Genomic DNA, 55,975 nt, shown 5'->3' on the forward strand with positions numbered 1-55,975 from the left:
GCCGTAAAGTCCACATAAACGGGTTTCCCTCCGTCCAGGGCGGCCTGCATGGCTTCCGGGCTCCAGGGTATCCAGATGTTTCCTTCCTCCTGGAGGGAGGGCGCTGCGGCAGCGGAGGACTCCGCCGCCCCGGGAGCGGAACCGCGGCCGAACCAGGCTGCTCCTTCCGGCGGAAGCATGTAGTACAAGCCGGCCAGCAGGAAGATTACGGAGAAGATGCCTCCCGTGATGCGGGACTTTCTGCTGCGGTACATGGGGCACCATCTGCCGTATACCCAAAAGGCCATGGAAAACAGCACCAGCCCGAAGAAGAGGAACAGGATGTCCTGAGGATGGTTTTCAGCATCAAAGAAGGCTATGTAAATCCAGAGGAAGTAGACGGCGGTGCCGAACATCAGGAAGGACATGGCCTGCTTGAAGGATTCCATCCATGCGCCGGGTTTGGGCAGGTATCTGGTCAGGACGGGAAAGGCGCCCAGAATGATGTAGGGAAGGGACATTCCAAGCCCCATCATGGTCAGGCAGAGTACGATGCCCAGAGGCGGCTGGAGCATGGCCGCGCCGATAGCCTGGCCCAGGAACGGAGCGCTGCACGGGGTGGAGATGACCGTAGCCAGGGCACCGGACCAAAAGGAGCCGGCATAACCTTTCCGGTGCTGGAGGTCGTTGCCCATGGTTGTGGCTTTGACGCCTATTTCAAAGACGCCGAACATGCTCAGCCCCATGGCGAGCATCAGGCCCAGCAGACAGAAATTCACCCAGGGGTTTTCAAACCAGAACGCCCAGTTGACAACGCCCACCGCGCCGCGGCCCAGCCAGAAGTCTCCGCTGAATACGCCGGGGCCGGCTGGGGCGCTCCAGTCAAACATGTTCGCTTTCAGCGCAATCAGAATGGCAGTAATGATCCAGAAAGAAATCAGGATGCCCAGTACGAAGGTAAGGGAGTGGGCCAGGACTTTTTTCCGTTCCCCCCCTCCTAACTGGACGAATCCCATAATCTTGAGGCCGATTACCGGGAAGACACACGGCATGACATTGAGGATGATGCCGCCGATGAACATGAAGAACATGATTTCCCCCAGGCCCATCAGCGGAGGAGCGGGGATGGAAGCGGAAGATTCCGGGGCGGATTCCGTTCCGGCGGCTGTTGCCTGGGATTCCCCGGAGAAGGGGCGGTCGTCCGCGGTGATGATGATGCCTTCCCTGCCGGCGCGCAGGATGCCGGAAAGGCTGGTCAGAGGTTTCCCTTTGTCCGCGTCCGGCAGGTTGTTGGGATAAAGGCCGTCCGTGGTGTCATTGAATTGCATGGACAGCTCATAATTGGAGTCATCCAGTTTTTTGAAGGTTTGGGGAGTGGTAGGGTTGATTTCCCCCTGATTGCAGAAAAAATAGACGGAATCCTGCGGAACGGGGCGTCCGTTTGTCCTGAGGTGCAGGGTGACGGTTTTCCCTTCCTGGGAAATCCGGGCTTTCAGCCCTTCCGCCCAGTCGGGGGCGGCAAGCCCTGCCATGTTCCCGGTCAATTCCGCCGCGTCAGGGGCTGTCTGCCCGTCTCCGCGCTTCAGTGTGACGCTGAAGTTTCTGGTTTCCGGGGCGGCGCACTGTTCCGCGCACATCTGCCACGTCATGGTGGTGGTGAACATCGCTTCCGGGGGGGCATCCTTTTCCGGAGTTACCCGGAACGCCATTTTAGCCTTCCCGCTGTATCCGTAAAAATCCACAAGCCCTTTCCCCAGTTCCGGGATTTGCCAGAAGGGGCCTTCCACCCGGAAGCCGGGCACAGGCTGGAAGGCGGCTTCCATGGGAAGTCCCACGGTTCCCGGATTTTTGTAGTAAACGTGCCAGTGGTCCGGCAGCGCCAGCTCCGTCACGATGACGAAGGAGGCTTCTCCATAGGAGGTGACAGTGGCCTTGGAGGAACCGGATGTCTGGGGCGGACCAAAGTTTCCCGCTTCCCCGAAGCTCATTCCTCCGAAGTCCTGGGCCTCCCCCGTGCTGAAACACCCGGCGATCATGCCCAGGCAGCCGACGGCTGCTTTCAAAAAGTTTCTCATAGCAAAGGCGGTTACCATAAAGAACGGGGGGATTCAATGTTTGTGTGTTGCATGGCGGGGAGCCTTGTATAAAATAAGGCCATGGTAAAAACTAAAACGACGTACGAGGGCGGCCTCCATTGTTCCATGGTTCATGAACCTTCCGAGGCCACGCTTTCCACGGATGCCCCCGTGGACAACAACGGCAAGGGCGAGTCCTTTTCCCCCACGGACCTGGTAGGAGCGGCGCTTGCCGGCTGCATGAGCACGATCATGGGTATTGTTGCCGAACGTAAGGGGATTAATCTGGAAGGCATGACGGTGGAAGTGGCCAAACACATGAATGCGGATCCCCGCCGTATCGGCAAGCTGGAAGTCGTCATTACCGTTCCTCTTCCGTCCGATTATCCGGACAGGAAGCTGCTGGAACAGGCTGCTCTGAGCTGTCCGGTCAAGCACAGCCTGCACCCTGATATTGAAATACCCATTACCTGGAAATGGGTTGGCTGACCGCTTCCGTGTTTTCTTGAGACCGCCTGTGAAAACAGGCGGTTTTTTTGTGATGTTAAAAAATGTTGGAAAAATGCAATAATAGTTGAGCGTGCTTGACTTATATCTTTTGATTGTGCATTTTTCCGGGGATGAAAAAGTTGTTCCCTGTCTTGTTGCTGATTCCTGTGACGGTGTGCGGATTGTTGTCCGGGTGCGGCGGAGGTTCGGGAAAATCCGGAGACGACGGGAACACTTCCCTGAGCGGACAGCAGGTAAGCCTGTTTGAGGGAGGAAGCATCTTATTCCAGCTCCAGTTCAGCGGGCAGGACGTGGATGTTATCAGAATGGATACAAGAGCCGTGTATGACGGGGTTTATACGTACCGGTTCAATAGCGGGGAGAATGCCGGCGTATTGAATATTGCTCCGGCAGCCAACAGCAGCTCCGCCTGTACCATGGCGAATGTGAACATTGCCTTTGACGACGCCGGGCGGAATGCGGGCGTCATTACTTCGGGCACCATTACGGAAACCGGTCTTGATTTGGACCCTGCCATTGACGGCGTTCCCCGCTCCATGGCCGGTTGGACATGCCGCGTACACCGGAATTGATTTTCCGGGCATCAGCTGTCCAGGACAAGGGGGAAGTGCCGGCTGAGAGGATAGTCCGTAACCTGGATCAGTTCCACACCGTAAAGGCTGGCGATGGCAGGAGCTTCGGATTTGTCATAAGGCTCACAGTAATAAATGGTTTTTACGCCATGGGCACACAGCGCCTGCATGCATGAGGTACAGGGCATCGTAGTGCATGCCACCACCTTGGCTTCCCCCCTCCGGAACAGGCTGCACAGGTTGATTTCCGCATGCAGCATGTATTTCTGGCGTTCTTCCCGGCTGGCCCAGAAGGTGTCCTGAGCCTTGAATCCGGGATACAGTCCGTTGTAGGCGGTGCCGATGACGCGGTTGTCCGCATCCAGGGCGGCGGCTCCCACCTTGCGGTACGGGTCCTCCGACCGCAGGGCTGCCGCGTGCGCCAGTGTCATTACATACTGCGGGATGGGAAGGCGGGTTGACGAGGAGTTATTGTTCATGGTTGGAAGACTGGAGTTCCGCCAGGAAGCCCGACTCGTCCAGGTACAGGTTGGGCGGCAGGGAATAAGGGGTGGAGAGGGTAGCCCCGGCGATGACGTTGGAAAGAGGGGGATTCAGGTAAAAGCCGGGGAGGAGGCGCCCTCTTGTCCTGGCCCGCATGCCGAGCTGCACGGTGCCGTCATCCAGCTTGAAGACGCTTCTCTTCATGGACATGGCCAGGATAATGCCGCGGTCCGTGGCGAAGCAGGGCCTCCAGCCGATGTTGGGGAGAACCAGGTCGCCCGAGCCGCTGAAGTCATAAAACGGCGTGCGCGTCTTCGGAACCAGGCTGTAGAGCCTGCGGCGCAGGAAATCGGAGCCGGCTATCTGCCTGATGCCTTCCGGCATGCTGTGGTCCCCGTCGCTGATGAGGTAAACGGGAGTGCTGGTGAGGATGGGCCACAGGACGGCGGCCACCGTTTCGTGGACTTCTTCGCGTCCTACGCTGGTGAGCAGCAGTTCCCGGGGCTGGAGGGAGTTCACCCGTTCCAGCTGCTGGGCGTTCATCCAGAAGTCGCACAGGCGGCTTTGGGAGCGGGTGCTGTCCAGCAGGGTGGTCAGCCATTTCCTGAGTTCCGGATGTTCTGCTTCCACGGTGTCGTTCATCAGGCATTCCGCTATTTCATACCCGGAGAGCCGCGCGTTTTTAGAGAAGACCAGAGGTTTGTGGGCGATGCGCTCCAGATGGTTCAGGATGGCATCCCTGCCGATGCTGGCTGCAATTTCCAGGCATGTGGAGGATAGCTCCCGCAGCGTGTTGATGACCATGCGGGGATTGACGGCATCAGGCTCAATGGGCTCTCCGATGGCGGCGGTGAAACGGTAGGGAACGCGGAGAGGCGCTTTGGAGAAGAAACGGTTGCCTGAGTAGGAGAAGATGCTGCCCCATAGTTCGTCCATGTAAATGGGCACGATGGGGCAGCGCGATTTTTTCGCCAGCATTTCCAGCCCCCGGCGCGCGGCGCACAGGGTTCCCGTGCGGGTGAGCTGGCCTTCCGGGAAGATGCAGATGACTTCTCCGGCCTTCAGGGCCTGGATGGCCTTGGACAGGGATTCCCGCGGATTACGGGAGGAAATGGGCAGGCAGTTGAAGAGTTCCAGAATCCAGCCGAGCCAGCGGATGGCTACGAATTCCTCCGCCACGATGAACCGGATGGGGCGCGGGCAAATGAGAGAAAGGAATAGCGCATCTCCGTAGGTGACATGGTTGGAGACGATAACGGCCCCGCCGTCTTCCGGAATGCGGTCCTGGTGGATGATGCGGGAGCGGTAGACAATCCTCATGATCCAGAGGCCCATCATGCGGATGAATTCACGGGGAATAAGCCGGAATGCCACAATGGTAATGACGACGCCCAGGGCGGCCAGCACCCAGAATTGGTTCTGGATGGAGAAGATGTTCCTGAGCATGAGCTGGAAGCCGACGGCCACCAGCCCCATCAGGCAGTCCATCAGGTTGCCGGCGGCGATTACGGTGCTGCGGTTGGAGGGGTCGCAATTGTCCTGGAGGTGGGCGTTTAACGGCACCAGGTACGCGGCGGCGAAAGCCCCGGTGATGCCGAACCCGATGTTGCTGGGGAGGGAGCCGGGGGCGAAGAAGGACATGAACATGCACCCGATAGTGAAGCCGATTGCGCCCAGAGGGATGAGCCCCAGTTCAATCTTTTTACGGCAGATGATGGAGGCGATGACGCCGCCTACCACCGTGCCGCCGCTGAGCCATGCCATGAGAATGGCCGCGGACATGCTGAATCCGGTGCCGTCAATGGGGTGTTCCTGGGCGATCTGGAGGGAGATGAGCATCAGGGCTCCGGCCAGGAACCAGAAGTAGGAAACACCGATTTCGCTGAGCCTCAAATCCCGCTGGCTCCAGAGATACTTGAGCTGCACGAAATGTTCGTAAAAGAGCTTCCATTCGAATTTTCTGGTCTGGTTGGCCGGATACCGCGGGAGGTAAAGGGACGCAATGGCTACGGGAACGGCGATGCAGGTGAGGATGAATGTGGGGAAAGCGGCTGCTTCCCAGCCGTCATTGGAGGAGACTTGCAGGATGTCGAACCAGGCGAAGATGCCTATCTGGGCCGCCAGCATGGACAGGATGAGGCTCATTTCCATCAGCCCTGAAGCGTAGCCCAGCTGCCGGGAGCCTACCATGTCCTTGACCACTCCCTTTTTGGCCGGACTCAGGATGGTCGCCTGGACGGAGAAGACGCAGAACCAGAAAACGGCCATTTCAATGTTTTCGTATTTATAGCACAGAAGCATGGCCCCCAGTACCAGAATCTGTAGGAAAGACATGAATTGGATGATGCGGGCCTTACAGAAGCAGTCCGCCAGCCATCCGACGAAAGGGGAGAACAGGATGTAGGGCAGAACGAAGATGCAGGCCAGAATGTACTGGAGGGAGTTGACCCAGGAATCCGGCCCGTATGCGGCGTTGGTGGAAGCCAGCCAGACGCCCAGCGGAATCAGCAGGAACTGGGCGGCTTTTTCATTGAAAGCGTTCTGGGCTTGAATGAGAATCAGGGAATAAAAACCCCTCCATTCCTTTTTTGAGGGCATTTTTTTCTTAGATGTCTGTACGTCATCCATGTGGGGCGGATTGTAGCAGATCATGGGGTGTAGGGAAGGATAATCTGTTCCCGTACAGGCGCGTTTCCGGGAGGAGGGGGAACCGTTTTTTCCGGTTTTTTGAAAGGGGCGGGCAGGGGATGGCCCGGAGGCTGGCGCGGCATGTCCGGGCAGCTTTGCCCGCGTGCGGGAGCGGAAGCCGGAGATTCCTTGTCATGAAGAGGTTCGGCAAACAGGCTTTATGGTTGACATGAGGTTGCGGGGCCGTAGGATGCTGGCAGAAAGCTATCACCCGAAGAGAGATTATATGAATACTTCCCCGACGATAGGCGTGTTGCTGGCCGCAGGTGCGATTCTTCTGCCTTCCTGTGAAACGGAGCGCGTGAATGAACGTCCCATCGGCATTTATCCTACGGAAAATGTCTATCCGTCCGGCGCTATGGGCGCCCAAGGCGATAGCCTGCTGAATGATATCCAGCGTGAAAATTCTCTGGACCCGATGGCCGGGCAGAATTCCGGTTTTAACCCGGACCCCGCCCGCACTAATTCCGGGACCATCAGCAATATGGTGGGAGGGGCCAACAATATCACGCCTCCGGCTCCCGTTGTGCCCAAGCCCGTCGTTCCGAATCCCGTGGGTGGCTCCGCCGGTTCCGGCATTGCCGCCCCCAGGCCTGTGGAACCTTCCGCTTCTTCTTCCGTACCGGTGGCGTGGCCTACGGCGGATCCCACGGTGGTGGTCAGCCCGTATGACCGCACCAAGAAGATCAAGATTTTGAACAGGAGCACCAATAAGCCGTATCCCTCCGGGACGGTGTTGCGGGACACCAACTTCCCCAACGAGATTAAGAAGTTCCGCGTGCCCTGATGCGGCCGCCGCAGCGAGATCATGCCGCGCCCCTGAACATGCCGATGTTCCGGGGCGCTGATGTATTCCCCTGTAAATCCATGAGAGAATATTCCCGAAAGCAGTTTTTCTTCTCCTCCGTCGCCATTCTCGGCCCCGGCCTTCTGGGCGGGTCACTGGCGCTGGCCGTCAGGAAGCAGTTGCCGCATGTTCATGTGCGTTTGTGGGGCAGAAGGGAAGAACCATTGGAATATGCCCGTTCTTCCGGAGCCGCCCATGCTGCTTCCACCCGGATGGAAGAGGTGGTGGAGGGGGCGGATTTGGTTGTGCTGGCTACCCCGGTTGGCGTGATGCCCCGCCTTGTTTCCGACATGCTTCCTTTATTGAAGCCGGGAGTTCTGGTAACGGATGTGGGTTCCGTGAAGGGGTGTGTGCACCAGGCCGTTGGGTCCGTGCTGGCGAAAGCCGGCGTGGCGTTTATCGGCTCCCATCCTATGGCCGGTTCCGAAAAGCAGGGTATGAAGCATGCTTCCGGAGAGCTCTTCCGGGATGCTACCTGCATCCTGACGAATGACGAGCATGTGCATGAAGATGTGTTGCTGTTGCTCCAGCGGTTCTGGGAGCGTGTGGGCTGCCACTGCATCCGGATGAAAGCGGCGGATCATGATTCTTCCGTAGCGCGCATTTCCCACATACCTCATGCTTTGTCCGCCTTGTGCGTCCACAGCGCCCTGGATGGAGGGGATGCGAAGCTGCTGGGGCTGGTATCTGCCGGAGGTTTCCGCGACACCACCCGCGTTTCCATGGGGGAACCGTCCATGTGGGCGGAAATTCTGGCGGAAAATTCCCCTGCCGTTCTGGAGCGTCTGGATGAAGCCCTGGCCCAGCTGGGGCAAGTGAGGAATTGGCTGGCCGCAGGGGATAAGGAAGCATTGCGGGAATGGCTGAAGGCCGCGGCGGAGAGCCGGGCGCAGGCGTTGGGCTTGTGAAAGGGCATGGCCGTTCCGCCGCCAGATACGCTTTTGCCTGAAGGAAAAGGAACGTTCTGTTATCAAATTGTTAACAATCGGGAATGGACGGCCCTTTGTTCCGTCCTATACTTGACGCCATGCGTTTTTCCAACATGAATATCCCCCGCCATCGCCGCCAGGGGCGCGGTTTGCACCGTGCCGCCGCCATTGGCAGCCTGCTTGTTCTCGGACAGTCTGCCTATGCCGAGACACAGCCTGCCGCAGCAGAGGAAGGCGTGCAGGAAATGCCGGAACGCGTGATGACCATCCGTTCCAGGTCCCTGCGGGCGGAAACGGTCAGTTCCGCCACTCTTACGAACATGAAGACGGAGGAAGTTCCGCAAACGGTAAACGTCATTACGAGGGATCTGATGGATTCCAAAGGGTCCGATTCCCTGGTGGAAGCGCTGCGTATGGATTCCTCCGTCAATACGGGTGGGGACATGCTTTTGTCCCGTACGGCGGACCAGTACACCATTCGCGGCTTTGCCGGCAGTGATGTTCAGCTCGGCAACATGCCTCTTCCGCGAGGCATGGGGTATGGCATGGATACGTCCCTGATAGAAAATATTGAGATTGTCAAAGGCCCCATCGGTTCCATTTCCGGCGGTCAGACCAGTACGCTCGGGGCATACGGCGCCGGCGGTTCCATCAATCTGATCCTGAAGGGGCCTGATTTTCTGGAACGGACGGAGTTGACGGCTTACGCCCGCCTTTCCCATCACGGGCAGAAATACCGCGCAACGATTGACGATACCCGGTACAGGGGGGATGAAACGAATGGATTTGCCCTGCGTACGGTGGTAGCCGCCGAGTATGAACGCCCGTTCTGGCTGAGCAACGGAGCCAACGGAGGCCAGAAGTACACGGTGTCCCCCATTTTCCGCTGGCAGCATGATTCCCGCACCAAGACGGTGCTGACGACCAGTTTCCAGTATCAAAATTCTCCGACGACTATGGGCATCCCTGTGTTGGGCGGCCATTTTGTGGGGCCGTATGACGCTTGGTACGGTTCTCCGAGCGGAAGGCTTAATTCCAAATCCCTGCTGGCGATGCTGGATTTCGAACGCAAGCTGGAAAAGATATGGACGATCCGCATTGGCGGCGGTATTGGGTACAGCGATGTGGACTATAATGTCTGGGGCATTTCCTCTTCCGCTGGGAGAGGAACCAGCACGGCGGATTATTACAACCAGATGATTGCTTCCGGAAAGGCTAAATATGAAGCCGCCTGGAGCGACGAGTGGAATATCAACTGGAATTTTTATTCCAATGCACTGGCGGAATTTAAGACCGGGCAGGTGAAGCATGAAGCCCTGATGGGCGTTTCTTACACGGGGAGCAGCACTTATGGAGACGGTTCCAGCCTGGTGACAAATGCCACCGCAAACACGAACGGCTATTTTCCCCTGTACAATCCTCCTCCTTTTTTCCCTGCAGGGCGCGATTATTCCGGCGCCAATGCGACGGATACTGTGGTGCAGAGGGCGGGTTTTCTGCTGCAGGATGTCCTCAGTTATGGACAGTGGCGTTTTCTGGCCGGCGTTCGCGGTGACGCGCATTTCAGCCTGGACAATAATTATGCGTTTGCGTGGAGCCCCCGCTTCGGAATTACCCGCATGTTCGGCGAACGCGTAGCGTTGTTCGCCAACGCAGCCCGTACCTCCGCCCCCAACTTCGGGTATCTGGATGAAAACGGAAAGGAATTGACCGATTCCTGGCGTACGGACCAGATGGAATTCGGTTTCCGGGTCAGCCCGGTTGATAAGGTGTGGTTTTCCGCTTCCTGGTTTGACATCATCCAGAATAATACGCCTGTCGCCATAGACGGATATACCAACCGGTACTATTCGGACGGCTCCAAGAGGGCGGAAGGCGTGGAACTTTCCCTGAACGGGGAAATAACCAAGAATTGGAGTTCCTATCTTTCCTACACCTACACCCGTACCAAGAACCGGACCACCGGGGAACTGTATCCCACGATTGCTCCAAATGCTCTGGCCCTCTGGCAGAAGTACCGCATTGACGGAGGATTGCTGAACGGGACGGTGCTGGGACTGGGCTACCGCTGCAAGGATTCCTACTACGCTACGTTCCGAGGCGCAAAAATTGCGGACAACTACACCATCCCCTCCTATAGCGTATTCGACTTTACGGTGGAAATCCCTCTGCCGGAATCCAAATGGCTGAAAGATGCCACGCTGAGGCTGGCTGTGTATAATATCTTCGATAAAAAGTACGTGCAGTCCACCCGCCATGCCGTGCAGTGCACGGTGGGAGAGCCGCGCACGTTTGAAGTAGGCCTGAAGACCACGTTTTAACCTTGCGTTTTCGCCATGAGTTCCCCCGTCATTTCCGTCAGCCATCTCAAGCGCGGTTTCAAATCCGGTTCCGGGAATATAACTGTGCTGAAAGATATCAGCCTTACCGTGAACCGGGGAGAGTTCGTTGCCGTGATGGGCGCAAGCGGCTCCGGAAAAAGTACTCTGCTGAACGTGTTGGGAGGGCTGCTGGCTCCGGATTCCGGCACGGTGACGGTGGATGGGATGGATCTCGGTTCCATGTCGGATGCTTCCCTGACGGTGTACCGGCGGGACCGTGTAGGGTTCATTTTCCAGATGTTTAACCTGGTGGGCACCTTGAACGTGGAGGAAAACATTCTGTTGCCGTCCCTGGCGGGAGGCAGGAAGGTGGTTCCCGCCGCCCTAGACGCCATGATTGAGAAGGTTGGGCTGTCTCACCGTCGGCATGCCATGCCGGATACGCTCAGCGGCGGGGAGCAGCAGCGCGTAGCGATTGCCCGTGCGTTGGTCTCCGGTCCCGCTCTGGTGCTGGCGGATGAGCCTACGGGCAACCTGGATTCTGAAAATACCCGTCTTATGGGTGATTTGTTCCGGGATTTGCATCGTGCGCAAGGTTGTGCTTTTGTCCTGGTGACGCATGCGCCGGACGTAGCCATGTGGGCGGATCGTGTAATTGTGCTCAAGGACGGCAGCATTGTGGACGACAGGTCCACAGCGGAATTTGCCAGTCCTGCGGAATTGTCCTCCTTCTATGAACGTACGCTGAATGATGCCTTATGAGGTTGCTGGTCAAACTGATTTGGAGAGATTTGCTTGCCAGCCCCGGCCGGATGGCTGTCAGCGTGTTCGCCATCCTTGTCTCCGTCAGCCTCATTGTATGGATGATGGGGAGCTATGATACGCTGGTCAGGGAGTTTAATAATGATGCGGAGGCCTATATGGGGAATTATGACCTCTGCCTGGTGCCGGAGCCTCCCAAAGGGCCCCTTCCTCCCGGACAGTACCCGCAGTTCCGTGACCCGGAGCTGCCCGCCCGTCTGGCCGCCTCTCCCCTTGTGGAAACGGTGAACGCCGCGTGCCAGATGCCGCGCCTCCAAATCGGCTGCGGAAATGAGCGGGGCAGCTTTGACGAGCAGACGCGCGACCGCATGGGAATTCCTCCCCAGAGCCCCATCCTGGTGGGAAACCATGCTGTGGAGTGTCCTTATGAATTGAAAGAGGGAGTTTGGCCGGATATGGCTTCCTCCTCAGCCATGGAGGGGGTGCTGGGCAGCGGAAGCGCCAAATATTTCAGCGCGGGAGTGGGGACTGTTATGAACGTACGCGTGGGAACGCATGTGTACGACGTCAAGATTGTGGGCATCGTCAAGCAGGCCAAGGCCACCCCCGGCGTCATTATGGGGCCGGGTGGCATGTCCGGCCCGGCTTTTTCCTCCCTTTTTGTGCCCGTGAAGGTATGCGAGAAAATTACGGGACAGCCTTTTGCCCCTAATTTGATTTACGTTCAGCTCAAGGAAGGAGTGGACAAAAAGGAATTTGCGGAAAGTTTCCGGCAGGAGCTGGTCCAGGCCGCCGCTGCGGTGGCGGATACGGATTCCATCATCCGGCGGCTTTCCAGCGACCGGTCCGTCCGTTCACAGAAGGATAGCGCGGAAATGTCCGTCTGGCTTGTCCTGTTCTCCTGCATTTTCATCATTTTTACGACGTTGAGCATCGGCGTCAGCGAACGTGCCCGCAGGCTGGCCCTGATGCGTGCTCTGGGGCTGGGGCGCATCCAAATTGCTCTGCTGGTTGCAGGAGAGGGGATTTTTCTGTGCATTCCGGCATTGCTGGGAGGGCTGGCCGCCGGTTTTTTCCTGATGTACCTGCTGGAGGAAGGCTCTGCTTCTGTCCCCGTGATGACCTGGTCCACCGTATTAACCGCCGCCGTATGCGCTGTGGGCGGGGCCTTGCTGGCTTCCATCATTCCTGCGTGGCGCGCTTCCCGCCAGTCTCCGCTGGAAGCGGCCGTTCCTTCCTCCGGATTCATCGGGAAGGTGAGCCGTGTTCCTGTGTGGTCTGTCGCGGCGGGCCTCGCATGCGTATGTCTTCAGCCTGCGGCCCTGCTGCTGCCGGGTCTGGAGGCAGAAACGCGCAAATGGATATTTTTCTGGCTGGGTTACCCGGGCCTGGTAGCCGGTGCGCTGTTTCTGGCTCCCTCCTTCGTGCGCGTGACGGAGTGGGCCGGGGCATGGATTACCGGATTTCTGCTGCGCGTTCCGCATTCTTTCCTGAACATGCAGCTCAGCCGCAACCTCAGCCGTTCCGTGGGGACTGCCGTATCCATGTCTGTGGGCCTGTCTCTTTTTGTGGGGGTGCAGACATGGGGCTATTCCATGCTGGTTCCCTTTTCTCCTGATACGTCGACGCCCGGAACCCTGGTTTCTTTCCTGCATACGGAGTTCAAATCCGCGGACGTTCCGGAGCTGATGGCGCGCCCCAGCCTGCGGAATTCCCGAATGTATCCCATCTACGTGGATGAACCGGATATTGCTCCGGCACAGATGAAGAGCCCCGGTTTTTCCGGGATGCGCAACCGTTCCATCGTGTTGGCCGGCATTCCCGTGGAGGAGATGACCGGGGGGAGCCATCCGCTGTTCAACCCCGTGTTTGTTTCCGGAAAGCCGCAGGAGGCTTATGCCATGCTGGAATCCACCCGTTCTCTCCTGATTCCGGACACATTCGCGCGGGCGGTGGGGTTGAAGGTCGGGGATGACTTGATGCTGGTTAATCCGTCTTCCCGGGAACGCCGTCCCGGAAATGAGTCTCCTTCCGGTATTCGCGGCCGGGGCAGGGGGGCCGCCGTGCGGGGAGAACCCTGGAAAGTGGCGGGAGTAGTTTCCTTCCCCGGCTGGCACTGGTTGACCAAAACCAGCGGAATGCGCGTCCGCCGGGGAGGCTTTGTCGCTGCTTTGGCGATTGCCGATGAACGCTGGCTCAAAGAAGAATACGCTCATCAGGGATTCCAGTTCATCTGGGGGGATACCGCTCCGGGGATTAGCAACGTGGAACTTCAGAACGACCTGGGGGAATATGCCCTGATGAAGGTGAGGCAGCAGGAGAACGGAGGGGAAGGAGCCAGGCCCCTGGTGAAAGCCCTGACCAGGGAAAGCCTGGGGGGGAGCGTTACCAGCCGCGGGGATGATGTGATTTTTACAATGAGCAAGCTTCCTATCATCATCATGGTGATCGCCGTTCTGGCCGTGCTCAATACCGTGCTGGCTTCCGTTCAGTCCCGCCGCCGGGAATTCGGATTGATGCGTGCGGTGGGCGTGCCGGGCGGCATGGTGATGCGGATGCTCTGGGCGGAGACGCTGATGGTTTCCCTGTGCGCCGTTGTCATGAGTCTTGCGCTGGGGGTGCTTGGCGCCTGGTGCTCCATTCAGATTCTGGAATACGGTTACCACTTCGGCATCGTTACTCCTCCTGTTACGATGCCCTGGGCGCATCTGGCCTGTGCTGTGCTTCTGGTGTTTGTCCTCTCCTCCCTGGCGTGTCTTCTGCCTGCGTGGCGCATGAAGCATGCGTCCGTGACGGATTTGCTTTCCGTTCGCGAGGGGTAGAAGCATTCAGGATGTTCTTTATTGCAACATAGTTGATGATTGGATAAATAAAGGCATTAATCAATGCGTTGGCGCTGGGAACAGCCGGGCTGGAATTTCCGGGAGAGGCGGGGAATATTGTTGCTTTGACTGCTTCTGTCCTGTTTTTTGCTGCCGGAGCAACAACGCGAAAACGTGTACGGGGAAGCTTTCCCTGAATAGAAAATAAGCGCATGAAAAAGAAAATAGAAATCGCTTCCTGGCCTCGAAGGTCCCATTATGAGTATTTCCGGACGTTTGACTGCCCTTCGTTTTCCATTACGTCTCCGGTCCGGGTGGATGCCCTGTACCGTTATGCGAAACAGGAGGGGATTTCCTTTTTCATTCTGTGCCTGTTTGTGCTGTTGAAGGCGTTGAACAGGGTACCCCAGCTGCGCCAGCGGGTGGAAGAAGGGGAGGTGTGGGAGTATGAGTCTGTGAATGCCCTGGTTCCGGTGCTGGCAGCGGATGGAGAATTCACCCAGATTTTAGTGGAATACCGGATGGAGTTGGCTGATTTCCTGGAACATGCCGTTCCTCTTGTCCAGGCGGCCAAACTTGCTCCCGCCCAGGCGAATCCGTGCCACAGGGCGGATATTGCCGTATTCAGCTGTCTGCCGTGGATTCCATTCACACAAGTGGCCAGCGCCTACAGGGTGTTTCGGGATCAATACTTTCCCCTCATTCATTGGGGGAAGATGGAGGCGGATGCTTCCGGCAGGATGATGATGCCCGTAGCCATTCAGGCGAACCATGTGCTGGTGGATGGAGTGCACGTGGGCCGTTTTTACGGCATTCTGGAAGAATTGTGCGGAAATCAATTCAGTTAAAAGGATTTTCCTGTGCGCAGCATTATCTGCGAGCAAACAGGAAAGGAAACTAAGCCAGACAGCCCGGACAGTTCTGGACTGAGTGCCCCGGGGATATTTCCACCAGCTCCGGTTCCCGGTCCGTGAGGCAGAGCGCCGGGTTTCCGAGGGTGTTTCTGGGGCGGAAGCTGCATCCGCAGGGCTCCTGAGTCATGTTGGGTGGCAGTCCGGGAATGGTATAGAGGGGTGCGCCTTTCGCATGCAGTCCGGGAATGGATTTCATCAGGGCTCTGGTGTAGGCATGCCGGGGATGTTCCAGAAGTTCTTCCGCCGGGGCGCTTTCCACAATGCGGCCTGCATACATGACGTTGATGCGGTCCGCGTATTGGCGCACCACGCCGAGGTCATGCGTGATGAGGATGACGGAGGTGCCCATGTCCTGCTGAAGTTTTCTGATGAGATCCAGCACCTGCTTCTGGACAGTGACGTCAAGGGCGGTGGTGGGTTCATCCGCGATGAGTATTTCCGGCCTGGTGATGAGGGCCATGGCAATCATGACGCGCTGGCGCATGCCGCCGGAGAATTGGTGGGGGTATGCGTCCATGCGCTGTTCCGCATCCGGTATGCCTGCCAGGGCAAGCTGTTCCAGCGCGCGTGCCCGCGCTTCTTTTTTGCCGGCCCCTTCGTGAATGATAAGGGGTTCCGCCACTTGCTCCCCGATGGTCAGGTACGGGTTGAGGGAGGTCATGGGGTCCTGGAAGATCATGGAAATGCGTTTGCCGCGGATGGCGCGGAGTTCCTTTTCCGTGCAACGGAGCAGATCCGTGCCGTCCAGCATGGCGGAACCGCTTTCAATGCGGCCCGGAGGCATCGGAATGAGCCCCATCATGGAGTAGCAGGTGACGGATTTTCCGGATCCGGATTCACCCACGATGCCAAGCGTTTCCCCCGGAGCTACATCAAAGGACACATTCCTTACCGCCCGGACAATGCCGGCCCTGGTGTGGAAGGAGGCGCTGAGGTTCCTGACGGAGAGCATGCGGAGAAGGAGGGATGATCAGTCGTTGCGCACGCGTGAACGGGCGGAGAAGATGACCGGAATGCCGGGAGCGGGGTAGGCTTCCCTTATTTTGTTGCGCAGGTACTGGGAATAGCTGCCCGTGAGCAGGCTTTTGTCATTGACGAAAAGAACATAGCGTGGGACGGGAATAGTATTGTACTTGGGGTCCACCGCTGTGGTGGCGTAATATATTTTCAGCCTTCTGGCGGAACCGCTGGCGGAGCCGGGAGGGTTCATCTGCTGGGCGAGCTGGATCAGGCGGTTGAGCTGGCCGGTAGTGGGCAGGTTATGGGATTCCCGGCGGATGCGCGTGATGACTTTGAAGATGATTTCCACGCCTTCCGCTTTTTTGGCGGAGGTGGCGATGAAAGGCGCGTAGCTGATGAAGAAGAGTTCCCTGCGCACCTGTTCCTCCACTTCCGCCATGCGGTCCTTGCGGGGGGCATTCGGATGGAAGAGGTCGAATTTGTTGACGATGATGATACAGGGTTTTCCTTCTTCCGCAATGATGCCGGCAATGCGGCGGTCCTGTTGCGTGATGCCCGCCGCGATGTCAATGACCAGCAGGCAGATATCCGCCCGGCGGATGGCTTTCTCACTGCGCATGGCGGAGAAGACTTCTACGGAGGTGTCCCGACGGGAGCGGGGACGCATGCCGGCGGTGTCAATCAGCACGTAGGGCTGGCCGTCGTGCAGGTAGGGGATGTCAATGGCGTCACGGGTGGTGCCCGCCACATTGGAGACGATCGTGCGCCTGTCCTGGAGGATGGCGTTGACCAGGGAGGATTTGCCAGCGTTGGGGCGTCCTACTACGGCTACCTTGATGGGAAGGGGCGTTTCCTCTCCGTTTTCCGGTTTTTCCTCCAGTTCTTCTTTAAGCGGAGCCCCTTTCTGCTTGAGAAAACCGTCCAGCCGGGAGGCTAATTCGGAGAAGCCTCTGCCGTGGGCGGCAGAGAGAAAGATATGGTCGTCAAAACCCAGTCCGGCAAATTCGCCCAGATTGAGATCCTGTTTTTCATGGTCGGCTTTGTTAAGAAGGAGGATGACGGGAATGTCCGATTTACGGAGGTGGTCCGCGATGCTCTGGTCGATAGGGGTGAGGTGATCCCGGCAGTCCAGCACGAAGAGGATGAGGTCCGCCGTTTTTATGGCAATGTCCGCCTCCGCCTCCACCTGTTCCGCAAAGCCGTCGCTCAGGCGCGCGCCGATACCGCCCGTGTCCATGATTTTACAGGCGCGGTCCGTAATCCTGCAGGGGGCGGAGAGCCGGTCGCGGGTGACGCCGGGTTCATCATGCACGATGGCGATGCGCCTGCCTGCCATTCTATTGAAGATGGCGGATTTCCCGACATTGGGCCTGCCTACGATGGCGATGGTGGGGACGTGCTGCATGCACACATGCTATCCGAAGCTCCCATGCTGTGAAAGCTAATTCCACGCCAGCGGGAGGGACTTCCGCCGGGGGCTTATCCCTTGTGCGTGGCCCGTTTGTGAAGGCGCAGCGCCACGGCAACCGTGATGATGTTGGGAAGCCAGAGCAGAATATAGGGGAGCATCGTGTCGTTTTTACGGGACAAGTCCGCAAAGATCAGGGCTAAAAAGTAGAGTGAGGCGATCAGGATGCCCAGGGCAAATCCCGTGGAGGTGTCTTTTCTGCGGGTATTGATGGCCAGCGGCACGCCGATGAGGGCAAAGACAATGCAGGCCAGGGAGAAGGAGGCGCGCCTGGGCAGTTCCGTGGCGAATTCCGTAGTCTGTCTTTTATCCAGATAGCCGGGCGTGTCCAGAGCTTCCCGGATTTCCCGGTTGGTGAAGCGGTTGGCCTTGATGCGTCGGGAGCGGGATTTGTCCAGATTGATGCTCAGAGGCATTTCGTCCATGGTCACGCTTTGGGAGATGGAGTCTTGTTCCTGAGTGGTGATGAGGGGATTGATGAGGTGCAGAGTGAGGATTTTTTTCTCGGGGGAGAAATCCATGGTTACGCGTTCCGAGTGCATGGCCACGGCAGGAGATTTTTCGTCCGCTTTCTGGTAAATGTGCATGCCGTGGATGACGTCGTCCACGCGTTTGTCGATGTAGATTTCCAGGTTGTCGAATTTGGTAATGGCCTGGCCTTCATTGAGAAGCCCTTTCGGGTTGATGGAAGCGGCTTTGATGAGCAGCTCGGAAATGGATTGCTTGGCACGCGGTGCGATGTCTATGTTAATCCAGTAGCAAAGGCCGGAAAGGGCAATGCCGATGGCGATGGCGGGGGCGCTCAGACGCCACAGACTCATGCCGGACATGCGCATGGAGGTGAGTTCGTTGTCCGAGGCCAGACGGCCGTACACCAGAAGAACGGCCGTCAGGAACCCCCACGGAATGGAGAACATCAGTGAAAAGGGGATGACCTGGAAGATGAATTCCAGAACGATGCTGATGGGGGCCTTATTTTCCACCAGGAGGGGGCGCAGTTCCTTGAACAGGTTGCCCAGAAGGAGCAGGGCGCTCAGGGCCATTACCCCCAGGGCCGTGACACCAAGCAGCTGGCGGGCAATGTATCTGTCAAGGATCTTCATGCAGTAAAACCGTGCCTGATATTGTGCCTGAAGGCTGCGGACAAGTCAATCTCGCGCACGGAACAATGCACATCCCGTCCCGGAGGAAGGGCTTGGTGAGCGAGGTGGGGAACTTCCTTTGCTGCAAATGAAAGCGGGATAGGCATGTTGCTCAGCTTTCTTTTTGTTCCAGGCTTCCGAGCAGTTTTTCCCGCTGCGGGGGAAGCTTGCCAAAGTGGGATTTCAGAATGACGTGCGCCGGGATGCCTGGGTGGGCTATTCCATGCAGCCGGGCGAGTTCCTGTTCGAAGTGCAGGACGGCGCGGAGCGTAGGGTCATTGTTTTCCAGATAGGTGTAGGCCCTCTGCAGCAAGTCGTAAAATTCCGGAATGGGCGTGTCCGGTTCCAGCATTTGGAGAAACAGGCGCGCGAAATAGCCCGCCGCACTGAGCCGGAGGTAGTTTTTCCGAAGGGCCAGGCGCGGCGAAAGCAGGTCTGCGGAGGTCAGGATGTGCAGATCCCCTTTTTTTGCCTGCGTCCACTGCATGCGGCACTGATAGAAAATGTCCAGACGCCCGGCAAAGGGACTGCTAGGCTTTCTGGCACTTTTTGCCGCCGTTCTGATAAGGCCTTCCTCCGTGCACCAGACGGCAATCAGGCCGTTTTCTCCCAGGGGGTAGAGCTTCAGGACCGTCGCTTCCGCGTTCATTAACGGCGTTTTTCCAGTCCGGTTTTTACCGGCTGTTCGGTGGGGACGGTCTGCCCGTAAGGGGAGGGAAGGATGCCGGCTTCCGTCATGGCGTCCGTAAAGGCCTGGATGGCGCTGGTGCCTCCGTGGATGCGGATGGCGGAAAGAAGCTGTTCCTGGGCAGCCTCCTTGTCCCCTTCCATCAGTTTGAGGATGGCCTGGGTGCAATAGTAGTATGGCGTATCATCCATCGGGCCGTACAGCTTTTCCAGTTCCGCGGCAAGCGGCTGGTTATCCAGTTTTCGGGCGCAGATATAACGCTTGAATTGCAGCAGGGGCGTCATGCCGGAATTGTCCTTGAAGGAGGGAAGGAGTTCCGTGAAAGCTTTCAATGCTTTGGAATAGTCGTGATTGACGTAATGCGCTTCCGCCAGGTTGAACCGGATGGTAAGGTTGAAGGGATCCAGTTGTTGGGCTCTTTCAAAATTTTCCAGGGCCTTTTCGATATTGCGGATTTCAATGTAGCAGGCGCCGCGGAGGTTGTATAAGCCCGGATTCCCGGTATAAAGTTTTTCCAGCTCCATGAGGGAAAAAAGACATTCCATGATCCTTTTTTTGGCAAAGAGCTGTTCCGCTTTGCGGAATTGGTCTATATAGCTTTTCCTGGTTGTTTCCGGTAGTTTATTGAATTCCTGAATCCAGGCAGGGGAAGGGGAGCCCGGAAAGGACTGTTGCGCGGAGGCGGGAAGAAAGGCGAGCGCAAGCACCGCCAGCAGGAAGGAGCGTGTCTTCATGAATCAATCAGGAGTTCAGGTGGGGAATGATTTTTTGTAGCGCGGCTTCCGCCGTGAGTCCATATTTTTTTCTGAGGATGGATTCCGAACCATGCTCAATGAATTGATCCGGCCATGCGATGGCTTCCACGGGCGTCTTGATGTCTCCGGTTTCCAGGGATTCAAGAACGGCGGAGTTGAAGCCGCCGCTGATGGAGTGGTCTTCGAAGGTGCAGACTACCCTGCTGCGTTCTGCGTGACGGCGGATGCATTCATCATCCAGAGGTTTGATGAAACGGGCATTGATCAGGGTGACGGTATAGCCGCGCGCTTCCAGCAGCGAGGCGGTTTCCCTGGCGATGCCGATCATGGTACCCAGAGAGACGAGGGTTACATCCTGTCCCGTCTGAAGTACTTCCGCCTTGCCGATGGGGAGGATTTCCCCCTTGGCGGGGACGGGTACTCCGGCGCCGCAGCCCCTGGGATATCGGATAACGGTGGGCCCGTTCTGGTAATGGTTCATGGTTCGGAGCATGTGGACGAATTCAGCTTCATCCTTGGGCTGCATGAAGACAATGTTCGGGATACTGCGAATCATGGCAATGTCAAACAGCCCGTGGTGTGTGGGTCCGTCGTCCGGGGACAGTCCGGCGCGGTCCATGCAAAAACGCACGGGCAGTTTTTGCAGCGCGGCGTCATGTTGAATCATGTCAATACAGCGCTGCATGAAAGTGGAGTAAATGGCGATGTAGGGTTTCATTCCCTCCGCCGCCAGCCCGCAGGCGAAGAGGGCGCCGTGCTCTTCCGCGATTCCTACGTCAAAATAACGTTTGGGGAAAGCTTCCTTGAATAAGTCCAGCTTGGTGCCGCTGGCCATGGCGGCCGTGATGGCTGTGATGGATTCATCCTCGCGCGCCATTTTCACCAGCGTGGAGCCGAAGATATGGGAGAATGTGGGGGTGGGGGCGGCCTGCGTTTCCCCGTCCCTCACGCAATAGGAGCCCAGGCCGTGGAATTTGGTGGGGTTGTCCAGGGCGGGCTGGTAGCCCTTGCCCTTCTGGGTGACCACATGCAGAATAACGGGTTCGTTGAGATCCTTGATGTAGGCGAGGGTACGTATCAGGGTGGGAATGTCATGTCCGTCCAGGGGGCCGAAATAGCGCAGCCCGAATTTGTTGAACAGGAGTGACGGGAAGATCAGGTTCTGGGTGGTGCCTTCCAGCTTGAAAGCAAAGTCCCTGGCCTGCGCGCCGCCCAGCTTTTCAATGAAGGAGGCCGTTTTATCCCTTAACCAGGAAAAGGTTTCCGAAGTTTGCAGGGAGTTGAAGTATTTTGCCAGCGCTCCTACGTTTTTGTCGATGGCCCATTCGTTGTCATTCAGAATGGTGATGTAGCGTTTGGTGGTCTGGCTGATATTGTTCAGCGCCTCCAGAGTGGTGCCGCAGGTGAATGCCGCATCTCCGGCTACGGCCACCACATGGTAGTCTTCTCCTTTCAGGTCCCTGGCCGCGCACATGCCCAGGGCGGCGGAAAGCGCCGTGCCCGCATGCCCCGCTCCGTAGGAGTCGTGAGGGGATTCGGACATTTTGGCGAATCCGGAAAGCCCCCCATGCTGGCGGATGGTATGGATCAGGGGAGCGCGCCCCGTCAGCATTTTATGGACATAGGCCTGGTGGGAGACGTCAAAGATGATTTTATCCCGCGGCGTTTCAAAGACGCGGTGAAGGGCAATGCTCAGTTCTACTACGCCCAGGTTGGGGCCCAGGTGGCCTCCGGTGAGGGAAAGGGAGTGAATGAGCGTATTCCGGATTTCTTCCGCGAGCCTGAGCAGTTCCGACTCAGGAATTTTCATCAGGTCTGCGTGGCTGCGGATGCTTGCCAGCAGTTCCGGAAGTTCAGGTGAGGGAGAATTCATTGCTGTCTGGTTCATCGGTATCCGTTTTATCCTGAACGGTTTCCGGGTTGCTGAGAGTTTGAATGCGCAGTTCCGCGTCATGAAGGATGCTGCGGCAGTGACGGATGAGCTTATTGCCTTCTTCCACCAGGGCTATCATGTCTTCCAGCTCGGTAACGGGGGCTTCCGTCAGACGTATGATCTCTTCCAGGCGTGCTACGGATTCTTCAAAGCCTGGAGCGTTTTTCCGTTGTTTGGCCATATGGGGATTAAGGTTGAGGAGTGGTTTCCTGAAGGTCTTTGTAAAGAATCATTTCCGCTCCCTGAATGAATTGGCGGGAATCAGGCGTGCCGAAGCGCTGCGCCAGGGGAGCAAGCGCCTGACTGTGGTCAAAGAGGTACACGGGATTTTTATCCTTGGTCTGGAACAGAACGGTGCCTTCCAGAACGAGGGGGGTGAATTCTCCGTAGGAGGAGGCAATGGTGCGGAGGTTCATTTTTGATGTGGAAGAGGGAGTCACCAGGATGCTGCCCACCTTGCCGCCGTGGAATTTCAGAATGCGTTCCAGCACCATGAGTTGTTCCACCATTTTGGGGATGCCGATGGCTTTCCGGTCTGCATACCAGCCGACGGCGGCCGGCTGGTCCGTGAGAATGAAATCCTTTTCCGCCGTCTGGGAGCGAAGATCCCGGTTAAGGCCCTGGGGATAGTAGGGAGGCCATGCCGGAATACCGCGGCCGGCCGTCAGGATGCCCACCCGCACAATGTGCGGAAGGTTGAGCAGAAGCGGAAGGGATGTGATGAGCAGGGAAAGCAGCAGAACGCCGCCCCGAAGGATGGAGATTAGTTCTCTGTTGGAATGCCTGGCAATCAGGTTGAGAACAAATGCCGTGCCGTAGGCCGTGAAAAAGGGAGCGAAGAGGATTTGAATCTGCCCTAAGGAAATGCCGGTTTTATTGGAGGTATAAATGGCCATGCCGATGACGGCAGGAACCCACATGGCAAAAATGCCCCATTTGGACTGGTTGACTTCCGGCCGTTTGAATTTATGCAGGAGGGCCAGCAGAAATACCATGGCCAGGGGAAGATTGCCGAGGTTTTCATAGAGAAGGTCACCCTGTGTCAGAATGTTGTTGATGACGGAAGTGACGACTTTTTGGGCGGCGATGGGAATGCTTCCGGAAACCAGAGCATTCATCGCTATTTCTTCATTGCCGGTCAGCCCCGTGAAGATGGTGTAGTAAGCCGTTCCGAAGAAGCCCCCGCTGAGGGAGCGGTTGATGTAAATGGGGTAGGCCAGGAAAAGAAGGAGAATGATAAGGCCCGGGATGCAGTACAGGCCGTGCGGCCTGAACCGGATGCCTGCAAAAATCAGAAAACCGGCCATGGGCCACAGCCCGATCCACCCGGTGAGACAGACGCATGAGAAACAGATGGAGCTGCCGATGAGAGGCAGCAGGAATGCGCGGTTCTCCTCCTTGTTTTGCAGCGCCCGGTACAGAAAATAGATGCCCCAGGCAAAGAAGAAGAGCATCATCATCTGCGGGAGGCCGCTGGTGGCGTATTGCAGGAAAAGATTACTGAGTATCATCGTCAGGCAGGTGAAGCAGGCGATGGTGACGTCAAACATCCGGAGGAGGATGTAGTAGCAGCTCAGGACGGCCAGGATGAAAAACATGCAGGAAATGCCCGCCACAATTCGGTCAGGCAGATAAATCATGGATGAGCCCGTCATGCTCCACAAATCAAATTTGTGGACGCCGGCCATCTTGAAGACGACTGCTTCCACCAGAATGTTCAACGGAGCGTTGCGTGTGTCCCGGAGGGCGTAGGGATTGAATTTTTCCGGATCGACGAGGGTTTCGCCCTGTCCGGCCCGGATGGCTTCCTGTTCGTGTATCTGGGCGTCTGAAAGAAAAGGGTTGAGGCCGGCGCGGGTACTCCCGGAGACCATCTGGATGGGCCTCAGCCAGTTGGTGGTCATCCCCTGCCCCCTGGCTACGTTGCGGGCGATTTGGGCGTGGTCCATGGCGGCGTCGGTGCCCAGCCCGTTAAAGTTGAAAAAATACTGCACCCCCGTGATTGCCAGCAGCAGGATAAGGATGATGATAAAAGGGGTGCGGGATGCCGAGGAGGACTCATTCATGAATGGAGGATATCTTGTAGTTTGCGTTGAAGGGTGCGCCGGCTGATGCCCAGCAGGTGGGCCGCTGCCGTTTTGTTGCCGTTTGACTGGGCCAGCGCTTGTTGGATGGCATTCCGTTCCAGCAAGGATAAATTCAAAACCCCGGCCGGGACAAGCCCATTCTGCGTGTTGGGTTCATTGTCCTCCGGCCGTTCCTGTGGAGGGGCTTCCGGAGAAGTATCCTGCAGTTGAGGGGGAAGATGGTGGATGCCTATGCTGGCGGAATTGCTCATGACGACGCCATGTTCCATGGCCGTGCGGAGTTCACGAACGTTTCCCGGCCACTGGTAATTCCGGACGGCTTCAAGCGCTTCCCGGGAAAGAGGCTTGAATTCCTTGTTGTTTTCTCTGGCGAATTCTTTCAGGAAGGCGGTAGCAAGCAGGGGAATGTCTTCCCGGCGGTCCCGGAGGGGGGGCATCTGGATATGCACCACATTGAGACGGAAGTAGAGGTCTTCCCGGAATTTCCCTTCCTGGACGAGTCTTTTCAATGATTTGTTGGTGGCCGCGATAACGCGCACATTGACGGGAATGGATACATTGGACCCTACGCGTTCTATGGTCCGTTCAGACAGCACCCGCAGTAGCCGGACTTGCGTTCCGGCATCTATTTCCCCGATTTCATCCAGAAAGATAGTGCCGCCGTCCGCCTGCTCAAAACGGCCGATGCGGCGTTGTCCGGCTCCGGTGAAGGAGCCTTTTTCATGGCCGAACAGCTCGCTTTCCAATAATTGGGGGGAAAGGGCCGCACAGTTGACGGCCACGAATTTATTTTCCGGCCTTCCGGAGAGGGAATGGATGGCCTGGGCTACGAGTTCTTTCCCGGTGCCGCTTTCCCCCTCAATCAGCACGGTCGTTTTGCTGGGAGCCACCTGGCGAATAATGGAGAATACGTGTTCCATGGCGGCGGATCTGCCCAGCAGTTTTTGCAGGCCGGAGTCCGCCTGGATGCGGGTGGTGAGTTCCTGGTTGGCCGTTTCCAGGTTCCGGGTGTGGAGCGCCCGTTTGAGCACCAGCTCCACGGCGTCCAGATTCAGGGGTTTGGTGACGAAGTCGTACGCTCCCTCTTTCATAGCTGCTACGGCGGCATCCACGGAGCCGTAGGCAGTCATCATGATGCTTTGCGGAGGGTGGGGCAGGGCGGCGGCGGCTTTCAGTACATCCATGCCGCTTTCCCCGCCCAGTCTCAGATCCGTCAGGACCAGATCCGGAGATTCTTCCCGCAGGAGGGCGGAAGCCTGGGAGAGATTGGCGGCGGTGTATACCTCGTAATCATCCTGAAAACCCATGCGCAGAGCGTCGCGCGTAGGTTTTTCATCATCTACGATCAGCAAGACAGGCATCTTCATGATGGAATGGAGGGGGGCAGGAGCCTGATGGTGCGTTCCACGCGCGGCAGGAAGACCGTGATGGTGGTTCCCTGACCCGGCTGGCTGGCCAGGGTGATGGAGCCGCCGTGTTCTTTCACGATGCGGCGAACGATAAGCAGCCCCAGTCCGGAGCCGGTGGATTTGGTGGTCAGGAAAGGTTCATAAATACTGCCCATGACCTCCGGTGAAATGCCGCAGCCGGTATCCGCCACAGTGACGAATACGCTGTCATCCGTATAACCGCTTTTGAGCAGAATAGTGCCTCCCTCCGGAGGAATGGCCTGGTAGGCATTCTTGATCAGGTTGTAAAAGACCTGTTTGATCTGGACGGGGTCCAGGCTGAGGATGGGAAGACTGGGCTGGAGGTCCGTGTTGATCTGGATGCCGCGCTGCTGGATTTCCGGTTCCAGCAGTTTCAGCACTTCCATGAGGATGGTTTCAATATTGTAGGGTTCCCGGATGGGCCTGGTGGGGCGAATGGCCTGGAGGAATTGCTTCAGGATAACGTCCAGCCGCGTGGTTTCGCTCTCCGCTGTTTTCAGCAGTTCCTCCATATCCGTCCGGTATTTTGGAGGCAGCTGCTTTGCCTTTCTGGCCAGGAGTTGGAGATGGAGGCCTATGGAATTGAGGGGGTTGCCTATTTCATGAGCCACTCCTGCGGCCAGTAGCGTTAAGGCATTAAGTCGTTCTGCCTCAATGTTTTCCGCGTTTTTCTTCTGCCGGGGTGTTTCATCCCGTATCAGGACCAGGTGGCCCTGGTTTTTGCCGCCGATAGGGGAAATGAAGATGTTCAGGAATCTGTGCTCCGGGTAAAAGATTTCCGTGTCCCGGGAGACGGCGGTCCGGCTCTGCTGGATAGTGTCCCATGTACAGTCCCTGCCCAGGAAAATACAGAAGTCATCCGGAGTGATCTGCCCGCGTTCCTTGTCAAAGAGTTTGAGGGCAGCCTGGTTGACGAACAGAATTTTCCCCTTGTTATCCAGCAGGATCAGGCCTTCCTGAATGGCTTCAAATACCTGCTGGAAAAAACCCTGCTGTTCCGCCAGCTTGACAAAAAAGCGCTGGAGGTCTTCCTCCTTGATGTGGTCAATGCGGCCGATCAGCTTGTCAATGGTGTCTTTTTTCATGGCGGCGGTTCCGTTGCCGTGCGGCTCGCTCTTATATATAAAGAGCGGCATGTCACAAATCAAGCTGATGTGACATATTGTCGCGCATTTGCGGCTGGACATGATTCCGGGGGAGAGGGCAGGATGACGGCATGCCTGAAGATTTTCCCTGCATTCCCTTTGTCAGAACGCGCCAGGTAGCTTTTCATGATACGGATGCTTCCGGGGTGGCCCATTTCTCCCGTCTGCTTTGTTTGGTGGAGGAAGTGGAGCACGAGTACCTGCGTTCCCGGGGAGTGGAGATTTTTTCCCCAGACTGCGGCTGGCCCCGCGTGCATGTGGAGGCGGATTACTCCAGCTCCGCGGGGCTGGGAGATTGGCTGAGCATTGAATTAAGTCTGGGAACGGTGGGAACCAGTTCTCTGGAATGGAAATTTGCCGTGTTTCATTCCGGGCGTCCGGTGATGAGGGGAAGATATGTGGTCGTTCGTTTGGGGAGGGGCGGCAAACCTCAGGCAATTTCGGAATCGGAGAGGGAATGCCTGATTTCAGGCTTTTCAAAAGGAGGAGATGCCTGTAAATAAAGCCCATGTCTTCTAAAAAGCCTGTCGTTCTTGTTATTCGCGACGGCTGGGGCCGCAATCCGTTGGGGCCTGATGTCGCGAAAGAGTACGGTGACGCCACTGTTCTGGCTGATACCCCCTTCACTGATTACCTCCTTGCCAACTATCCCCATAGCCTGCTGGGCGCTTCCGGGGAGGATGTGGGCCTTCCGGACGGTCAGATGGGCAATTCCGAGGTAGGGCATTTGAACCTGGGCGCGGGCCGCGTTGTCTTTCAGGATCTCTGCCGGGTGGACAATGCCATCAAAGATGGTTCCATGGGGGAAAACGCCGTGCTGAAGACCGCTTTTTCCCAGGCCGCTTCTTCCCGCCTGCACCTGCTCGGCCTGGTGAGCGACGGCGGCGTGCACAGCCATATCAACCATTTGATCGGCATCGTCAAATATGCTTATGAAGCGGGTGTCCGCGATATCTGCATCCATGCCATTACGGATGGCCGCGATTGTTCGCCGACCAGCGGAGCCGGTTTTGTCCGCCAGCTGGAGGAAGCCGTCAGGCCGTACGGCGCCAAAATTGCCACGGTTGTCGGCCGTTTCTATGCGATGGATCGGGACAAACGCTGGGACCGCAATAAGCTGGCATGGGATGCCATCGTGCTGGGCCGCGGCGAACAGTGCTCCTGCTCCCCTGCCGAATATGTGGAGCAGTGTTATGCGAAGGGTGAGACGGATGAGTTCCTGAAGCCCGGCATTTTTGCCTATGGCAACGAACAGCGCGTACGGAATAACGACGTGGTGTTCTTCTTCAATTTCCGTGCGGACCGCGCCCGGCAGATGAGCGACGCTTTCCTTTATCCCGAATTTGACGGCTTTGACCGTGAAGTGACGCCTAAAGTGCACTATGTGACGTTAACGGAATATGATGCCAAGTATCCCTCTCCCATTGTTTTTGAACAGGAACAGTTGAACAATATTTTCGGGCAGATTGTGTCGGAAGCCGGGAAAACCCAGCTCCGCATAGCGGAAACGGAAAAGTACGCCCACGTTACTTTCTTCTTTAACGGGGGTGTGGAGACCCAGTTCCCCGGAGAAGACCGCATTCTTGTTCCTTCCCCCCGGGAAGTGGCCACTTATGACCTGAAGCCCCAGATGAGCGCGGCGGAAGTGGCGGATAAGTTTGTGGACGCTGTGGACAAGTACGATGTGGTCATCATGAATTTCGCCAATGGGGACATGGTGGGCCATACCGGATTTGTGGAAGCCGGCATTGCCGCCTGCGAAGCGGTGGACAGCGCCTTGGAAAAGTGCGTGAAGAAGGTGTTGGAACTTGGCGGCAAGCTGCTTATTACGGCGGATCACGGCAATGCCGAACATATGCGCAATGAGGATGGGTCCCCGAATACAGCCCACACGACCAACCTTGTGGACCTTATTTATGTGGCGGCCGACAAGGATCAGGTAACCCTTTCCAATGGCATTCTGGCGGATGTCGCTCCCACGCTGCTGAGCCTGATGGGGTTGAAACAACCTGCTGAAATGTCCGGGCATTCCCTGGTAACTCCCGGGAAATAACGGCCTGCTGAGTTCATTGATGGAATCCGTTTCTGGATGCGTTCCGGAAACGGATTTTTTATGTCATATTTTCCGGACAGGGCAAAATGGGACAGCTGGCGGATGCGCAATGAATAGCCCGGCTGCCGTTTTTGATGAAAAAAACTTTTTCGCGAATTCTGATGACAGGCGTGTTTTGTTCGTGTCTCTCCGGCGCTTCAGGCATTTTTTTGCGGTAAGGGGCCGGACATGAAGAAATAGTTTTTCTGCCTGCGGGGAAATTTTTCTGTTTTATTCTTCATCTGTGGAGAAACTGCCGGACGGGGAGGAAAAAGGATCCCGGGAATCCGAAATGGAGTTTTGGAAGGTGCGGGGAAAATGGCACGGATAAAATATTTAGGAAAAGATGAATAAAAGACTTGTCATGATATAAAATCACGTTATATTGGCCGTCCCCAAACGTGCCGAAAGGCACAAGAAATACGTTTTCTATCGGGTTTGCCTCCGGAAAAAAGGCGCGCTTCCTGCTTATAAAAAGGAATGTTCGCCTTGAATATCGGATCAGACCGACGAACCACAACCAAAGCAGGAAAACATGCCGACCATTAATCAGCTCGTCCGCAAGGGACGTATTACTCCGGAAGAGAAGTCCAAATCACGTGCTCTTCATAGCTGTCCGCAACGCCGCGGTGTTTGTCTCCAGGTGATGACCCGTACGCCCAAAAAGCCGAACTCGGCTCTCCGTAAAGTGGCTAAAGTCCGTCTTACCAATGGTGAAGAAGTGATCGCCTACATTGGCGGCGAAGGTCATAACCTTCAGGAACACTCCATCGTGCTTGTTCGCGGCGGTCGTGTGAAGGACTTGCCGGGTGTTCGCTACCATATCGTCCGCGGCGCTCTTGACTGCCTCGGTGTTGACAAGCGCCGTCAGGGCCGCTCCAAGTATGGCGCCAAGCGTCCGAAGGCTGCTGCCAAGTAAACCAAACATCTTACCTACTATATATTATGGCTCGCCGTAAACGCGTTTATAGAAAAATCGAACGTCGTGACCCCCGTTACGACAGCGCTCTTGTTGGCAAACTGATCAGCAAGGTTATGCTGGATGGCAAGCGCTCCCTTGCGGAACGCATTGTTTATGCCGCTATTGACATGGCTAACGAAGGCACGGACAGCATTGATCCTCTGGAAGTGATCACTCGCGCCATTGAAAATGCCAAGCCCCGTGTGGAAGTGAAGAGCCGCCGCGTCGGTGGCGCTACTTACCAGGTGCCGCTTGAAGTGGATCCGGCCCGTTCCGAATCCCTGGCTATGCGCTGGATTGTGAACTATGCCCGCAACCGCAAAGGGGTGCCGATGCACAAGGCTCTCGCCAACGAAATCAAGGAAGCCGCCAACAATCAGGGTTCTTCCGTTCGCAAGCGCGACGACGTTCATAAAATGGCTCAGGCCAACCGCGCCTTTGCTCATTTCCGCTGGTAATTTCTTCCGCGACTGTCAGCCGAATCATTCACTTTCGATCACTACAGATACTTTCCAGACACTATGTCCGATCACGTAAATAATCCCAATCGCAAGGCTCCCCTTGAGCGTTACCGCAATATCGGTATTTCCGCTCACATTGACGCCGGCAAAACCACGTTGTCCGAGCGTATTCTTTTCTACACCGGCATGATTCACAAGATTGGTGAAACCCACGACGGTTCCACCACGACCGACTGGATGGAGCAGGAACGCGAACGCGGTATCACCATTACCTCCGCTGCTGTCACCACCAACTGGAAGCAGGTGAAGAATGAAGGTATCAGCAAAGTGTTCGAAGGCGAAAATTTCCAGCTGAACATTATCGACACTCCCGGACACGTTGACTTCACCGCTGAAGTGGAACGTTCCCTTCGCGTGCTTGACGGTGCCATCGTGGTGTTCTGCGGCGTGGCCGGCGTTCAGCCTCAGACGGAAACCGTGTGGCGTCAGGCCACCAAGTACAGCGTGCCCCGCATGTGCTTCGTCAACAAGATGGACCGTACCGGCGCCAACTTCAACAATGTGCTGGACGATATCCACAACAAGCTGGGCGCGAATGCCGCTGCCATTCTGATCCCCATCGGCGCTGAAGACCAGCTCCGCGGCCAGATCGACGTGGTGAACCAGAAGGCCGTCATTTACGCCGACAACGACCGCCTGGGCTCCACCTACACGATTGAGGATATTCCCGACGAACTCAAGGAAGAAGCCGAACTGGCCTACCATGAACTCGTGAGCCGTGTGGCCGACGTGGACGATGAGCTTGCTGAAAAGGTGCTCATGGAAGAACCCTTCACTCCCAAAGAGCTCAAGGAAGCTATCCGCCGCGCCACCATCGCCAACAAATTTGTGCCCGTTGCCGGTGGCTCCGCTTTCAAAAACAAAGGCGTCCAGTTCCTGCTTGACGCTGTGGTGGATTACCTTCCCTCTCCGGTAGAAACCGTTCCCGCCCATGCGGAAAGCACGCTGGATCCGGAAAAGACCTTCGAAATCACCGCTACGGACGACGCCAAGCCCATGGTGCTGGCGTTCAAGCTCTGGGCTGACAAATTCGTCGGCAAGCTGGTGTTCATCCGCGTGTACTCCGGTGTTCTCAAGAAGGGTGACACTGTGTACAATCCCCGCACCCGCAAGACGGAACGCGTGGGCCGCATTATCCAGATTCAGGCTGACCAGCATACGGATATTGATGCCGTGTACTCCGGTGACATTGCCGCCATCGTGGGGCTGCGCAACGTGACCACGGGCGACACCATCACCAGCCCGGACAATGATATCTGCCTGGAACCCCCCACTTTCCCGGAAACCGTTATTTCCATGGCGGTAGAACCCAAGACCAAGGCTGACCAGGAAAAAATGTCCAATGCTCTGGGCCGTCTGTCTGAAGAAGACCCGACTTTCCGGGTGAAGACTGATGAAGAAACCGGCCAGACCCTGATTTCCGGCATGGGTGAGCTTCACCTGGAAATCATTATTGACCGCCTGATGCGCGAATTCAAGGTGGAAGCCGACATCGGCAAGCCCCAGATTGCCTATCGCGAAACCATTACTGCCCCTGCCCATGGCGACGGCAAGCTGGTCAAGCAGTCCGGCGGCCGCGGCCAGTACGGCCACGTGGTCATCGATGTGAAGCCGAACGAACGCGGCAAGGGACTTACCATTGAAAACAAGATCGTAGGCGGCGCCATTCCCAAGGAATACATGAACGCCGTTTATGCCGGCCTTAATGAAGCCATGACCACGGGCGTCGTCGCCGGTTATCCGGTGGTGGACGTGCACGTTGAAGTGGTGGACGGTTCCTACCACGAAGTGGACTCCAATGAAAACGCTTTCAAGATGGCTGCCATCTTCGCCATGAAGGACGCTTTCAAGAAAGCCAAGCCGATCATGCTGGAACCCATCATGTCCGTTGAAGCTTCCACCCCGACCGATTACCAGGGCGACATCATGGGCGACCTGAACCGCCGCCGCGGCCAGATCAGCAACATGGAAAACAAGGCCAATGCCTGCATTTTGAAGGCTATGGTCCCCTTGTCCGAAATGTTCGGTTATTCCACCGCCATCCGAACCCTTTCCAGTGGCCGCGCTTCCTATTCCATGGAGCCCTCCCACTTTGAACAGGTGCCCCAGAACCTCGTTGACCAGATTGTCAGCGAGAAGGCTAAATAAACAAACCTTTGAAGTATAACCAATAGACCGCACGTCCATGCAAAGTCCAAAAATCCGCATTCGACTCCGCGCATTTGACTACCGCGCTATCGACCGCTCCTCCCAGGAGATCGTTGAAACCGCCAAGCGCACCGGAGCCAAAGTTCACGGCCCGATTCCGTTGCCGACCCGCATTGAAAAGTTTTCTGTGAACCGCTCCGTTCACGTCAACAAAAAATCGGCCGAACAGTTTGAAATCCGCACCCACAAGCGTCTGCTCGACATCGTCGATCCGACCGCGCGCACGATTGATGAGCTCAAGAAGCTTAATCTTCCGGCTGGGGTGGACATCACGATCCGCATCTAGTTTGGCACCCGGATAAGTAATTAAAAAACAGAAAGACACACTACAATGGCTCTAGGACTTATCGGAAAAAAGGTCGGCATGACCCGTCTGTTTGACCAGGAATCCGGCGCTATGGTGCCCGTGACCGTCATTGACGTCAAAGGCAACACCTTCGCTCAAATTAAAACGGAAGAGAAGGACGGCTACAATGCTATCCAGGTCGCCTTTGATGCGCAGAAGGAAAGCCGCGTGGCCAAGCCTCAGGCCGGCCACTTCAAGAAACTGGGCATCCAGCCTACCAAACTTCTCAAGGAATTCCGCGTAGAAGCATCCGAACTGCCTGCTGAAGGTTCTGAAGATCCCGGCGTGGATCTCTTTTCCGCCGGACAGTGGGTTGATGTGATCGGCACTTCCAAAGGCAAGGGGTTCCAGGGCGCGATGCGCCGCCACAACTTCCACGGTTCTCCCGCCGCCCACGGTTCCATGATGCACCGCCGTACCGGCGGCGTAGGCGGCTGTTCCACACCCGGCCGCGTCTGGAAGAACCAGAAGATGCCCGGACAGATGGGCAATGCCAAGCGCACGGTGCAGAACCTGAAGGTCGTCGCCGTTCGTCCGGAAGATAATGTCATTCTTATCTCCGGCGCTGTGCCCGGCGCGCGCGGTTCCTACCTCGTGATTCGCCCCGCCAAGAAGAAGTAAGGCTTTAGTTAACCTCACATTGATTATAGGAAAACCTATCTATGTCCGCAAATACCTTTACATTAGAAGCCGCCGCCGCCGCCAACATCCAGGTTGTAGGCAGTGACAAGGGCTCCCAGGCTGTGCATGACCTGATCGTGGCTTACCAGGCGAACCGCCGCACCGGTTCCGCCAATTCCAAGACCCGCGCAGAAGTCAGCGGCAATAACAAGAAGATCTTCCGTCAGAAGGGCACCGGTAATGCCCGTCACGGCGATAAGCGCGCTCCCATCTTTGTGGGCGGCGGCGTGGTCTTCGGTCCCCGTCCCTGCGACTACAGCAAGAAGGTGAACAAGAGCACCCGACGCCTGGCTCTGCGCCGCGTTCTGGGTGACCTGATTGCCGCTTCCAAGGTCAGCACCGTTTCCGAATTCTCCGTGGCTGACGGCAAGACCAAATCTTTCATCAAAGCCGTCAAAGACCTGACGGACGCCAAGAAGGTGCTCATCGTGGCAGCTTCCTTTGACGAAACCACTTACCGTGCCGCCCGCAACGTTCAGGAAGTCCTCCTGATGACCGCCGCGGAAGTGAACATTGAACAGCTCATGAATGCTGATGCAGTGATTCTCGTTGACAACGCTTTAGAAACCCTCGCCAGCCGTACTGCTTAAGAAGCCATGAAAGACATTTACCAAGTCATCAAGAAGGTGCGCATCAGCGAAAAGGCCACCATGCTCCAGGAAACTACCGGCGAGCTGGTCTTTGAAGTTGATCGTGACGCCAACAAAATCGAAATCAAAAAGGCTGTCGAAGTCGCTTTCGGCAAGAAGGTCGCATCCGTGCGTACCGCCAACTATGACGGCAAACTCAAGCGCCAGCGTCGCTCTGATGCAGGTCGCACCGCTCATTGGAAAAAGGCTTATGTCAAGCTTGCCAACGGTGAAACCCTTGATCTCGTTTAACGCCCCCTACTAGGAAGGAAAGCTATCATGTCCCTCAAGTCATTCAAGCCAGTTACTCCCTCTAACCGTTACAAGGTGTGGCCGTCCTTTGACGAAATCACCACCTCTACCCCGGAAAAGAGTCTCTGCAGACCCCTCAAGAAATCCGGCGGCCGCAACAACAACGGCCGCATCACCACCCGCCACATTGGCGGTGGCCATAAGCGCAAATACCGTCTGGTGGACTTCAAGCGCAACAAGTTTGACGTGCCCGCTACCGTTCTTACGATCGAATACGATCCCAACCGCACCTGCCGCATTGCTCTGATTGAGTACAAGGATGGTGAAAAATCCTACATTCTGGCCCCTACGGGGCTGCAGGTGGGCATGAAGGTGGAAAGCGGCCAGAAGGTTGCTCCCAAGGTAGGCAATGCCATGCCCTTGAAGAACGTTCCTCTGGGTACTTCCGTTCACAACATTGAAATTCGTCCGGGTTCCGGCGGCAAGGTTGCCCGCGCTGCCGGCCAGCAGGCCATCGTTTCCAACCGTGAAGCAGGCTACGCGCTGATCAAGATGCCTTCCGGTGAAATCCGCCGTTTCAATGAAGATTGCTACTGCACGATCGGTCAGGTGGGCAATACCCAGCACATGAATGAAATGTCCGGCAAGGCCGGCCGTACCCGCTGGATGGGTGTTCGTCCTACCGTGCGCGGTATGACGATGAACCCCGTCGACCACCCGAACGGTGGTGGTGAAGGCAAATCCAAGTCCGGTGGCGGTCGCCAGCACCTCAAATCTCCGTGGGGCCACGTCAAGGGCCAGAAGACCCGCCGTCTCCGCAAGCCCAGCGACTCCGTCATCGTACAGCGCCGCAATGCCAAGTAATCAATATATTATAACTTTAACTAGGATTATATAACATGGGACGTTCTCTCAAAAAAGGCCCTTTTGTCAGCCAAAAGCTTCTCGCCAAGATCGACGCTCAGCTTGAATCCGGCGACCGCAAGCCGATCAAGACCTGGAGCCGCGCATCCATGATTACGCCTGACTTCGTCGGCCTGACTTTCCTGGTGCACGCCGGCAAGAACTTTGCCACCGTGTACGTCACGGAAAACATGGTAGGCCACAAGCTTGGTGAATTTGCTCCGACTCGTGTCTTCAAACAGCACGGCGGTATCGGTAAGAAGTAATCAGTAAGTTAACAATCAACATGTCGAATTCTTCTTCCATCCTTGCATACTCTCTTACCACCCTTGTAGGGCTGGGCGGGGCGTTGCAGGGAGCGGAAGAGGATACGGCGGCACTGACGCGCAGAATCGAGCGCCTCGAAAAGCAGAATGCGGCCCTCAAGGCATCTTATGCCCAGGCCCGCAGCGACGCCGACAAGGCGGCCGCACAGCTGGTGGAGATCCGTTCCAGGCTGGAAGCTTTGGGGGGCGCTGCGCTAGGTAACAGCGAGGAACGCCTGATTCAGGCGATGGCGGACATCGAAGCCTTTAATGACCGCATCCAGCGGCTGGAGCAGGCGTCCGTCAAGCTCTCCGGAGCCATCCTTGCCTACATGAAACAAGCCATATCCGAAGATGCGAACGCCAGGACGGCTGTGGAGAGTTCTCTGCGCCTGCTGGAATCCGTTCTGGGATACAGGCAACAGCCCGTGCGAGATGGCGCGGGAACCCTGGCGGAAGCCAAGGTGCTCAGCATTGATTCCGAGTCCGGAGTGGTGGTGCTGAATACCGGCAGAACGGCAGGAATGCAAGTCGGGATGCCGGTTCGGTTAACCCGGGGAGCTCAAACCATCGGAGAAGCCGTAGTCACGGACGTCCGCAAGGAAGTATGTGGCGCGCTTGTTCAGAAGCTTGAGACGCCTGCCGATCCGGTGCGCGTCGGAGATTCTGCCTCAGTAAAAACCAACGACTAAATCATCTTCATAATAACCTGCACTACGAGGAAAAACCCATGGAAGTGAAAGCTGTTTACAAATACGCCCGCATCTCCGCCAAGAAGATGCGCGATGTTGCTCAAGAAATCCAAGGCTTGTCCGTCTCCCAGGCGACCGACATCCTGTCCTACACCCCCAAGAAGGGTGCCTACCTGCTGAATAAGACGCTCAAGTCCGCGCTGGCCAACGCCGAAAATAATGCGGAACTGTCCGTTGATACGCTGGTGGTCAAGTCCGTCATGGTCGATGAGGGCCCCACGATGCGCCGCACGATGCCCCGCGCCCGCGGATCCGCCAACATGATCCGCAAGCGCACATCCCATATCACCGTTATCCTGGCCGATCAAGAAGGCTAGGCCATACCAATCTAACACACATATAGCTGAACTAATATCATGGGTCAGAAAGTAAATCCAATCGGGTTCCGCCTCGCCGTCAACAAGGACTGGCGCTCCAAGTGGTACGCCACGGGCCAGGATTACGCCACCAAGCTGCATGAAGACTTGGTGATGCGCAAGTACATCAAGGAACAGTTGATGTCCGCCGCCGTTTCCAGCATCGTGATTGAACGCGCCTGGAACAGTGTCCGTATCACCGTCCACACTGCCCGTCCGGGTCTTGTCATTGGCCGCAAGGGTGAGGAAATTGAAAAGATCCGCCAGTATCTCCAGGGCCTGTGCGGCGCTTCCACCCAGGTCAATATTGACATTGTGGAAATCCGCTCCCCTGAAACGGACGCCCAGCTCATTGCAGAGAACGTGGCTGTCCAGCTGGAACGCCGCGTTTCCTTCCGCCGCGCCATGAAGCGCGCCGTGCAGGTTGCCATGGAACGCGGGGCCGACGGCATCCGCATCCGTTGCGCCGGCCGTCTTGGCGGGGCTGACATTGCCCGTGCCGAATGGTACCGCGAAGGCAAGGTGCCGTTGCAGACGCTCCGCACTCCGATTGACTACGGTTTCGCCGAAGCCCGTACCCTGTACGGCATCATCGGTGTGAAGTGCTGGGTCAACAAGCGCGATGAAGTCGTCTCCCAGCAGAATTCCCGTCCGTCCGGCCCCCGCGGACCCCGTCGTCCGCGCGCCTGAGAAAGCCGCTACCACATTTGTTCATCACACTTAACACAAGGAGGAATAAGATATGCCTTTAATGCCCAAGAGAGTGAAGCACCGCAAGATGCACCGCGGCAGCCGTTCCGGCAATGCCACCAGCGGTACCTATGTTGCTTTTGGTGACTTCGGCCTTCAGGTGCTCGACCGTGGTTGGATCACCAACAACCAGATTGAAGCCTGCCGTATTGCGATCAACCGTTACCTGAAACGTAAAGGTAAGGTGTTCATCCGCATTTTCCCGCAGAAATCCTTTACGTCCCGTCCCCCGGATACCCGTATGGGTAAGGGTAAGGGCGCTGTGGAAGGCTGGGTAGCCGTTGTCCGTCCCGGCAACATTCTGTTTGAAGTAGGCGGCGTGACCGAATCTCAGGCGCGTGAGGCCCTTCGGCTGGCTTCCAACAAGCTGGGCGTATCAACCCGCTTCGTCTATCGTCAAGGCGTTCAACACTAAAGCTACTCATCACCATGTCCGATAAGAACTCCGCCAAAGAACTTCGTGCTATGTCCGCCAAGGAGCTTTCCGCTCTGGTGCGCAGCCTTCGTGAAGAACTTTTCAATCTCCGCCTCCAGCAGGCTACCGGTCAGCTGGAAAACAACCAGAGAATCCGCACCGTCCGCAAGGACCTTGCCCGCGCCCTTACCATTCAGGGCGAAACCGGGGAGGTTTAATTGAGGATTTCCGGTAATTACAGAATATTCTAACACTTTTAGAATCCAATGTCCGAACAAACCGAAACAACCAAGAAGCCCGGCCTTCGCAAGACGCGCGTCGGCGTGGTGACTTCCACCAAGATGGACAAGACCATCGTTGTGGAGTACGTCGCCCGCGTTCCGCACCCCAAATTCAAGAAGATCGTCAAGAAGAGCAAGAAGTTCTATGCCCACGACGAGAATTCCACGGCCAAGGTAGGCGATAAGGTACGTATCGTTGAAACCCGCCCGCTTTCCAAGCTGAAGTGCTGGGAACTGGTGGAAGTGCTTACCCATTAATCAGGAATCAACCATTAAGTAAAGGAGATTTGATACCATGATCCAGATGGAATCCCTAGTCCAGGTAGCCGACAATACCGGCGCCCGCTCCGCCAAGATGATTGGCGTTATCGGCAAGCGCACCCGTCAGGCTCACATTGGCGACATTATTACCTGCCACATCCGCGAATCCATTCCCACCGCTTCCGTGAAGAAAGGAACCGTGGTGAAGGCCGTGGTAGTACGCACCGCCGCCCCGATCCGCCGTGATGACGGTTCCGTGCTTCGTTTTGACGGCAATGCCGTCGTCATCATCGACAAGGATAACAACCCGCGCGGCACCCGTATTTTCGGGCCAGTCGCTCGTGAACTCCGTGAAAAGAAGTTCATGAAGATTGTTTCCCTTGCTCCGGAAGTGCTCTAATCGAGACGCCTCAGGATTTTAAACGCCGTCCTCTGAAAGGGAGGACGGCGTTTTTTATTGTCCGCATTTTGCTGATCAATTTACATTGCAGTGTGGTTCCCATATAGGGAAAAGGTTGTCGGAACACATTCCTTGCCTGGCGTACGAGAAGAGGAAGGAGACGTTTTTATTCGGAAGATCCGGGGAAGCGGCCTTATAGCCGTATTTTTCCTGGCCGGCTTTGGGGCGGTTCCTGTTGGTGGATTTTTATAGAATAAGTTACCGGACGGGGGGTAGGCTTTGCCGGAAGCCGTTCCCTGGAACCAGGAGAAGCTGGAAGGGGCTTTCTGTTTTGTCAAAACGCGGATTTGAAGTGAGGGAACAGGGGAAATAATGGAAGGAAGGACAGACGAGGAATCTCCTTCCAAATGCCTGGCAAGGGGAAAAGAGAAGGCAAGAAACCGGGAATCCGGGAAGTCTGGCGCAGGAGCTAAGGCTTCGTTAATGCCTGTGCTGTTCAGTTCGGCATTTTCCCAGCTGCTGGGAGGAACCGCAGGCCGGGCAACGGAACCAGCGGAAGAGGAATATATGCAGCGCCGTGGCAAATACGTAGCCGAACAGGGGAATGTGGTGGGCCGCCTTATTGCGAGTGTATTTTTTAAAGGAAAAGACATGAGCCCTGCACACGCTGCATTTCCGGGGAAGCGCCAGGGAGAGATAGAGAATCATCGCCAGAATCCAGGGGCCGAAGCAGAGGCTGATTAATGGCCAGCCTCGTTCTCCATTGAGAAGCACAAGGGTGGTGACCGAAATGGAGAAGAGGATGCAGAAGAACAGGAGCAGGACGGTAACGGCTCCCATCCATGTCCGGAAGGAGGTCATGTGCTTGATGCCCTTTTTGCGAAGGTAGGTTTTCGGTTTCTTGAGGGTGTGAACATGTTTTGCGGGATGGTAGCAGTGTTCTTCCTGCAGCCTGGCCTTGGCGGAGAGATGTTTTGGCGGGCCGTCCGTATGGGAACGTCCCCGTTCCTTTCTGTTTTCTGAAGAATCAGTAACCGGAGGGTCAACGGGCGTGGCAAGGGGGAGGGCGTCTTCCTCATGGGAGGGAAGAAGCTCCGGTTCCGGCACCGTGGGAGAGGAAAGAGCCTGATTCACCCATTCCCTGAAAACGGGAGCGGAAGGAATTTCCGTTTGCAGTTTCAACATCCGTTTTGCCTGGTGGAGTTCAGGCAAAACGGTGGAGGGGTCCGCGGAAGCGAATTGTTCAAGAGTGCGTATGCCCACCGCTTCAAGCAACTCAATGAATTGCTCGCGGCCGGCAAAGTACTTTTGAATATTATTCATTCCCGGAATGATAGATGGTTAGGAAAGGGAATCAAGCATCCCTTTTAACTGGGATTGTTTTGCTTCCCAGTCCGCCAGACGGGCTTTTTCCTGGTTCACGACTTCCGCCGGAGCTCTTTCCACAAAGCCTGCATTACCCAGCTTGGCCGCGGATTTGGCTATTTCCCTGGCTATTTTGTCCAGTTCCCTGCCCAGGCGTTCCTTTTCCGCTTCCACGTCAATAAGGCCTTCCAGAGGCAGGAAGAGTTCCCCAAGCGGCGTGAGGGCTGCCGGCGTTCCTTTGGGAGAGGAGTAGGCCGCGTCCCGGATGACGGATTTGGCGTTCGCCAGAATGGCCAGGCGGGAGAGAAGGTCCTGGGGAACGTCGTGGGGAGTTTTCAGGATGAAGCTGACGTTTTTATTGTTGGAAAGGTCGTATTCCGCTTTCAGGTTGCGGGCCTTGTTGGCCGTTTCATAAAGAGCCGCGGCCTGGGTATTCGCCAGGGTGATGCGGCTTTCATCAAGTCCCGCCAGAAGGTTTTCGGCAGAGGGGAGGGGAGTGCGCATGAGCGGCAGGCCGCCGTTGTCTTCCGCAAAGCCCAGGGAGGCCCAGAGTTCTTCCGTGATATGAGGCATGACCGGATGCAGAAGAGCCAGGTAGTGCCTGAGCACCGTGTCCATGGTGGTGAGCGTGGCCGCCCGCGCCGCAGGGTCCGCCCCGTCCTTCAGGTCACCTTTGACGGCTTCCAGGAAGCGGTCGCAGTATTCGTTCCAGAAGAATTGGTACAGGGTCTGGATGAGGGCGTTGAATTCGTAGTCCGCCAGCGCTTTTTCTACATCTGCATGCAGTTGCTTGAGCTTGGAGATGATGGAAATATGCACGGACGAGTAGTGCGGGGCCGTTCCTCCCCTGGCATCTCCCTGCATCAGCCGGAAACGCGTGGCGTTGTACAGTTTGTTGGCAAAGTTGCGGCCTTCGCTGATCTGGTTTTCGTCAAAGCGCACATCCGTTCCCGTGGGGGCGATACGCATGAGGCCGAAGCGGAGGCCGTCTGCTCCGTAGTTGGCGATCAGGTCCAGCGGATCCGGGGAGTTGCCCAGGGATTTGCTCATTTTACGCCCGATTTTGTCACGGATGATAGACGTGAAAAAGACGTTGCTGAATGGTTTGTTATGCTGGAAGCGGTATCCGGCCATGATCATGCGCGCCACCCAGAAGAAGATGATGTCCGGTCCCGTGACAAGATCCGTAGTGGGATAGAATTTGGCGCGGGTCTCTTCATCCATGGTGGAGAAAGGCCACAGCCAGGAGGAGAACCATGTGTCCATTACGTCGTTGTCCTGAATCCAGTTGTCCGGGTCCTGAGGCGGTTCGGTTCCCACGTAGAGGAAGCCCTGTTCCAGTGCGGAGGCGTCCAGCGCCGGGGCGTTCTTGAGTTCTTCCGCCTTGTCCTTGCGGTACCAGACGGGGATGCGATGGCCCCACCAGAGTTGGCGGGAGATGCACCAGTCCTGGATGTTTTCCAGCCAGTGGGCGTAGGTTTTCGCCCAGCGCGCGGGGCGAAAAGTGATATCCCCTTCCGCTATGGCGTCCGCAGCTTCTTTCACGCAGGGGTATTTGAGGAACCACTGCATGGAGAGGCGCGGTTCAATCGGGACATTGGCGCGTTCGGAGAACCCGACTTTGTTATCATAGTCTTCAATGTTGACCATGAGTCCGGAGGCTTCCAGCATTTCCACGGATTTACGACGCGCGTCAAAGCGGTCCATGCCGTGAAGTTCGGGCACTTCCGGGCAGTTGATATGACCGTCGGGGGTAAGGATATCGATAATTTCCAGGTTGAATTTCCGGCCTATTTCAAAGTCGGCCTTGTCATGGGCCGGCGTGATTTTCAGAGCGCCCGTGCCGAATTCTATTTCTACATATTCATCTCCGATGATAGGGATGGGGGTGGGGTTGAGCGGACGCATGACGTTTTTTCCGATGAGGTGGGCGTACCGCGGATCCTTCGGGTTGACGGCCACAGCCACGTCCGCCATGATGGTTTCCGGGCGGGTAGTGGCTACATGGAGGGCGCCGGAGCCGTCTTCCAGTTTGTAAAGAACGGTGTAGAGCTTGCTTTTTTGCTCAGTCATGATGACTTCTTCATCAGAGAGGGCCGTGAGGGATACGGGACACCAGTTGACCATGCGGCGCCCCCGGTAGATGAGCCCTTCCTTAAAGAGTTCAATGAAGACCTGTCCGACGGCTTTGGTGTATTCCTCATCCATCGTGAAGCGTTCACGGTCCCAGTCGCAGGAGCAACCCAGCTTGTGGAGCTGGTTGATGATGATGCCTCCGTGTTTTTCTTTCCATTCCCAGACTTTTTCCAGGAAGGCTTCACGGCCCAGATCATGACGGCTCTGGCCCGTTGTCTGTTTGAGGTCTTTTTCCACCCTTACCTGCGTGGCGATGCCGGCATGGTCTGTGCCGGGCAGCCAGAGGGCTTCATATCCTTTCTGGCGCGCGCGGCGTACCAGGATGTCCTGGATGGTGTTGTTCAGCACATGGCCCAGATGCAGCACTCCCGTGACGTTGGGGGGAGGGATGACGACAGAGTAGGCAGGCTTTTCAGAAGCCGGGTCAGCCTTGAAACAACCTTCTTCAATCCAGCGGGATTGCCATTTTTCTTCCACCAGGGAGGGATCATATGCTTTGGGCAGATCAGACATGGGCAAAAGGGTAGCATAAAGTTTTTTTCTTTCAATCCCTACCTGTCCGGGAGAGAGGGGAAAGATGTCTCTTTTCCCCCGGAATAATGTGATGAAAAAGCCGCCGGGTTCCTGTCGGATCCCGGCGGCCGGAACGGAGAGTTTTCCGGTTTGTTATTTGACCGTCACAGTGGTCTGAGCCGGCTTGAGGCCGTTGGAGATGACCTGGAGCGTCACTTTTCCGGATTCTCCCTTACGGGAGCGCAGAACGACTTGGGCAAGGCCGTTGAAGGCCTTGATTTTCATGATTTTCCTGTTTTCCGGATTCGCCATGGTGGTGAAGTCCGTGGGATCGCCGTTGCAGATGCCGGCGATGTCCGCGGGGCCGCTTACCTTGAAGGTGAGCTGGTTTTTGCTCCGGGGCACCATACGGCCCTGGGCATCGCGGACGGCTACGGTGACATAGGATAGGTCATATCCGTCCCCCTTGATTTCGTTGCGGTCCGGCTTGAGGGTGAGCGCCGCAGGTTTTCCGGTAGTGGTTACCGTGTCCGTAGCCCAGATTTTACCGTCCTTTTTGGCGACTACTTTGAGGGTGCCGGGCGTGTATTTGACGTCTTCCCACACGAGGCGGTAACGGTCTTTTTCCCCAGTGCCCTTTTTACGGACGCCCAGGGATTTCCCGTTCAGGAAGAGTTCCGCTTCATTCCCGCTGGTGTAAACATGCACGGGCGTTACCTGTCCCTTGCGTTCCGGCCAGTTCCAGTGCGGCAGGATGTGCGCCATCTTGACATCCGGCCTCCAGTGGGCCTGGTAGATGTAGAAGCGGTCCTTTTTGAAGCCGCACAGGTCCACGATGCCGAAGTAGGAGCTGCGGGAGGGCGCGCGGTCTCCCAGTTTTTTGAGTTCCGCCATCAGCTTTTCGCGTTCCGGCCCTTCCGGAACGTTCAGGGCGTTGGTGGCGTCCAGGTTGTACGGGGTGGGTTCTCCGATGTAGTCAAAGCCCGTCCATACATATTCTCCTGCGCTGTTGGGGTTGTCTTCCTGAGCGGCGAATTCCACATCCGGACGGTTGGCCCAGCCTGGGGCGTACAGGTCATAGGAACTGACCTGGTAGAGGTAAAATCCCTTGCCCTTGTTCCAGTCCACAGGGAAGAAGTATTCTCCGCGAGAGCTGACGCAGGATGCTGTTTCCGCACCATAGAACGGCTGGTGGGGGCGGTCCTTGGCGAAGCCTTTATAAGCCCAGGGCTTGTAGTTGTAACCGTAAACGTCCAGGGTGTCCCCAAAGCCGTTGCGTGCGGCATTGGCGTTGTTGCAGCCGGAGGTTACTTTGCGCGTGGGGTCTTCCCGGTGGAAAAGATTCGTCAGGGTCTGGGAGATATGGTGAAGATTCGTCATTCCCTGTTCCGGAACTTCATTTCCCGAACTCCACGCAATGACACTGGGGTGGTTGCGGTCCCGGTGGCAGAGGTTGACCACGTCCCGTTCATGCCATTCGTTGAAGGATTCGTTGTTGACGCCTTCTTTGGAGCATTGCCATACGTCGAAAAGCTCGTCAATGACCAGGATGCCCATTTTATCGCACAGATCCAGCACTTCCGGAGCGGGCGGGTTGTGGGATGTGCGGATGGAGTTGACGCCGAATTCCTTCAGGATTTCAATCTGGCGTTCATAGCCTCGCTTGTGGGCGGCGGAGCCGAGCGGTCCCAGGTCATGGTGCTGGCAAACGCCCTTGAGCTGCACGCGCTCCCCGTTAAGGTAGAATCCCGTGGGTTTCCATTCAACGGTTCTTACACCGAAGTTGGTGACTTTTTGGTCGATGATTTTGTCTCCCAGCCGGACCGTGGTTTTCATCTTGTACAGATGGGGCGCGTTGAGCGTCCACAGAGTGGGGTTTTTGAGCGTCAGCGTACTGGTGATTTTACCTTTTTCCCCGGCGGGAATTTCTTTCCCCTTGGCGGTTGTGGAGGCGACGATTTTACCGCCGTCCAGAATTTCTTCAGTAACAGTGGGGATGACGGCTTTGTCCGTAGTGTTTTTCACCGTGGTGTCCACTTCCACCTTGGCGGCGGATTTGGTGATTTCCGGAGTTTTGACGAAGACGCCCCAGTGTTCGATATGCACAGGATTGGATTCCGTGAGCCACACATGGCGGTAGATGCCGCCGCCCGGATACCAGCGGGAGGAGCTGGGCGGATTGTCCACTCTGACGGCAATGGTGTTTTTCTGCCCGAATTTCAGGAAGGGCGTGATGTCTACGCGGAAGGAGCTGTAGCCGTATTTCCATTCGCCGGCCAGATGCCCGTTCACATAGATTTTCGGGCGGGACATAACGCCGTCAAAGTCCAGGTAGAATTGGTTGCCCTTGGCATCCGCCGGGATTTCCAACGTCTTGCGGTACCAGCCAATGCCGACCCAGGGGAGTTTTCCTGTTCTGTTCTCAATTTCCATCCGGAAGGGGCCTTCCACGCCCCAATCGTGCGGCAGGTTCAAGGAACGCCAGTTTTTGTCGTTGAAAGAGGGGCTGGAGGGATTGTCCGCGTTGCCGGTTCCGGCGGTGGCCTGAGGGCGGATGATTTTCCCTTTGTCGTTTTTAAAGGTGATTTCACGGATGCTGGCCCAGTTGCTCTGGTTGTTGCCCGTGACGGTGATGCGGAAGTAACGCGGTTTGCCGGTTTTGTTTTCTACCGTGTCTTCCCTGGAGTCGTTTTGCCCGGAAGTTTTGTCTTCAATAGTCGTCCAGCGTTTCCCATCACCGGAGCCTTCCAGCTTGAAAAGATGGTTGCTTTGTTTTTCCCACAGGATGTTGACGGTTTTCACGTCTGCGGGGCGTCCCATGTCCACGGTGATTTTTTCTCCGCTTTTGCCGCTGTCGGCACACCAGCGGGTGGACTTGTCCCCGTCCACGGCATTGTCCGCCGGATTGCCGGATTCTTCACTGGTGGCAGTGGCGAAGCCCATGGCTTTTCCCGGTTCCGGTTGAGTACTGCCATCCGGCATTTTCCCGAAACGGGCGAATTTCCAGTTCCAATCCAGGCTCTCCGTTTTGGTCGCATCCAGAGGCGCCGCCATAAGGCCGGCGATGCTGAACGCAGTAATGCAGAGGGTCGTGCGTGTAATATTGGTGAACATATCTGTGATATTACGACTGGAAATCTGCGATCTTGCAAGATTTTTATTCAGCGGAATCCGGTTTCAGGCCGGATTCCGTCAACAGGGTTTCACGCGTCAGGCGGGATGACTTGCCGCAGCCGTCCAGTTATGTATGAAGGCGTCTTCCGGAGATATGGGCCAGCGGAAGATGCCCCGGTTATGAGAAGGAGAGCGGACGGAACGGCCGGCGGCCAGGGAAACGGGGGAATGAAAGAGAGAACGCCGGACCGGCCTTGCTGAATGGGCCGGTCCGGCAACGGGGGGAAGGAGAAAAAGTCAGATGTATATTTTGACGATGGCTTTTTTCCGGAGGCGTTCCACCCATTTTTTATAACGTTCATTGCTGCGTTTGTTGCGCGCCATGATGTCAATCTGCTCCTTGATGGCGGAGAGGGGGGGCGGAGGAGCCAGTTCTTTTTTCTCCACCAGCACGATGGTGAAGCCGGTGGAGTCCACCAGCGGCCCGATGATTTCGCCGGACTGTGCGCCAAAGATGATGGCCGCGGATTCCGGGGAGAGCGTGGAGCGTTCCGTAACGGGCCAGTCACCGCCTTTTTCCGCATATAGATCTTTGGAATAGCGTTTGGCCATTTCCTCAAAGGTGGCGTTTTTGGATTTGATTTCCTTGGCGATGAGTTCCGCCAGGTTAAGCTGTACTTCCGGCGTGGAGGCGGAGTCATCCCCCAGCATCGGGATGAAGATTTTCTTGAATTTGATTTTGTCTTTGGTTAGGTCCCGGTATTGTTCTTTGGTAGCCTCGTATTCCTGCTGTATTTCCTCCGGAGTAGGCGGTATTTCCTGGTCGTATTTGGAAGCCCGCATGATTTGAACCTGAAGCTGTTTTTTCGTCATTTCCCGGAAAGCGCGGATGGTCATGCCGGAGAGGTTCAAATTTTTCAGGAAGGCGGAGCGATCTCCGTTGAAAGTGGTCAGGATGGTTCGGTTGATTTCCTGGTCAATGAGTGAGTCTCTGATGACGCCGCCCATGCCTTCAAATTCGTTGCGGAGCAGTTCTCTTTCCACCAGGTCTTCAATGATGTTTTTTTTCGCCAGGGCAAGTTGTTTGTAAAATTCGGGCCCCTGTTTGGGGTATTGGGCCGCGAGTTGCGCTCCGATGGGCATGAGCCGCACGCTGACTTCATTGGCTGTGATGGGACGGCCGTTGACTGTGGCAGCAATCCGGTTGACGATTCTCTGGGGTTGAACGCGGGAGGCCGGCGCTTCATTCGGGGAGATGCGCTTGGATTCGTCTGGCCGTACCGTTTCCCTGCCATCATCCCCGTGAAGCTGGACGGCCCGCGGAAGGGAGGCCCCTGAATCCACGATGCTTTGTCCCTGTGCGGACAGGGGCATGGTACAGATGAGAAGCGCCTGGATGTGGGTCCTGATATTCATGGGGGAGAGGAGAGTATTTTTAATGCTTCCGGCATGATAGGGGCCCGCCCCGCAAAGACAATCTATTTCTGGGTATGTATGGATGCCTCCCTGCATTGGGGGGATAGCGGTTTCCGCACTTTTACTGACTGTGGATGTGCTTGGTCATTGCTGTTTTTCCCTGTACAGTATGCGGTGATGCATGATTGCCGTTTATTGAGAGGAGTGCTTCGTTCCTCCCGTCCGGCCAATATTCCCACGTTGTTTACCAATGCGGCGGCGGCGTGGGCTTCCGTCCGGGGGGCGGAGTTGCCGCCTCCCGCCCTGTATGCGGGCGTAGCGCTGATGGGGCTGTGCTTTTATTTGTATGGCATGTGGGAGAATGACCGTGTGGACGCCGGATGGGATGCCTCCCGTTATCCGGACCGCCCCGTTCCGTGTGGCGCGGTGAGCGTTTCCGTACTGAGGCTGTTGTCTTTGGCGGCCGGGTTGTCCGGTTTGTTGCTGAATATGGCGCTGGGTGGGGAGTTTGCCGTGGGGGCGTTGCTGCTGGTTGTGATTTCCCTGTATAATGTGTTCCATAAACTGTGGAGCGGTTCCATTGTTTTGATGGGGTTGTGCCGCGGGGTGTGGGCGCTGGCCGCCGGTCTGGCGTTTGCCCATACAGGGGGAGAGTCCGTTCTTCCTCCGGCGTTGTTGTGGTATGCTTTCGGTTTGTTTTTGTTTACCTGTGTGATTTCCGCCGTAGCACGGCGTGAGGCGGGCAGGCCCCGGGTTCAGACGGCCGTAGTGGTTCTGCTTTCCGGCATGTGCCTGTTTGATGCGGTATGGCTCCTGAGTTTCGGCTCCCTGCTGTGGGTTGGTGCCGTCTTATTATGGGCGGGAGCACGGTTGCTGCAGAAGCTCGGCTGCCGGGCCACATAGGTTTGAGTTGAATTTACATGGGAAGTGTGCATGATCTAACGCGAAAAAGAGGGTTATGAATGAATTGATCATCAAGATAGGTCCGTTGTTCTGGGTTTTGAGCGTTCTGGCCGTTTACGCGCTGGCGGTTGTTGCGGAGCGGATTTTGTATTTTCACAGGATTCAGATTAATATTGGAGATTTTTTAAGAGGCATTTCCAAGCTGGTAAATGCCGGAAAGACGGATGAAGCCCGGCATGAGGCTTCCATTTTGCCGGAACCTGCGGCCCGAGTGGTTTCTTCCGTGCTGGCTCATGCCGGATTGAGGCGTGAAGAGCTCCGGACTGTGGCAGAGGATTCCGTGCAGATGGAGGTGTTTCAGATTGAAAAGAATATCCGCGGATTGCTGGTAGTGGCTACGGTGAGCCCGCTCATCGGCGTGCTGGGGACGATCCAGGGGCTGGTGGGGTTTTATTCCCAGCCGGGTGTTCTGGAAGGGAAGGCGCCCACTCTCGCCATGTCGGATGCCGTTTACCAGGCCTTGCTTAGTTCCGCGCTGGGGCTGAGCATTGCTATTCCCGCTTATTTGTTTTATTCCTACCTGGCTTCCCGCTCCCGCCAGATTGTACATTCCCTGGAACGGGCCGGTACGGAGGCCGTTTGCCTGGTGTGTGATGCCCGGCAAAGGCGCGAGGCCGGAGAGAGCATGAACGGCCGGGGCGTGTGAGTGCAACAGGGAAGGAGGAAAGTCATGCAGATCAAGACCCGCTCAACATTGCCCGCCGGGGCGTTTTTTATTCAGGTGGTCGTCCTGCTGGATTTGGTCGTTCTTGTTTGCGTGCTGACGCTCATGACTTCCCGTGTGGGTATGGCGTACGGGTATGAGGTAAAGGCTCCTTCTTCCCATTTTCTGATGAACATTGTGGGGGATGTGGAGTTTATTTCAGTTACGGCTGGCGACCAGCCCGCTTTTTATATCGGAAACCGCCTGATTGAAGGCGGTCTGCCAGGCGTTTCTTCAGAATTGGACCGGATTTCCCGGGAACACGGGGAGAATGGGAGCCGTGTGGGGATTGCCCTGCGTTTGGATTATTCCGTTTCACGGGCCCTGGAACAACAGCTGGTGGATATGGTGCTTGCCAAGGGAATGACGTGTTATATTGCCGCCGAGCCCGCGGATTGATTTTTTCCCTTTTTACCTCATGAAGCTGAATAAAAAGAGCCGGGATAAAATTTTCGACCTTCATTTGGGATTGACGTTTGACTGGAGGGAGACCGGAATGCTGCGCTGGCGCATTTTGATGTGGATGCTTTTTTTTGGCGTTTGCGCTTTTGCTGCCGCCCTTTTTGTTCATGTGGAGATGCCGGAAATCCGCAGCAGGGGGGAGCAGCCGGGGGCCGTGGTGTTGTTGCCTGCGGATCATCCGCGCCTGCACCAGTATGTACTGCGCAATACTCCTCTGCCTGTGAGAGGCCCCGTCTGGGCTGATCCGGTCACGGCCGGCCCGACCGGAGAAATGGGCGTGACTTTGCCTTCTCCGCGTTCCACGGATACTTCTCTGGCGCTTCTGCCTTCCCTGTCCGTGCCTACTGTGGCGGATCAGGTCTGGCGTATGTGGCAGCATCCGGATTTTCATATACGCGCCATGATGAATCCTTCCTTGGAGGTTTCCGGAGCATGCATTCCCTATTTGTCTTTTTGTTCTCCGGGGCTGGATGGACGGATTGTTACAGCCGGCTCACTGTCCGGTTTTTCCAGAAGTGAAGATCACACGGGGCTGAGGAGTGATTTTTTTGTGGTGGTTGATGTCTGGGGCGTTCCTTCTCAAGTGTTGTTGCTGGAGTCTTCCGGCAGCAATGGCGCGGATGAGTCCGCCATGAGGTTCGCCCGGTCTTTGCGCTGGGTTCCGTCCAGGGAGCCGCGGAGCGGCACCATGTCCATCGAATGGAAGGAGGAAGAACCGTGAGCATGACCCTCCAGGATTTTTTGCTGCGCCTGTTTTTACTGGCCGCCGGCGGTTTTTGCGCTGTGGTGTTTGTTTTCCTGGTTGTGGGATGGGTACGGTCTTTTCTGGAGCGGAGGCGCAAGTTCCAGTGCCGGATATGCGGATTCCGATTTTATATGGAGGATGGGAATTCCCGTGCAGAATGTCCGCATTGCGGTGCGGCCAATAGAAGGGGCTGAGAAAATTCCGGGCAGGAAAGGGCGCACGGGAAGATTCCGGCGGAACTAGTAAATCCGCAGAGATTCTTCATCAATGGGGAGTGAGTCCATGCCCAGGTCTTCCGCCCCGTGCGTTCCCATTTCTTCCCGAACATAGATGACGTCCACGCGGCTGCTCTTGCCTTCACCGGAACGGTACCGAATGCGGGGTTCCCTGATGACGACAGTATTGCCTCCCATGGCCGCAGCTTCCCTGGTGAAGTAGTCGATTAGTTCCTTATCTTCCATGGAGACATGGACAATGCGCCCTTCCGGTCCGTTAAAATGCCCCACGTTGGTGTATTCCCCCATGGGGTATTCGTCAATGACCAGAACTTCGTTCTGGGGGATGGGCGCACGCGGGGAACCGGAGGTGACCGGCGTCCACGCATTGGGGCCGGAGGGGGAAGAACAGGCTGTAATCAGGCTTGTAATGAGGCAGAAGGCCGGACTGAAAAAAGGCGCTTTCATGGTTGTCCTGCCGTCAATAATCGGCAGGCGGCACAAAAATGCAACGGTAAACTTCGTTGCCGTTATGAAAGATTTGAACCATGACACGCTCCGGAGTTCTTTTAACGCAATAGGAGTCGTGTTCCTCAGGGATGGGGGGCGCGTAACGGCGCGTGCTGCGGCGCGCAAAGACATGCTGGCGGAAGACTCCCACGACGGCATGATTGCTCATTTTGACAATGGTATGGTAGTCGCTGGTAGGCAGGGTGATGGAAGGAGGAACGTCTTTGGCACTCACGGGAGGAATTATAGATGGCGGCTGAAAACAATGTCGAATCTGAAATGTGGCATGGGATCACGTCTGAAACATCGGCGCGTTAGTCCGTACGCCCCATCATTTCCCTCGTTTCCTGGATAGTGTGCGCCTGGGCCTGCCGCGCACTCATGATAGTTGGTTGTCCAAAGCTTTGTCTCTTGGCTTCAATGTCCCGGTTGACAGTGCGGCCGAGGCTTTTGTCCGCTTCTTTCCAGGAGCGCCCCTGAAAGCCGGATTGCTGCGTGGCGTATTGTTTGGAGGCATCCTGCCAGGAGTGAGTATTTACTCCCCTGGCGTGGGCGATGAAGTCTGGCGTTTCCAGTTTGCCATCCGTGAAGGATTTGATGCCGTCCCATTTCTTTGTTTCAAACCGGGTGGAGGCGCCGTCAAAGTTCTTTTTTTCAAAGGATGCGGTTTCAAAAGCCTTTTTTGCGATTTGAGACGTGTTGCCGCTGTACCGGAGCCCTTCAAAGGAACTTCGTTTCTGGGACACCATCCTGGTATTTCCTTCCTTGTCCGTTTGCTGGCCGAAGCCGCCGGCGAATTTCGCTTCCAGAGCATCCATCAGCTCTGCGTCCGTTTTTTCCGAATCAGGGCGTTGCCGGGGTTGAAAGTTTGTGGCTACCGTGCGTTCTGTGGCGCAGGAGCAAAGCGTTGCTACGGCAATCAGAAGAAGGTGCTGTATCCGGAACATGCTCACGGTTCCTTATATTCCCGAATGGCGCGCAAATTGCAAACAAAAAGACGCCTCCATTGTTTGATGGAGGCGCCCGGAGTAATCTGTCTGATCCCTGCAGGGATTACTTGGAAGCGGTCAGCTTGGCGACCTGGTCCTTCAATTCCTTGCCAACCTTGAATTTGACAACGGAACGGGCCGGAATCGGCACATCCTGGTCAGGGTTTTTGGGGTTGCGGCCTACTTTGGGCTTCACTTCCTTCACCTGGAAGGTTCCGAAATTGCGAATCACCACACGGTCGCCTTCAGCAAGGGTGCTGGAGATAATGTCCACGGCACGCTGTACGATGTCGAACACTTCAATCTGGGTGAAGTTGGTTTCGGCGCTGATTTTGTTAACGAGGTCTCGTTTTGTTAATGTTTTAGCCATATGAAGTGCAGAATGATATGAATGTATGAGTTTTATAGTTCAGCGTGCATGATTTGTCTCCTAAAAAATCACATAATCCGTGGCATGCTTGATTTTTACGTCCTTAACCGCGCGATGCGGGAATTTTGCTTGACCGGAATGGTTGGGATGCTTCCATTGCTTGCCGCCGGGGTGTTCCGGCTCCGGGAAGGATGATATATGCGAACCACGTTTACAACCATGCTGACTGACGCCCAGGCCGGAAGGCTTGAGTCCATTCTTGAGGAAAAGGGGTTTGAAAGAAGAGAGGTTCCCTACGCGCGTTTTTCCTTTGCCGGGCCTTCCCTGCTGGCGACGGTTTACGAGAAGAAGAACAAGCTTCTTCTGCAGGGGAAGGGAACGGATGATTTTGTAGAGTTTACGCTGGAACCGCAGGTGACTGGAGTTTTGACCCAGCCGGAAGAGATGGAAGAAGGAGGCGGTTTTGTTCCCCACTTCGGGATTGACGAGAGTGGAAAGGGAGATTACTTCGGCCCGCTGGTGGTTGCAGGCGTTTATGTGGACGGGGGCATCGGCGCCGCTTTGCGCAAGCTGGGCGTTTGCGACAGCAAGATGGTAGGGTCTTCATCCAGAATCCGTTTCCTGGCGGAGGGGATCCGCAGGGTGCCTGGCATCCGGTTTCACCTGGTAAGCATTGGTCCGGAACGGTATAACCAGCTTTATCCGGAGTTCGGGAATTTGAACCGTTTTCTGGCCTGGGGGCATGCTACGGTGATTGAGGGGTTGGCTGCCAAGGTGCCGGCTTGCCCCATGGCGTTGAGCGACCAGTTCGCCAATCCGTTTGTTCTGAAGAGGGCGCTTGCTGCCAAAAAGGTGTCTATCCGGCTGGAACAGCGTGTCCGGGCGGAGAGCGATGTGGCTGTGGCCGCGGCATCCATTCTGGCGCGCGAACGTTTTGTGAACTGGATGGATGCGGCGGGGGAGGGTGCCGGCATGAAGTTGCCGCTGGGCGCTTCCGGCCAAGTGGTGAAGGCCGCGCGCCAGCTGGTGGCCCTGCATGGGGAAGAAATGCTGCCCAAGGTGGCCAAGATGCATTTTAAGACCACGCGGAATGTGTTGAAGTAGGGAATCAGACCGGAGTGGCGCAAGGGGGCGCTTCTTTTTTCCATTTCCCGTCTCCTACGGAAAGGACGGTGATTTTGACTTTGTCCAGTCCGTGGTGTTTCATGTCCAGCCGTTCTGCGGCTTCTTCACTAAGGTCGATGATTCTGTTTTTGATGAAGGGCCCTCTGTCGTTCACGCGGACTTTCACGGTTTTGCCTGTTCGAAGGGATTGAACGAGCACTTCGCACGGGAGGGGAAGGGTGGGATGCGCCGCGTGCAGGTGCCATGGGCGCACGTTTTCTCCGATAGCCGTTTTTCCGCTGACGAGCCCCCAAAGGGCGCATTCATTGTAATGGGAGGCAATTCCCGTTTGTTCATACGTCAGCGCCTGTTCCACGTTCATGGGATGGTAGCGGTGCCCCCGGATGGTGTAGGGACGGATCATGTAGCCCGGATAATCCCGGCTTTTGGGAGAAGATGAGCAGGATGCCAGCCATAGCAGCCCGGCCAGCACGGACATTCCCCTGATGATACCTGTCTGCATGATTCTATTATATGGACGGGAAGATGGTGAAATGCAAGACGCGGGCGCGTTTTGCCGCCCATGAGAAACTGGATTCCTGAAGTGGCGTGATGTTTGCTGGGGTAAAGGGGGAGTTTTTTCATTGCCGTTCCTATTTTGATTTTGGTTGACTTGGTTGGACCGCTTGCGTAGCGTTGGTACGATTCTGGGAACTTACTACAATAATAGATAACATAATGAGCAGACAGGCATTTTATCCGCATCTCTCAGTGGATTGTGTGTTGATCGGGTTCGATGAGGAAGGTTTGAAAGTTCTTCTGGTGGAGAAGACGCAGTTTGAACCAGGACATACCGGCGCCATTTCCAAGTTGCCCGGCGATTTGATTTATGAGGAGGAAGAACTGGATGCCGCCGCCCGCCGTGTTCTGTTTGACATGACCGGCATGTCTTCCCCTCACTTGGAACAATTCCATACGTTCGGCGCGCCATCGCGCATCAAGAATCCGGAGGACAGGGCATGGGTGGAGGCTGTTTCCGGCCAGAAGATAGGGCGTCTGGTGACGGTGGCCTACATGGCCATGATCAGGATTTCCACCAAGCTGCGCAGACTGATGGAAAGCCACAAGACCCGCTGGGTGCCTGTAGATGACTTGCCGGAACTGGCGTTTGATCATCGGGATATTATTGACCTGGCGCTGGAGAGAGTGCGTTCTTCCGTGAAGAAGGAGCCTGCGCTGATTTATGACATGCTGCCTGCCAAGTTTACGGCTCTTCAGCTCCGGCGGTTGAATGAGGAGATTCACGGCAAGCCCATGGATGTGCGTAATTTCCACAAAAAAATTGCTTCCCGCCCCTACATTGTGCCGCTGGATGAGAAGGAGGAGGGGGTTCCCCACCGCGCCGCGCGCTATTACCGTTTTGACCGTAAAATTTATAATCGCCTTTATTGCCGGAGCTGACGGCGTCGGGCCGTTCCGGTTTAATTTTTCCGTTTTTCCGGGCCCCGTCCCGCCATGTTTGCGGGGGCGGGGTTCTTCTCGTTTGACAGAGTCCGCTTTGTAACGCATCTTATCCGCACGTTGATTCCCATGATAAATCCGGCCTTTATTCCAGACGATTTTTTCAAGGTGCTGGCGCCTTCTGATATTTTTGGCGTGGATGGTCCTTTTGAGGTTGATTTGGGGTGTGGGGACGGTGGGTTCCTGCTCCAGATGGCGGATCATTATCCGGAGCGCCGTTTTCTGGGGATAGAACGGCTTTTGGGCCGTGTGCGGGGAGTTTGTTCCCGGGCGGCCGTCCGCGGACTGGATAACGTGAAGGTGTTTCGCGTGGAGAGCCGTTATTTTCTGGAGTGGATGATGCAGCCCGGCTGCATTTCCCGGCTGCATTATTTATGTCCGGATCCGTGGCCCAAGGAGAGACACCATAAGAACCGGCTGGTGCAGGAGGATTTTCTTCCCGTGCTGCACCAAGCCCTGTCCGATGGCGGGGAGTTTCTGTTCAAGACGGATCATGAAGGGTATTTTCTGTGGGTGCTGGACCATGTGGCGCGCAGCGGGCTGTTTAGCCGCGCCAGTTGGGATGAGGACGAATTTTTTTATCCCCGAACGGATTTCCAGCTTCAATGGGAGGCCATGGGAAAACCGATTTACCGCGCCAGTTTTATCAAATTGCAGAAAGTCTGATTCCGATGCCTTTTATACTTCATCAAAAAGATTCTTCCACGGCTGCGCGCCTGGGTTCGCTTGAGTTGCCGCATGGACGGGTTTCCACCCCCATTTTCATGCCGGTGGGAACGCAGGGTTCCGTAAAAACCATGCATCCGCAGGATTTGGAGACGCTGGGTGCTGAAATTATTCTGGGAAATACCTATCATTTGTCCCTGCGCCCAGGTTCCTCTTTGATTAGGCAAATGGGCGGATTACACAAATTTTCCTCCTGGAACCGCCCTATTTTAACGGATTCCGGCGGGTTCCAGGTCTGGTCCCTTGCCAAGCTCCGTAAGATTACGGAAGAAGGGGTGCGTTTCCAGAACCATTTGGACGGGGCGTACATGATGCTGAGCCCGGAGCGGTCCATGGAGATCCAGGCGGACCTGGGCAGTGATATTGCCATGCTGTTTGACGAGTGCCCCCCTTATCCCTGCGACAGGAAGTACGCGGAGGCTTCCCTGGGTTACACGCTCCGTTGGGCTCGCCGCTGCAAGGCGTGGGTGCAGGAACATCAGCCCTGTTCCGGGGAAGGG

At 56.3% G+C, this 55,975-nt stretch carries 56 protein-coding genes (2 of these 56 only partly in view); 34 read left to right on the forward strand and 22 right to left on the reverse strand.

Annotated elements, in window-relative coordinates:
• Positions 1-2,054, reverse strand: partial view of a protein-disulfide reductase DsbD family protein gene (locus tag CI070_RS06075; protein ID WP_179218586.1) — the 5' portion only. The gene continues 262 nt to the left of window position 1, outside the view; only the first 2,054 of its 2,316 coding nucleotides appear in the window; its start codon is at positions 2,052-2,054; its stop codon lies beyond the left edge, outside the window.
• 81 nt (positions 2,055-2,135) lie between these two features.
• Between CI070_RS06075 and CI070_RS06080 the strand changes: the two genes are divergently transcribed.
• Positions 2,136-2,543 carry an OsmC family protein gene (locus CI070_RS06080; protein WP_094137467.1) on the forward strand — a complete coding sequence of 136 codons (408 nt, stop codon included), beginning with the start codon at positions 2,136-2,138 and terminating at the stop codon, positions 2,541-2,543.
• Between the two features lie 131 nt (positions 2,544-2,674).
• Positions 2,675-3,136, forward strand: coding sequence for a hypothetical protein (locus CI070_RS06085; protein ID WP_143246898.1), 462 nt, complete (start codon positions 2,675-2,677; stop codon positions 3,134-3,136).
• 11 nt (positions 3,137-3,147) lie between these two features.
• Here the strand turns inward: CI070_RS06085 and CI070_RS06090 are convergent, their stop codons facing one another.
• A complete protein-coding gene (locus CI070_RS06090; protein ID WP_012419394.1) occupies positions 3,148-3,615 on the reverse strand; it encodes a deoxycytidylate deaminase in 468 nt (155 codons plus the stop codon).
• Entirely contained in the window at positions 3,605-6,271 is a 2,667-nt protein-coding gene (locus CI070_RS06095) for an MFS transporter (protein ID WP_094137469.1), read from the reverse strand. Before CI070_RS06095 ends, CI070_RS06090 begins: the two co-directional genes overlap by 11 nt.
• 262 nt (positions 6,272-6,533) lie before the next feature.
• Between CI070_RS06095 and CI070_RS06100 the strand changes: the two genes are divergently transcribed.
• The 6 genes from CI070_RS06100 (at position 6,534) to CI070_RS06125 (ending at position 14,836) form a co-directional block, all read left to right on the forward strand.
• Entirely contained in the window at positions 6,534-7,094 is a 561-nt protein-coding gene (locus CI070_RS06100) for a hypothetical protein (RefSeq protein WP_143245749.1), read from the forward strand.
• Between the two features lie 80 nt (positions 7,095-7,174).
• Positions 7,175-8,062: a prephenate dehydrogenase gene (locus tag CI070_RS06105; protein ID WP_179218589.1), complete on the forward strand. Its 888-nt coding sequence runs from the start codon at positions 7,175-7,177 to the stop codon at positions 8,060-8,062.
• A gap of 134 nt (positions 8,063-8,196) precedes the next feature.
• Positions 8,197-10,404, forward strand: coding sequence for a TonB-dependent receptor (locus CI070_RS06110; protein WP_179219359.1), 2,208 nt, complete (start codon positions 8,197-8,199; stop codon positions 10,402-10,404).
• Positions 10,405-10,419: 15 nt separating this feature from the next.
• Positions 10,420-11,166, forward strand: a complete 747-nt coding sequence (locus CI070_RS06115) for an ABC transporter ATP-binding protein (RefSeq protein WP_094137473.1) — start codon at positions 10,420-10,422, stop codon at positions 11,164-11,166.
• Complete coding sequence (locus tag CI070_RS06120) at positions 11,163-13,988, forward strand: ABC transporter permease (protein WP_094137474.1); 2,826 nt, start codon at positions 11,163-11,165, stop codon at positions 13,986-13,988. The genes CI070_RS06115 and CI070_RS06120 overlap by 4 nt, the downstream gene beginning before the upstream one ends.
• A 212-nt stretch (positions 13,989-14,200) precedes the next feature.
• Complete coding sequence (locus CI070_RS06125) at positions 14,201-14,836, forward strand: CatA-like O-acetyltransferase (RefSeq protein ID WP_094137475.1); 636 nt, start codon at positions 14,201-14,203, stop codon at positions 14,834-14,836.
• A gap of 49 nt (positions 14,837-14,885) precedes the next feature.
• Here the strand turns inward: CI070_RS06125 and CI070_RS06130 are convergent, their stop codons facing one another.
• The 10 genes from CI070_RS06130 to CI070_RS06175 form a co-directional block, all read right to left on the reverse strand.
• Positions 14,886-15,854 (reverse strand): ABC transporter ATP-binding protein, encoded by a 969-nt coding sequence (locus tag CI070_RS06130; protein WP_094137476.1) that lies wholly within the window; start codon positions 15,852-15,854, stop codon positions 14,886-14,888.
• An 18-nt stretch (positions 15,855-15,872) separates the two neighbouring features.
• Positions 15,873-17,267, reverse strand: coding sequence for a ribosome biogenesis GTPase Der (der, locus tag CI070_RS06135; RefSeq protein ID WP_094137477.1), 1,395 nt, complete (start codon positions 17,265-17,267; stop codon positions 15,873-15,875).
• A gap of 74 nt (positions 17,268-17,341) precedes the next feature.
• Complete coding sequence (locus CI070_RS06140; RefSeq protein WP_094137478.1) at positions 17,342-18,433, reverse strand: LptF/LptG family permease; 1,092 nt, start codon at positions 18,431-18,433, stop codon at positions 17,342-17,344.
• Between the two features lie 151 nt (positions 18,434-18,584).
• Complete coding sequence (gene recO, locus CI070_RS06145; protein ID WP_094137479.1) at positions 18,585-19,121, reverse strand: DNA repair protein RecO; 537 nt, start codon at positions 19,119-19,121, stop codon at positions 18,585-18,587.
• Complete coding sequence (locus CI070_RS06150) at positions 19,121-19,894, reverse strand: tetratricopeptide repeat protein (protein ID WP_094137480.1); 774 nt, start codon at positions 19,892-19,894, stop codon at positions 19,121-19,123. The genes recO and CI070_RS06150 overlap by 1 nt, the downstream gene beginning before the upstream one ends.
• A gap of 7 nt (positions 19,895-19,901) precedes the next feature.
• Positions 19,902-21,788 carry a 1-deoxy-D-xylulose-5-phosphate synthase gene (dxs, locus tag CI070_RS06155; RefSeq protein WP_094137481.1) on the reverse strand — a complete coding sequence of 629 codons (1,887 nt, stop codon included), beginning with the start codon at positions 21,786-21,788 and terminating at the stop codon, positions 19,902-19,904.
• Positions 21,769-22,029, reverse strand: a complete 261-nt coding sequence (gene xseB / locus CI070_RS06160) for an exodeoxyribonuclease VII small subunit (RefSeq protein ID WP_012419371.1) — start codon at positions 22,027-22,029, stop codon at positions 21,769-21,771. Before xseB ends, dxs begins: the two co-directional genes overlap by 20 nt.
• A 7-nt stretch (positions 22,030-22,036) precedes the next feature.
• On the reverse strand, positions 22,037-23,914 hold the full coding sequence (locus tag CI070_RS06165) for an ArnT family glycosyltransferase (protein ID WP_094137482.1): 1,878 nt from the start codon (positions 23,912-23,914) through the stop codon (positions 22,037-22,039).
• A complete protein-coding gene (locus CI070_RS06170) occupies positions 23,911-25,302 on the reverse strand; it encodes a sigma-54-dependent transcriptional regulator (RefSeq protein ID WP_094137483.1) in 1,392 nt (463 codons plus the stop codon). Before CI070_RS06170 ends, CI070_RS06165 begins: the two co-directional genes overlap by 4 nt.
• Positions 25,299-26,501, reverse strand: a complete 1,203-nt coding sequence (locus tag CI070_RS06175; protein WP_179218592.1) for a two-component system sensor histidine kinase NtrB — start codon at positions 26,499-26,501, stop codon at positions 25,299-25,301. The genes CI070_RS06170 and CI070_RS06175 overlap by 4 nt, the downstream gene beginning before the upstream one ends.
• Before the next feature lie 80 nt (positions 26,502-26,581).
• On the opposite strand from CI070_RS06175, the gene CI070_RS06180 reads away from it, so the two are divergent.
• From CI070_RS06180 to rplN, 18 genes are all read left to right on the forward strand, one after another.
• A complete protein-coding gene (locus CI070_RS06180; RefSeq protein ID WP_094137485.1) occupies positions 26,582-27,013 on the forward strand; it encodes an acyl-CoA thioesterase in 432 nt (143 codons plus the stop codon).
• Between the two features lie 5 nt (positions 27,014-27,018).
• Positions 27,019-28,563, forward strand: coding sequence for a 2,3-bisphosphoglycerate-independent phosphoglycerate mutase (gpmI, locus tag CI070_RS06185; protein ID WP_094137486.1), 1,545 nt, complete (start codon positions 27,019-27,021; stop codon positions 28,561-28,563).
• A gap of 574 nt (positions 28,564-29,137) precedes the next feature.
• Positions 29,138-29,521, forward strand: a complete 384-nt coding sequence (rpsL, locus tag CI070_RS06190; protein WP_012419365.1) for a 30S ribosomal protein S12 — start codon at positions 29,138-29,140, stop codon at positions 29,519-29,521.
• A 26-nt stretch (positions 29,522-29,547) separates the two neighbouring features.
• Positions 29,548-30,021: a 30S ribosomal protein S7 gene (gene rpsG, locus CI070_RS06195; protein WP_012419364.1), complete on the forward strand. Its 474-nt coding sequence runs from the start codon at positions 29,548-29,550 to the stop codon at positions 30,019-30,021.
• A 63-nt stretch (positions 30,022-30,084) separates the two neighbouring features.
• Positions 30,085-32,232, forward strand: coding sequence for an elongation factor G (gene fusA / locus CI070_RS06200; protein WP_094137487.1), 2,148 nt, complete (start codon positions 30,085-30,087; stop codon positions 32,230-32,232).
• 37 nt (positions 32,233-32,269) lie between these two features.
• Complete coding sequence (rpsJ, locus tag CI070_RS06205) at positions 32,270-32,578, forward strand: 30S ribosomal protein S10 (protein ID WP_012419362.1); 309 nt, start codon at positions 32,270-32,272, stop codon at positions 32,576-32,578.
• 45 nt (positions 32,579-32,623) lie between these two features.
• Positions 32,624-33,259, forward strand: a complete 636-nt coding sequence (gene rplC / locus CI070_RS06210) for a 50S ribosomal protein L3 (RefSeq protein ID WP_094137488.1) — start codon at positions 32,624-32,626, stop codon at positions 33,257-33,259.
• A gap of 41 nt (positions 33,260-33,300) precedes the next feature.
• Positions 33,301-33,909 (forward strand): 50S ribosomal protein L4, encoded by a 609-nt coding sequence (gene rplD / locus CI070_RS06215; protein ID WP_012419360.1) that lies wholly within the window; start codon positions 33,301-33,303, stop codon positions 33,907-33,909.
• Positions 33,910-33,915: 6 nt separating this feature from the next.
• Positions 33,916-34,200 carry a 50S ribosomal protein L23 gene (gene rplW, locus CI070_RS06220; protein ID WP_012419359.1) on the forward strand — a complete coding sequence of 95 codons (285 nt, stop codon included), beginning with the start codon at positions 33,916-33,918 and terminating at the stop codon, positions 34,198-34,200.
• 27 nt (positions 34,201-34,227) lie between these two features.
• Positions 34,228-35,064, forward strand: coding sequence for a 50S ribosomal protein L2 (gene rplB / locus CI070_RS06225; protein WP_012419358.1), 837 nt, complete (start codon positions 34,228-34,230; stop codon positions 35,062-35,064).
• Positions 35,065-35,099: 35 nt separating this feature from the next.
• A complete protein-coding gene (gene rpsS / locus CI070_RS06230) occupies positions 35,100-35,369 on the forward strand; it encodes a 30S ribosomal protein S19 (RefSeq protein ID WP_012419357.1) in 270 nt (89 codons plus the stop codon).
• A 20-nt stretch (positions 35,370-35,389) separates the two neighbouring features.
• A complete protein-coding gene (locus CI070_RS06235; protein ID WP_094137489.1) occupies positions 35,390-36,100 on the forward strand; it encodes a hypothetical protein in 711 nt (236 codons plus the stop codon).
• A 38-nt stretch (positions 36,101-36,138) separates the two neighbouring features.
• Entirely contained in the window at positions 36,139-36,477 is a 339-nt protein-coding gene (gene rplV, locus CI070_RS06240) for a 50S ribosomal protein L22 (RefSeq protein WP_012419355.1), read from the forward strand.
• Positions 36,478-36,516: 39 nt separating this feature from the next.
• A complete protein-coding gene (gene rpsC, locus CI070_RS06245; RefSeq protein ID WP_012419354.1) occupies positions 36,517-37,206 on the forward strand; it encodes a 30S ribosomal protein S3 in 690 nt (229 codons plus the stop codon).
• A gap of 52 nt (positions 37,207-37,258) precedes the next feature.
• Positions 37,259-37,681, forward strand: a complete 423-nt coding sequence (gene rplP / locus CI070_RS06250; protein ID WP_012419353.1) for a 50S ribosomal protein L16 — start codon at positions 37,259-37,261, stop codon at positions 37,679-37,681.
• A 14-nt stretch (positions 37,682-37,695) separates the two neighbouring features.
• The gene (rpmC, locus tag CI070_RS06255; protein ID WP_022198347.1) at positions 37,696-37,899 is read left to right on the forward strand and encodes a 50S ribosomal protein L29; all 204 of its coding nucleotides are present in this window, start codon (positions 37,696-37,698) and stop codon (positions 37,897-37,899) included.
• A gap of 48 nt (positions 37,900-37,947) precedes the next feature.
• Positions 37,948-38,220 (forward strand): 30S ribosomal protein S17, encoded by a 273-nt coding sequence (gene rpsQ / locus CI070_RS06260; protein ID WP_012419351.1) that lies wholly within the window; start codon positions 37,948-37,950, stop codon positions 38,218-38,220.
• A gap of 37 nt (positions 38,221-38,257) precedes the next feature.
• Positions 38,258-38,623, forward strand: a complete 366-nt coding sequence (rplN, locus tag CI070_RS06265; protein WP_012419350.1) for a 50S ribosomal protein L14 — start codon at positions 38,258-38,260, stop codon at positions 38,621-38,623.
• Positions 38,624-39,103: 480 nt separating this feature from the next.
• Here the strand turns inward: rplN and CI070_RS06270 are convergent, their stop codons facing one another.
• The 4 genes from CI070_RS06270 to CI070_RS06285 form a co-directional block, all read right to left on the reverse strand.
• Complete coding sequence (locus CI070_RS06270) at positions 39,104-39,946, reverse strand: DUF4332 domain-containing protein (protein ID WP_094137490.1); 843 nt, start codon at positions 39,944-39,946, stop codon at positions 39,104-39,106.
• 18 nt (positions 39,947-39,964) lie between these two features.
• A complete protein-coding gene (locus tag CI070_RS06275) occupies positions 39,965-42,637 on the reverse strand; it encodes a valine--tRNA ligase (protein ID WP_094137491.1) in 2,673 nt (890 codons plus the stop codon).
• Positions 42,638-42,790: 153 nt separating this feature from the next.
• On the reverse strand, positions 42,791-45,751 hold the full coding sequence (galB, locus tag CI070_RS06280) for a beta-galactosidase GalB (protein WP_094137492.1): 2,961 nt from the start codon (positions 45,749-45,751) through the stop codon (positions 42,791-42,793).
• A gap of 297 nt (positions 45,752-46,048) precedes the next feature.
• Positions 46,049-47,167, reverse strand: coding sequence for a peptidylprolyl isomerase (locus CI070_RS06285; protein WP_179218594.1), 1,119 nt, complete (start codon positions 47,165-47,167; stop codon positions 46,049-46,051).
• Between the two features lie 177 nt (positions 47,168-47,344).
• Here CI070_RS06285 and CI070_RS06290 point away from each other — a divergent pair, with 177 nt between their 5' ends.
• From CI070_RS06290 to CI070_RS06305, 4 genes are read left to right on the forward strand one after another with little or no spacing between them, the layout of a single operon-like run.
• Complete coding sequence (locus CI070_RS06290; RefSeq protein ID WP_179219360.1) at positions 47,345-48,070, forward strand: UbiA family prenyltransferase; 726 nt, start codon at positions 47,345-47,347, stop codon at positions 48,068-48,070.
• Positions 48,071-48,125: 55 nt separating this feature from the next.
• Entirely contained in the window at positions 48,126-48,776 is a 651-nt protein-coding gene (locus tag CI070_RS06295) for a MotA/TolQ/ExbB proton channel family protein (RefSeq protein WP_094137495.1), read from the forward strand.
• Positions 48,777-48,800: 24 nt separating this feature from the next.
• Positions 48,801-49,232 carry a hypothetical protein gene (locus tag CI070_RS06300; RefSeq protein WP_094137496.1) on the forward strand — a complete coding sequence of 144 codons (432 nt, stop codon included), beginning with the start codon at positions 48,801-48,803 and terminating at the stop codon, positions 49,230-49,232.
• Positions 49,233-49,251: 19 nt separating this feature from the next.
• Positions 49,252-50,016 (forward strand): energy transducer TonB, encoded by a 765-nt coding sequence (locus CI070_RS06305; protein ID WP_143245751.1) that lies wholly within the window; start codon positions 49,252-49,254, stop codon positions 50,014-50,016.
• A gap of 263 nt (positions 50,017-50,279) precedes the next feature.
• Here the strand turns inward: CI070_RS06305 and CI070_RS06315 are convergent, their stop codons facing one another.
• From CI070_RS06315 to CI070_RS06330, 4 genes are all read right to left on the reverse strand, one after another.
• Complete coding sequence (locus CI070_RS06315) at positions 50,280-50,723, reverse strand: hypothetical protein (protein ID WP_094137499.1); 444 nt, start codon at positions 50,721-50,723, stop codon at positions 50,280-50,282.
• A 13-nt stretch (positions 50,724-50,736) separates the two neighbouring features.
• Complete coding sequence (locus tag CI070_RS06320) at positions 50,737-51,000, reverse strand: hypothetical protein (RefSeq protein ID WP_094137500.1); 264 nt, start codon at positions 50,998-51,000, stop codon at positions 50,737-50,739.
• Between the two features lie 79 nt (positions 51,001-51,079).
• Positions 51,080-51,712 (reverse strand): hypothetical protein, encoded by a 633-nt coding sequence (locus CI070_RS06325; RefSeq protein ID WP_094137501.1) that lies wholly within the window; start codon positions 51,710-51,712, stop codon positions 51,080-51,082.
• A 106-nt stretch (positions 51,713-51,818) separates the two neighbouring features.
• Positions 51,819-52,160 carry an HU family DNA-binding protein gene (locus CI070_RS06330; RefSeq protein ID WP_306419612.1) on the reverse strand — a complete coding sequence of 114 codons (342 nt, stop codon included), beginning with the start codon at positions 52,158-52,160 and terminating at the stop codon, positions 51,819-51,821.
• A 183-nt stretch (positions 52,161-52,343) separates the two neighbouring features.
• Between CI070_RS06330 and rnhC the strand changes: the two genes are divergently transcribed.
• Entirely contained in the window at positions 52,344-53,228 is an 885-nt protein-coding gene (rnhC, locus tag CI070_RS06335) for a ribonuclease HIII (protein WP_218823937.1), read from the forward strand.
• 4 nt (positions 53,229-53,232) lie between these two features.
• Here rnhC and CI070_RS06340 read toward each other — a convergent pair whose 3' ends face one another.
• Entirely contained in the window at positions 53,233-53,751 is a 519-nt protein-coding gene (locus CI070_RS06340) for a septal ring lytic transglycosylase RlpA family protein (RefSeq protein ID WP_094137503.1), read from the reverse strand.
• Between the two features lie 215 nt (positions 53,752-53,966).
• Between CI070_RS06340 and CI070_RS06345 the strand changes: the two genes are divergently transcribed.
• From CI070_RS06345 to tgt, 3 genes are all read left to right on the forward strand, one after another.
• Positions 53,967-54,689, forward strand: a complete 723-nt coding sequence (locus tag CI070_RS06345) for an NUDIX hydrolase (protein ID WP_094137504.1) — start codon at positions 53,967-53,969, stop codon at positions 54,687-54,689.
• Positions 54,690-54,818: 129 nt separating this feature from the next.
• Positions 54,819-55,415 (forward strand): tRNA (guanosine(46)-N7)-methyltransferase TrmB, encoded by a 597-nt coding sequence (gene trmB / locus CI070_RS06350; protein WP_094137525.1) that lies wholly within the window; start codon positions 54,819-54,821, stop codon positions 55,413-55,415.
• A 5-nt stretch (positions 55,416-55,420) separates the two neighbouring features.
• On the forward strand, positions 55,421-55,975 hold the beginning of the coding sequence (gene tgt, locus CI070_RS06355) for a tRNA guanosine(34) transglycosylase Tgt (RefSeq protein WP_094137505.1). 579 nt of this gene lie beyond the right edge of the window; 555 of the gene's 1,134 nt are visible here — the first part of the coding sequence; the start codon lies at positions 55,421-55,423; its stop codon lies beyond the right edge, outside the window.

The sequence above is a fragment of the Akkermansia muciniphila genome (assembly GCF_900184965.1).
Lineage (GTDB): Bacteria > Verrucomicrobiota > Verrucomicrobiia > Verrucomicrobiales > Akkermansiaceae > Akkermansia > Akkermansia muciniphila_A.

Bases quoted from the DNA above. Each gene is read 5' to 3' on its own strand.
- CI070_RS06340 (WP_094137503.1), bottom strand. From the start codon at position 53,751: ATGCAGACAGGTATCATCAGGGGAATGTCCGTGCTGGCCGGGCTGCTA.
- CI070_RS06110 (WP_179219359.1), top strand. From the start codon at position 8,197: ATGAATATCCCCCGCCATCGCCGCCAGGGGCGCGGTTTGCACCGTGCC.
- galB (WP_094137492.1), bottom strand. From the start codon at position 45,751: ATGTTCACCAATATTACACGCACGACCCTCTGCATTACTGCGTTCAGC.
- rpsC (WP_012419354.1), top strand. From the start codon at position 36,517: ATGGGTCAGAAAGTAAATCCAATCGGGTTCCGCCTCGCCGTCAACAAG.
- rplV (WP_012419355.1), top strand. From the start codon at position 36,139: ATGGAAGTGAAAGCTGTTTACAAATACGCCCGCATCTCCGCCAAGAAG.
- rplP (WP_012419353.1), top strand. From the start codon at position 37,259: ATGCCTTTAATGCCCAAGAGAGTGAAGCACCGCAAGATGCACCGCGGC.
- CI070_RS06165 (WP_094137482.1), bottom strand. From the start codon at position 23,914: ATGAATGAGTCCTCCTCGGCATCCCGCACCCCTTTTATCATCATCCTT.
- CI070_RS06095 (WP_094137469.1), bottom strand. From the start codon at position 6,271: ATGATCTGCTACAATCCGCCCCACATGGATGACGTACAGACATCTAAG.
- CI070_RS06175 (WP_179218592.1), bottom strand. From the start codon at position 26,501: ATGCCGCTCTTTATATATAAGAGCGAGCCGCACGGCAACGGAACCGCC.
- CI070_RS06345 (WP_094137504.1), top strand. From the start codon at position 53,967: ATGAGCAGACAGGCATTTTATCCGCATCTCTCAGTGGATTGTGTGTTG.
- CI070_RS06295 (WP_094137495.1), top strand. From the start codon at position 48,126: ATGAATGAATTGATCATCAAGATAGGTCCGTTGTTCTGGGTTTTGAGC.
- CI070_RS06120 (WP_094137474.1), top strand. From the start codon at position 11,163: ATGAGGTTGCTGGTCAAACTGATTTGGAGAGATTTGCTTGCCAGCCCC.
- der (WP_094137477.1), bottom strand. From the start codon at position 17,267: ATGCAGCACGTCCCCACCATCGCCATCGTAGGCAGGCCCAATGTCGGG.
- fusA (WP_094137487.1), top strand. From the start codon at position 30,085: ATGTCCGATCACGTAAATAATCCCAATCGCAAGGCTCCCCTTGAGCGT.
- CI070_RS06105 (WP_179218589.1), top strand. From the start codon at position 7,175: ATGAGAGAATATTCCCGAAAGCAGTTTTTCTTCTCCTCCGTCGCCATT.
- CI070_RS06080 (WP_094137467.1), top strand. From the start codon at position 2,136: ATGGTAAAAACTAAAACGACGTACGAGGGCGGCCTCCATTGTTCCATG.
- rpsQ (WP_012419351.1), top strand. From the start codon at position 37,948: ATGTCCGAACAAACCGAAACAACCAAGAAGCCCGGCCTTCGCAAGACG.
- trmB (WP_094137525.1), top strand. From the start codon at position 54,819: ATGATAAATCCGGCCTTTATTCCAGACGATTTTTTCAAGGTGCTGGCG.
- CI070_RS06130 (WP_094137476.1), bottom strand. From the start codon at position 15,854: ATGCTCTCCGTCAGGAACCTCAGCGCCTCCTTCCACACCAGGGCCGGC.
- CI070_RS06275 (WP_094137491.1), bottom strand. From the start codon at position 42,637: ATGTCTGATCTGCCCAAAGCATATGATCCCTCCCTGGTGGAAGAAAAA.
- recO (WP_094137479.1), bottom strand. From the start codon at position 19,121: ATGAACGCGGAAGCGACGGTCCTGAAGCTCTACCCCCTGGGAGAAAAC.
- CI070_RS06325 (WP_094137501.1), bottom strand. From the start codon at position 51,712: ATGTTCCGGATACAGCACCTTCTTCTGATTGCCGTAGCAACGCTTTGC.
- rnhC (WP_218823937.1), top strand. From the start codon at position 52,344: ATGCTGACTGACGCCCAGGCCGGAAGGCTTGAGTCCATTCTTGAGGAA.
- rplB (WP_012419358.1), top strand. From the start codon at position 34,228: ATGTCCCTCAAGTCATTCAAGCCAGTTACTCCCTCTAACCGTTACAAG.
- rpsG (WP_012419364.1), top strand. From the start codon at position 29,548: ATGGCTCGCCGTAAACGCGTTTATAGAAAAATCGAACGTCGTGACCCC.
- CI070_RS06285 (WP_179218594.1), bottom strand. From the start codon at position 47,167: ATGAATATCAGGACCCACATCCAGGCGCTTCTCATCTGTACCATGCCC.
- rplN (WP_012419350.1), top strand. From the start codon at position 38,258: ATGATCCAGATGGAATCCCTAGTCCAGGTAGCCGACAATACCGGCGCC.
- rpsS (WP_012419357.1), top strand. From the start codon at position 35,100: ATGGGACGTTCTCTCAAAAAAGGCCCTTTTGTCAGCCAAAAGCTTCTC.
- rplC (WP_094137488.1), top strand. From the start codon at position 32,624: ATGGCTCTAGGACTTATCGGAAAAAAGGTCGGCATGACCCGTCTGTTT.
- CI070_RS06235 (WP_094137489.1), top strand. From the start codon at position 35,390: ATGTCGAATTCTTCTTCCATCCTTGCATACTCTCTTACCACCCTTGTA.
- CI070_RS06150 (WP_094137480.1), bottom strand. From the start codon at position 19,894: ATGAAGACACGCTCCTTCCTGCTGGCGGTGCTTGCGCTCGCCTTTCTT.
- CI070_RS06115 (WP_094137473.1), top strand. From the start codon at position 10,420: ATGAGTTCCCCCGTCATTTCCGTCAGCCATCTCAAGCGCGGTTTCAAA.
- CI070_RS06305 (WP_143245751.1), top strand. From the start codon at position 49,252: ATGAAGCTGAATAAAAAGAGCCGGGATAAAATTTTCGACCTTCATTTG.
- rpsJ (WP_012419362.1), top strand. From the start codon at position 32,270: ATGCAAAGTCCAAAAATCCGCATTCGACTCCGCGCATTTGACTACCGC.
- CI070_RS06315 (WP_094137499.1), bottom strand. From the start codon at position 50,723: ATGAAAGCGCCTTTTTTCAGTCCGGCCTTCTGCCTCATTACAAGCCTG.
- rpsL (WP_012419365.1), top strand. From the start codon at position 29,138: ATGCCGACCATTAATCAGCTCGTCCGCAAGGGACGTATTACTCCGGAA.
- rpmC (WP_022198347.1), top strand. From the start codon at position 37,696: ATGTCCGATAAGAACTCCGCCAAAGAACTTCGTGCTATGTCCGCCAAG.
- CI070_RS06125 (WP_094137475.1), top strand. From the start codon at position 14,201: ATGAAAAAGAAAATAGAAATCGCTTCCTGGCCTCGAAGGTCCCATTAT.
- gpmI (WP_094137486.1), top strand. From the start codon at position 27,019: ATGTCTTCTAAAAAGCCTGTCGTTCTTGTTATTCGCGACGGCTGGGGC.
- CI070_RS06180 (WP_094137485.1), top strand. From the start codon at position 26,582: ATGCCTGAAGATTTTCCCTGCATTCCCTTTGTCAGAACGCGCCAGGTA.
- rplW (WP_012419359.1), top strand. From the start codon at position 33,916: ATGAAAGACATTTACCAAGTCATCAAGAAGGTGCGCATCAGCGAAAAG.
- CI070_RS06170 (WP_094137483.1), bottom strand. From the start codon at position 25,302: ATGAAGATGCCTGTCTTGCTGATCGTAGATGATGAAAAACCTACGCGC.
- CI070_RS06300 (WP_094137496.1), top strand. From the start codon at position 48,801: ATGCAGATCAAGACCCGCTCAACATTGCCCGCCGGGGCGTTTTTTATT.
- CI070_RS06140 (WP_094137478.1), bottom strand. From the start codon at position 18,433: ATGAAGATCCTTGACAGATACATTGCCCGCCAGCTGCTTGGTGTCACG.
- rplD (WP_012419360.1), top strand. From the start codon at position 33,301: ATGTCCGCAAATACCTTTACATTAGAAGCCGCCGCCGCCGCCAACATC.
- xseB (WP_012419371.1), bottom strand. From the start codon at position 22,029: ATGGCCAAACAACGGAAAAACGCTCCAGGCTTTGAAGAATCCGTAGCA.
- dxs (WP_094137481.1), bottom strand. From the start codon at position 21,788: ATGAATTCTCCCTCACCTGAACTTCCGGAACTGCTGGCAAGCATCCGC.
- CI070_RS06090 (WP_012419394.1), bottom strand. From the start codon at position 3,615: ATGAACAATAACTCCTCGTCAACCCGCCTTCCCATCCCGCAGTATGTA.
- CI070_RS06085 (WP_143246898.1), top strand. From the start codon at position 2,675: ATGAAAAAGTTGTTCCCTGTCTTGTTGCTGATTCCTGTGACGGTGTGC.
- CI070_RS06290 (WP_179219360.1), top strand. From the start codon at position 47,345: ATGCATGATTGCCGTTTATTGAGAGGAGTGCTTCGTTCCTCCCGTCCG.
- CI070_RS06270 (WP_094137490.1), bottom strand. From the start codon at position 39,946: ATGAATAATATTCAAAAGTACTTTGCCGGCCGCGAGCAATTCATTGAG.
- CI070_RS06100 (WP_143245749.1), top strand. From the start codon at position 6,534: ATGAATACTTCCCCGACGATAGGCGTGTTGCTGGCCGCAGGTGCGATT.